Raw genomic sequence first — 57,164 nt, forward strand, 5'->3', positions numbered from 1 at the left:
GACGATGGAGTCCTTGCCACCGGAGAACAGGATCACCGGCCGCTCGAACTCGCCCGCCACCTCACGGAAGATGTGCACCGCCTCGGACTCCAGAGAGTCCAGATGGCTCAGGGCGTACGGGCCGGCGCCCTCGGGGTTGCCGGCTGCCTCGTGGACAGTGGCCGCGGTCGTCATGCGAGACCCCTTTCGGCGAGCAGCGCGTGAAGCGCCGCAGCGGACTCCTGCACAGTCTGGTTGTGCGACTCGATACGCAGATCCGGCGTCTCGGGCGCCTCGTACGGGTCGTCGACCCCGGTGAGCCCCGAGATCTCGCCGGCCGCCTGCTTGGCGTACAGGCCCTTCACGTCGCGCACGGAGCACACGTCGACCGGCGTCGCGACGTGCACCTCGACGTACGGCGTGCCCTCGGTCTCGTGGCGCTTGCGCACCGCGTCACGGCTGTCCGCGTAGGGGGCGATGACCGGGACCAGGGCCTTCACGCCGTTCGACGCGAGCAGTTCGGCGACGAAGCCGATGCGCTGCACGTTGGTGTGCCGATCCTCGCGGCTGAAGCCGAGACCCGCCGAGAGGAACTCGCGGATCTCGTCACCGTCCAGGACCTCCACGCGGTGGCCCTCATCGCGCAGCCGGCCCGCCAGCTCGTACGCGATGGTGGTCTTGCCGGCACTCGGCAGACCCGTGAGCCAGATGGTGGCCCCAGTCACGTGCTTCTCCCGTCCCTGGTCGTTCGTCTCGTACGTGTCGTCGTTCGTCTGGTGCGCCGTGCCCGTCATTCGTGCAGCCCGCACTCGGTCTTGGCGCGGCCCGCCCAGCGGCCGGCGCGTGCGTCCTCGCCCTCCAGCACCCGGCGGGTGCAGGGCGCGCAGCCGACCGACGTGTAGCCGTCCATCAGCAGCGGGTTGGTGAGGACGCCGTGCTCGGCGACGTAGGCGTCCACGTCGTCCTGCGTCCAGCGGGCGATCGGCGAGATCTTGACCTTCTGCCGCTTCTCGTCCCAGCCGACGACGGGGGTGTTCGCCCGGGTCGGGGACTCGTCGCGGCGCAGGCCCGTCGCCCACGCGTCGTACTTGGCCAGCCCCTCCTCCAGGGGCTTGACCTTGCGCAGCGCGCAGCACAGGTCGGGGTTGCGGTCGTGCAGCTTCGGGCCGTACTCGGCGTCCTGCTCGGCCACCGTCTGGCGCGGCGTGAGGGTGATGACGTTGACGTCCATCACCGCCTCGACCGCGTCCCGGGTGCCGATGGTCTCCGGGAAGTGGTAGCCGGTGTCCAGGAACACGACGTCGACGCCGGGCATCGCGCGCGATGCGAGGTGCGCGACCACCGCGTCCTCCATCGAGGAGGTCACGCAGAAACGCTTACCGAAGGTCTCGGCGGCCCACTGGAGGATCTCGAGCGCGGAGGCGTCCTCGAGGTCGCGCCCGGCCTGCTCGGCGAGCGCCTTGAGATCGTCTGTGGCTGGATCTGCCTGAATCGTCGTCATATCTCGTCCCCTCCACCGTCTTGACGCTGAAGACCCCGGGCCAGCAGCCCGAGGAACTTCAACTGGAAGGCTCGATTGCATGCCGCGCATTCCCACGCGCCGTGGCTGCCTTCGACGGCTTCACTCGGCCGAAGGTCCTCGTCGCCGCAGTAAGGGCAGTAGAAGGGCGCCGCGCGCTCGCTCATGACAGCGATTCCTCGCCGGCACGGGCCGCCCACGTGGCGAACCGCTCGCCTTCCTCGCGCTCAGCCTGGAAGCGCTTGAGGACGCGCTCCACGTAGTCCGGAAGCTCCTCGGAGGTGACCTTCAGACCGCGCACCTTGCGGCCGAACCCGGCCTCCAGGCCCAGCGCACCGCCGAGGTGCACCTGGAAGCCCTCGACCTGCTCGCCCTTGTCGTTGAGGACCAGCTGGCCCTTGAGACCGATGTCCGCCACCTGGATACGGGCACAGGCGTTCGGGCAGCCGTTGATGTTGATGGTGATCGGCTCGTCGAAGTCCGGGATACGGCGCTCGAGTTCGTCGATCAGCGAGGCGCCACGAGCCTTGGTCTCGACGATGGCGAGCTTGCAGAACTCGATGCCGGTGCAGGCCATCGTGCCGCGCCGGAAGGGCGAGGGGTTGACGGTCAGGTCCAGCGCCTCCAGGCCCTCGACCAGCGACTCGACCTTCGACTCCGCGACGTCGAGCACGATCATCTTCTGCTCGACGGTCGTGCTGAGGCGGCCCGAGCCGTGCGCCTCGGCCAGCTCGGCGATCTTCGTGAGGGTCGTCCCGTCGACACGGCCGACGCGCGGCGCGAAGCCGACGTAGAACCGGCCGTCCTTCTGCCGGTGCACACCGACGTGGTCGCGCCAGCGCTCGACGGGCTGGGCGGGTGCCGGGCCGTCGATCAGCTTGCGCTTGAGGTACTCGTCCTCCAGGACCTGGCGGAACTTCTCCGTGCCCCAGTCGGCGAGCAGGAACTTCAGGCGGGCGCGGGTGCGCAGCCGGCGGTAGCCGTAGTCGCGGAAGATCGAGATGACGCCCTCGTAGACGTCCGGGACCTCGTCCAGCGGGACCCAGGCGCCGAGGCGCTGGCCGATCTTGGGGTTGGTGGACAGGCCGCCGCCGACCCAGAGGTCGAAGCCGGGGCCGTGCTCGGGGTGGTTCACGCCGACGAACGCGATGTCGTTGATCTCGTGCGCCACATCGAGGAGCGGCGAGCCGGAGATCGCGGACTTGAACTTGCGTGGCAGGTTGGAGAAGTCCTTGTTGCCGATGATCCGGCGGTGGATCTCCTCCAGGGCCGGAGTGCCGTCGATGATCTCGTCGGCGGCGATCCCGGCGACCGGCGAGCCGAGGATGACACGCGGGGTGTCACCGCAGGCCTCGGTCGTGGACAGGCCCACGGCCTCCAGCCGGTTCCAGATCTCGGGAACGTCCTCGATACGGATCCAGTGGTACTGGACGTTCTGCCGGTCCGTGATGTCGGCGGTGCCGCGGGCGAACTCCTGCGAGATCTCCCCGATGACGCGCAGCTGCTCGGTGGTCAGCCGGCCGCCGTCGATGCGCACGCGCAGCATGAAGTACTCGTCGTCGAGCTCCTCCGGCTCCAGGATGGCGGTCTTGCCGCCGTCGATCCCGGGCTTGCGCTGGGTGTACAGCCCCCACCAGCGCATCCGGCCCCGCAGGTCGTTGGGGTCGATCGAGTCGAAGCCGGTCTTGGAGTAGATCGTCTCAATGCGTGTCCGCACATTGAGACCGTCGTCGTCCTTCTTGAACTGCTCGTTGCCGTTGAGCGGGGTGAAGTGACCCACGGCCCACTGGCCCTCACCGCGGTGACGGCTCGCCTTGCGACGGGGCGCGGCAGAAGGGTTCGGCGGGGTGGCGGCCATGGTTGTACGTCCTTTGGGACAGCAGGAAATCGGCTCTGGCCTGCGCGTATGAGGTCATGCTCGATGCGGGCGCATCGTTGCGCAGGTAAGTCGTGAGACAGACTGATCGCGGCGTTGCTGGACTGTCAGCTCGCCGGACAGATGGCGCTGGACATGCGGCCGAGGTCGACGTGCCGCCGACTCACCAAGGCAATTCCAGCTCGAGACATGACGGAAGCGTGTCACGGGGATCTCCGGGCAGTCCACCATTATCCGAAATGTGGACACCCTTGTCTCGCTTGATGAGACAAGGGTGTCGCCGGTCACACACTGCGCTGCCGCGTGGACCCGTATGGGCGCCGGATGGCGTGGACGTCAGATGGCGTACGCCCCCGGCCACGGGCCCGGCGTCGACACCTCGGGCTCCTCCTCGACCTTGGTCTCGAACAGAGTGAAGCCGCGCCGGAGGTAGTTGTCCATCGCGTGCTCGCCGTCCTTGCTGCAGGTGTGCAGCCATACGCGCTTGGTCGGCGCGCGGCCCGGCCACCGCTCGGCGAGGTCCCAGGCGCGCGCGACGCCGTGGCTGAGCAGATGTCCGCCGAGCCGCCGGCCGCGGAACGCCGGGATCAGCCCGAAGTAGACGATCTCGACGGCCCCCTCGTCCTGGGCTTCGAGCTCCACGTATCCGGCGGGGGTGCCCTTCTCGTACGCGACCCAGGTCTCCGTCCCCGGCCGGTTCAGCACGTCCTGCCACTGGGCGTACGTCAGGCCGAGCCGGTCCGTCCAGCGGATGTCCCCGCCGACGGCCGTGTAGAGGAACCTGCTGAACTCGGGCGAAGGCGCCTCGGCCCGTACGATCCGGACGTCTCCCTCGGGCGCGGCCGACGGCCGCAGATCAGACGGCGAGGTCTGCTCGAGGGACCACGTGGTCACAGTGATGCTCATGCGCGCCAGGGAATCACGTGGCCACCCCTCGCTCCAAAGCAGACGCGGCGTCGTCGTTCGAGCGCGTTGACGGATCGGGGAGGTGTGGGGAAGTGTGGGGCGGGTGTAGGAAGTGTGGCGAACGGCACACGCCACCGGCACATACGCGGCGACCAGCGGCGGCCCGTCGTCTCCCGACAGCCTGAAATGCATTGGCCAAAGGTTGCTCGGTGAGGCGGGAGCAAAACCCTGATCCAGGGGAAACTTGGGCGTAGGGTGGTCCGCCTTGGGGAGAGATGTACCGCCTGGGGGAGTCGAGGGGGGCAGAGTATGGGGGGCGAAGCCAGGATCCTCATGGTCGACGACCATGAGGACAATCTGTACGCGCTGGAGAGCGCCCTCACGCCGCTGGGACTTCCGCTGGAACGGGCCACGAGCGGTGACGAGGCCCTCAAGGTGGTCCTGCGCGGCGGTATCGGGCTCGTTCTGCTGGACGTCGTGATGCCCGACGTGAGCGGACTCGACGTCGTGCGCTACATGAGCCGCCTGGAGCAGACGCAGAACATCCCCGTCATGCTGCTGACCGGCCTGGGCCAGGACTCCCAACTCGCGACGGCGGCCCTGCAACTCGGCGTGGCCGACCTCGTCGTCAAGCCCGTCGACCCCTGGGCGCTGCGGATGAAGGCCCGCTATCTGTATGCGACGCACCAGCGGGTGAGGTCCCTGGAGCGGGAGCTGGTGAGTCTGCGCGGGCGCGGCGGGAGGGGCCCGGGGACCGGGATCGCGGCCGCGACCATGGCCGGGGGTACGGAGGCTGTGCCGGGGGCGGGTACAGGGGCTGGGTCAGGGGCCCGGACGGAGACCGCTACTCAGGCCGGGACCCTGAGGCCCGAGTCCGTGGTGACGGTCTGCCCGGACGGACCCGGGGCGGACGAACCCGGGACGGGTGCTGCGGCCGCGGCCGTGCCGGTGGTGCGGGTCGACGCCTGACGGCCGACGTAGGCCGTGGCGGCCGCCGGCCCGGGTGGGGCCGCTGGGGTCCCGGGTACGGCCTTGGGATGCCGGTCGTGCTGTGCCCGAGTCCCCGGTCAGCGCGTCGTCTCGCGGGCGCTGCGCACCGCGGGGGCCGCGGAGTGCGGCAGTAGGTGCGCCGGGTGGGCGGGCATGATCACTTGCACGTCCACGTCCTCGCGCAAGCGGTACGGACGGTGGGCGAGCAGGGGGCCGAGATAGCGGCGGACCCGGGACAGCTCCGCGCGTACCGTCACCGTGCGCGCCGGATCGCCGAACACGTCCTCGGCGAGAGCGGCAGCGGTGCGCCCGGCCCGGTTCGTGGCCAGGAGGTAGAGCAGCTCGGCGTGGCGCGGGCTCAGCTCGTGCGACCACGTGCCCGCGCCGCCCGACACCGTGACCGACCAGCGGCGGGCGTTGCTCACATCCAGCACGACCCGGGTGACGCTCTCCGGCTCCGGACCCTCCAGGGCCCGTACCAGCCAGCCGCCCGGCAGCGGCTCCACCGCGCACGTACCGAGCGACGGAAGCCATGTGTGCCCGGCGGCGAACGACCTGGGCAGCGCCAGCCGGCGGACCGGCGGCATCCCGGTCACCGCTGCCATCCAGCCGTGCACGTCGACGGCGAGGGCGCGTCCGGTCATCCGGGCCAGCATCGGGGCGGCGACCGAGCGGAGCCGGTCGAGCGACGACAGATGCAGATTGCGCAGCTCGGCCTCGGCGAGCCTGGTCACCGAAGTGACCAGCGCCAGCGTCGCCGGGTGCATCGTGTCGAGCGGACCGCTGATGTCGACGACCCCGAGCAGCCGGCCGTCCCGGGGGTCGGTGAGCGGTGCGCCGGTGCACGTCCACGAGTGGTGGGTGCGGACGAAATGTTCCGCAGAGAACACCTGTACGGGCCGGCGGGTGATGAGCGGCGTGCCGATCCCGTTCGTGCCGACGACGTCCTCCGTCCACTCCGCGCCGACCTCGAAACCGAACCCGTCGGCCTTCCGCAGCACCGACGTGCTGCCCTCCCGCCACAGGATGCGCCCCTCACCGTCGGTCACGACCATGATGTGCTGCGCCGCGTCGGCGACCGAGACGAGCCCTTCCTGCAGGACCGACAGGATCTGCGCGAGCGGTGAGGACCTCCGGCGCTGCTCGATCTCCTCCATGGACAGCAGCCCCGTGCGCAGGTCGCGGTCGGGGTCGACACCGCTGTGCAGCATGCGGTTCCACGACTCCCCGATCACGGGACGCGGAACGAGCGGCAGCTGCTGCCCGGAGAGAGCGGCAGCGTGCACGCCCTTGAGCAGACGCGCGGCCTGGGCCGCGTCCATCGCGGCAAGCCTGGTCAGGTCGATCGTCGGAGCCGTCACCGGATCCTCCCCAAAGCCTCCCCCCAGTGCCTCAAGGGCCTGGGAGGTACCCCCATCGCCCGGGCACGTAGCGGGTTGTGCACCCTCCGCACATCCTCCCCTGCCGCACACCCCGAAAGGGCACTGGCGGGCGGATATTTTGCAACCTTCTGCAACTCTGGCGAACCGCCGCCCGGTGCCGGAAGCTTGGGGCTGCTCCTGGGAAGGAGCCACGGCTGCGGGGGTGGTGCCGTGTCGGCGCAGCACCACCCCCGTGACACATCACCACGCGGGCACACGGCCCCGCTCACGGACCAACCCGGCGCGCCCGGCTATGGGGGGCGGGCGCGCCGGGCCACACACGTCGCTGAGCCGCCGCGATGGCCCTCCGGAGCCGCACCGGCGGCTGCCGCCCCAGCCGCCACCGGCGGCCCCTCACTCCACGGGTCGCGCCCGCTCCACCACCGAGCCCAGGTCCAGGCTGTGCGGCAGCGTGCCGAAGGCCGCGCCCCAGTCGCCGCCCAGGCGCGAGGCGCAGAACGCGTCGGCGACCGCGGGCGGCGCGTACCGCACCAGCAGGGACCCCTGCAGGACCAGCGCCATGCGCTCCACCAGCCGCCGGGCCCGCGCCTCGATGCCGTCCAGGTCGGCGAGTTCGGTCAGCAGGCCCTTGATGGCGGCGTCGAGCCGGTGGTCCTCGCCGCGGGTCCGGCCGACCTCCTGAAGGAACGCGTTCAGCGCCTGCGGCTCGCGCTGCAGCGCCCGCAGGACGTCCAGGGCCTGTACGTTCCCCGAGCCCTCCCAGATGGAGTTGAGCGGCGACTCGCGCAGCAGCCGGGGCATGCCCGACTCCTCCACGTATCCGTTGCCGCCCAGGCACTCCAGTGCCTCGGCGGCCATCGGTGTGCAGCGCTTCGTCACCCAGTACTTGGCGGCCGGCACCGCGAGCCGCAGGAACGCGCGCTCCTGCTCGCTCCCGTCGTCGTACGCCGCGGCCAGCCGCATCCCGAGCGTCGTCGCGGCCTCCGACTCCAGTGCCAGATCGGCCAGGACGTTGCGCATCAGCGGCTTGTCGATCAGCTTGCCGCCGAAGGCTTCGCGGTACGTGCAGTGGTGCACGGCCTGGGCGACGGCCTGCCGCATGATCGCGGCCGCGCCGAGCACGCAGTCCAGGCGCGTGGCCGCGACCATCTCGATGATGGTGCGCACCCCGCGCCCCTCGTCGCCGACCCGCCGCGCCCACGTCCCGTCGAACTCGACCTCGCTCGACGCGTTCGAGCGGTTGCCCAGCTTGTCCTTGAGCCGCTGGATCGCGAACGGGTTGCGCGTCCCGTCCTCCAGGACGCGCGGCACCAGGAAACACGTCAGGCCCTCGGGCGCTTGTGCCAACACCAGAAAGCCGTCCGACATCGGGGCGGAGCAGAACCATTTGTGCCCCGTGAGCACATACTCGCCGTCCGCGGCCAGCGCCTGCGCGGTGGTCGTGTTGGCCCGTACGTCGCTGCCGCCCTGCTTCTCCGTCATCCCCATACCGAAGAGCACGCCGGCCTTCTGCGCGGCCGGCCGCAGCCCCTCGTCGTAGACGAGCGAGGTCAGCCGCGGTTCCCACTCGGCCGCCAGTTTCGGCTCCGTGCGCAGGGCGGGCACCGCCGCGTGCGTCATCGACAGCGGGCAGCCGTGTCCTGCCTCGACCTGCGACCACACCACGAACCCGGCCGCCCGCCGCACATGCCCGGCCGGCCGCGTCCAGGCCGCGGTCAGCCCCGCCGAGACGCCCTTGCCGAGCAGCCGGTGCCAGGACGGATGGAATTCGACCTCGTCGATGCGATGCCCGTAACGGTCGTGCGTGCGCAGCTTCGGCGGGTTCTCGTTGGCCAGCGCTCCCCACTCCTGGGCCTGCGCGGAGCCCGCGGCCAGGCCGAGCCCCGACAGGTCCTCGCGGACCTCTTCGAGCAGACCGGGATCGACGTGTCGTCCGACCGCCTCCGCCAGGGCCCGGTCGGCCGCAAAGACGTCATATCCGACCAGGGGCGGGGCCTGGTTGGTCACTGTGTGAGTGGTGGCTGCCATGTCGATACGGTAAGGACGTGCACCAGGCAAAAGAAACACCTGAACGGCCGTCCGGCCGTCTACACCGCGCCCGCGCTCTGTACCGGAACGTGTCCATGCGCAGGACGGCCTGGTTGCTGATCAAGGACACCGTCGACTCGTGCATGGAGTACCGGGTCCTCGGTCTCGCGGCGGAAGCGGCGTTCTTCACGCTGCTGTCCGTACCGCCGCTGCTGCTGAGCCTGATCGGACTGCTCGGCTACGTCGACGACTGGACGGGCGCCGACACCATCGCCAGCCTGCAGACGAACCTGCTGGAGGCGTCCCGCACCGTCCTGTCCGACAAGGGCGTGAACCAGATCGCCCGGCCCATCCTCGAGGACGTGATGCGCGGCGGCCGGCCGGACGTCATCTCGCTCGGGTTCCTCTTCGCCCTGTGGTCGGGCTCGCGCGCGGTGAACGTCTTCATCGACACGATCACCGTGATGTACGGCCTGGACGGGGTGCGCGGCATCGTCAAGACACGCCTGCTCTCGTTCTTCCTCTTCATAGTCGCGCTGCTGATCGGCTCGGTGGCGCTGCCGCTGATGGTGGCGGGGCCGGACGCGGTGCTGAAGGTCCTGCCGGTGTCGACGTCCGTCGTGCAGATCCTGTACTGGCCGGTCGTGATCGTCCTGTCGATCGTCTTTCTCACGACGCTGTACCACGTGTCCGTGCCGGTGCGCTCGCCCTGGGTGGAGGACACCCCGGGGGCACTGGTGGCGCTCGGCATGTGGGTGCTGGGCAGCTTCCTGCTGCGCATCTACCTGACGAACACGGTGGAAGGACCCACCACCATCTACGCCTCGCTCGCCGCGCCCGTCGCCGTGCTGTTGTGGATCGGGGTCTCCGCGTTCGCGGTGCTGGTCGGGGCCGCGGTCAATGCCGCCATCGACCGCGTGTGGCCGTCTGTGGCGACGGCCGCGGCGCGTGCCGCCAACGAGCGGATGCGGGAGGCGCAGGCCGCCGATTACGTGGCCCGCGCGAAGGCGCGCGTCGTCCACGACGAGGACCCGGACGACCCGGACATGCCGTCCGAGTTCCCCGAGCGCTGGTCGAAGTTCCTGCCGCCCGACGATGTGACGTCACGGCTGCGGACCCATGCGAAGTCGCATACGAAGGCGCATACGAAGGCGCATACGAAGCCGCACGCCGCATCGCAGGCGAACGGGCAGGCGGTGCCGGACGCGAAGACGCAGGCGAACGGGCAGGCGACGCCGGGCGCCACGACGCAGGCGGCGCCGGAAGCGAAGCCCCCGGCGCAGAAGAACGGCGAGGCGCCGCGGGGGCGGGAGCCCGGAGGGCACTGATCCCCCCCAGGCCCGGGCCCGCCCCACGAGCGCCACGTCACCAGCGCCTGGCGAGCGCCACGCCCGCGCCTCAGGCCGAAGCCGTCGCCGCATCCTCCGCCGAGAGCCGGGGACGCTCGGTCGCGGCCCTCAGGCGCGAGGAGGCCGCCGGGTCGGACGGGCGGCGCGTGTGCCAGTCCGTGACCGCCTGGTAGGCGGCCGCGACCTCGAGCAGCCGGTCCTCCTCGTACGGCTGGCCGCCCAGGATCGCGCCGACGGGCACGCCGTCCCCGTCGAAACCGATCGGGAAGCCGATCTCGGGGAGGCCCAGGATGTCGAACGGCACGGGTCCGGTCTGCAGCAGTACGTCGCACCCGTCGTCGCCGAAGAGGCCGTCGAGCACCTCCCGCAGCAGGTGGTTCTTGGCGCGCTGCGCCGTGATCCATTCGTCGCCGGAGAGCATCAGGCCCTGCAGCCAGCTCAGCAGGGAGACACCGAACTTCGCCGGGTCCGTGCGCAGCCAGTGCCGGAACGGTTCCGTCCGCTCGGCCAGCCGGGCCGCGTTGAACGTGCCGGTCAGCAGCCCCCAGTCGGCCGGGTAGGCGACGTCCACGAGCGTGGCACCCGGGATCGCGTCCAGCGTGTCCAGGAACGCACCACGCAGCTCCTTCTGCGAGCTCAGGAAGTCCGCCGGTACCCCGATCCGGGTGGCCCGGCGCATGCGCACCGCGCCGCCGCGCGAGACGACGGGGGTCGCGGCCCGGACGAGGTCCGGCACGTCCGGCAGCCCGAGCGTGCGCGGGTCCCGGGCGTCCGGTCCGGCCATGACCTGCAGCATGATCGCCGCATCCATGGCGTCCCGGGCGAGCGGCCCCGAGTGGTCGCGCGTGAACGACAGCGGAATCACGCCGTGCAGCGAGACGCGTCCCATCGTGGGTTTCAGACCGGTCAGGTTCTGCTGGTTGGAGGGCAGCACGATGGAGCCGCCGGTCTGGGTGCCGATGGACGACGACGCCAGGCGCCCGGCCACGGCGCACGCGGGACCGGTCGACGAGCCGCCGGGGTCGACGGCCGGGTCGTCCGGCGTCCAGGCGTTGACGGTCGTGACCGTGCCGTTCGGCTTCGTGGCCCGCGTCGTCGCGAGCGGTCCCATCTGGCCCTTGCCGAGCACGATCCCGCCCGCCGCCGTCAGGCGCGCCACGGCCGCGGCGTCCTCGTCCGGCACGAAGTCCTCGAAGATGTACGAGTTGCAGCGGGTCGGTACACCGGCCGTGAAGTAGTTGTCCTTGATGCACAGCGGAACGCCCCGGAGAACGCCGTCCGGGCCCTCGCCGCGGTCGGCCCTCCGCGCCGCGGTCAGCGCGGCATCGCCGGTCACCTCGGCGTACGCCTGGTACGTGGAGTCGTAGCGCTCGATCCGCTCCAGATACGCCTGCACCAGATCGGTGGCCGACAGCCTGCCGCGGCGCATGAGCACGACGGCCTCGGCGAGCGTCGCTTCGGACGGGTCGTCCAGCGCGGCCTGTCGTATGTCGACGCGGATGTCGCGGGCGTCGATGCCGGCGGTCCCCGCCGTCTGGGCCGGGGTCGCCTGTGCCGGGGTCGCGGGAACCGCGAAGCCTCCCGCGAGCGCGGCCGAACTGGCAAGGAAAACCCTCCTGTTGACGGTGCGACTCATCACTCGCCCACCTTCCCGGTCCACGCCTCCGTGATGGACGGGTACAGCAGCGGCGGCGAGGCCTGCTGCGCGTATTCGGGCGTCCGCCCGGCCGCGGACCATCCGGCGATGGCCCCGGGCGTGGACGCGACGAACGACCGCAGCGAGGCGATGACCTGGCTCCGGGTCGGCACCCCCGTCTCCGGGTCGGACTGCTCCGGAAGCAGCGTCAGATCGAATCCGGCCAACGCGAGTCTGGTCCGTACGTACGCGTCGAGCTGCTCCTGCGTGGGCGGTTGTGGCTCACTCAAGACGGACCTCCGTGAAGTCGACAGGCGTGCATGTATACGAGTGCAGGTGTGTGTATGGGACACCTGGACTTCATCACCGGTCCGTGAAGGCGTTGTTGAGCCTGTGATTCACGGAAGTTACAGGGGTGTGCGTGGCGTCGGTGGCCGAGGAGCGGACGGTGGTGGGGCACCTCGATCCGGTCGCCCTGGCCGCCGCGACGGCGTGCTGCCGCCGCGGTCCGGAGCGTCCAGTGCGCGGCCCGGCGACCAGCAGAGCTGCCCGGGCTGCCCGATGCCGCCGGAATCCGGAGAGGAGGACCACCAGGTCAGCCAGTACCCGGCACGACCGGCTCCGCTCGCCGAAGGCGGGGAGGGCGAGCCCTCCGTACGATGACGGTGTCCGCCGGGCGGTCAGGCCGGTGGGCGGGACGGTCACCGATCTCACCGGAACGAGGATCATGAGCAGCAGCACGCACTACGACGTCGTCGTCCTCGGCGCTGGCCCCGGCGGCTACACCGCCGCCGTCCGCAGCGCCCAGCTCGGACTGCGGACCGCGGTCGTGGAGGAGAAGTACTGGGGCGGGGTCTGCCTGAACGTGGGCTGCATCCCCTCCAAAGCCCTGTTGCGCAACGCCGAGCTGGCGCACATCTTCACCCAGGAGCAGAAGACCTTCGGTATCCGCGTGGACGGCCAGGTCAGCTTCGACTACGGCGAGGCGTACCGGCGCAGCCGCACCGTGGCGGACGGCCGCGTCAAGGGCGTCCACTACCTGATGAAGAAGAACGGCATCACCGAGTACGACGGCCGCGGCACCTTCACGGACCCGAACACGCTCCAGGTCGCGCTGTCCTCCGGCGGCACCGAGACCGTCACGTTCGACCACTGCATCATCGCGGCGGGCGCCGAGACCCGGCTGCTGCCCGGCACCAGGCTGAGCGACCGCGTCGTGACGTACGAGGAGCAGATCCTCACCGACTCCCTCCCCGAGTCGATCATCATCGCGGGCGCCGGTGCCATCGGCGTCGAGTTCGCCTACGTCCTGCACAACTACGGGGTGCGGGTCACGATCGTCGAGTTCCTGGACCGCATGGTGCCGACCGAGGACGCCGACATCTCCAAGGAGCTCGCCAAGCACTACCGCAAGCTCGGCGTCGAGGTCCTCACCTCGACCCGGGTCGACGCCATCGACGACAGCGACCCGAACGCGAAGGTGCGGGTCACCGTCACCGGCAAGGACGGCGCGCAGAAGATCCTGGAGGCCGACAAGGTCCTGCAGGCGATCGGCTTCGCACCGCGGGTGGGCGGCTACGGCCTGGAGAACGCGGGAGTACGGCTGACCGAGCGCGGCGCGATCGACGTCGACGGGCGCGGCCGGACCTCCGTCCCGCACATCTTCGCGATCGGCGACGTCACCGCGAAGCTGATGCTGGCGCACGCCGCCGAGGCCATGGCCGTCATCGCCGCCGAGACCATCGGGGACGCGGAGACGATGGAGGTCGACTTCACGATGATCCCGCGCGCCACGTACTGCCAGCCGCAGATCGCCAGCTTCGGCTGGACCGAGGCGCAGGCCCGCGAGCAGGGCTACGACGTGAAGGTCGCCAAGTTCCCGTTCACGGCCAACGGCAAGGCCCACGGTCTCGGCGACCCGGTCGGCTTCGTCAAGGTGATCAGCGACAACAAGTACGGCGAGCTGCTCGGCGCCCACCTCATCGGTCCCGAGGTGACGGAGCTGCTGCCCGAGCTGACGCTCGCCCAGCAGTGGGATCTGACGGTCCACGAGGTGGCGCGCAACGTGCACGCGCACCCGACGCTGGGCGAGGCCGTGAAGGAGGCGATCCACGGGCTGGCAGGTCACATGATCAACATGTGACCTGCCCGGGCTTGTGCTGGGGGCTTCGCCCCCAGGCCCCCTATCGCCCTTCGGGCTCGTGCTCAAGCGCCGGACGGGCTGGAACAGCCCCCGGACCGGCTGGAATCAGCTCCTCCGGCGCCTCACCTCACGTCGCGCACCGAATCGCGGACCACCACATGGGTGCCCAGCAGCAGATGCTCGTACGGCCCGTCCGGGTCGCTGCCGAGGGCGGTGCGTACGGCGAGGCGCCCCAGTTCCTCGTACGGGACGTGCACCGTGGTGAGCGCCGGGTGCAGGTCCCGGGCGAAGGGGATGTCGTCGTATCCGGCCAGCGACACGTCGCCGGGCACGTCGAGGCCGGCCTCGTGGAGGGCGGTCAGCGCACCCGCCGCCACCATGTCGGTGGTGGCGAAGACGGCCGTGAACTCCAGGCCGTCGGCGAGGGCCTGGCGTGTGCGGCGGTAGCCGGAGTCGCGCGTGAAGTCGCCGGGCAGCCGGAGCGCCGGGTCGGGGTCGAGGCCCAGGGTGCGGTGGGCCTCCGCGTAACCGCGGGCGCGGCCCTCCGATGTGGAGTGGCCCGGCTTGCCCGCGAGCAGCAGGACGCGGCGGTGGCCGCGGGCGAGGAGGTGGGCGCACACGGCCTGGGCGCCGCCCTCGTTGTCGTACTCGATGACGGTGACGGGCGCCGCGTGCCCGAGCGGCGGGCGCCCGCACAGCACGAGCCGGGAGCCGACCGACCGCAGGGACTCGGCGATACGGGTCATGCCCTCCTGGTACTCCGGGGTGTCGGCCGCGCCGCCGACCAGGATCACCGCGGCGGCCCGCTGCGCCCGCATCATCTCGACGAACGCGAGCTGCTGTTCGGTGTCGCCTTCGGTGCTGCACACCAGGCAGAGATGGCCGAGACGGGTGGCCTCGCGCTCCACACCGTGCGCCATGAGCGCGAACGACGGGCCCGTGATGTCGTCGAGGACGAACGCGAGGGTCGGGGTGCCGGCCCCGGCGACGGCCTTGGCGCGGGCGTCGGCCACATAGTCGAGGTCCCGCACGGCCCGCATCACCCGGCTGCGGGTGGCCGCGCTCACCGGATAGTCGCCGGCGAGCACGCGGGACACCGTGGACGCGGAGACCCCGGCCCGGGCCGCGACGTCCCGGATGGTGTGCCGGCCCTGTGCGTGGGTGTTTCTCCTGGTCATGGCCGGGCTGACGTCCCCCTTTTCACATGGCTTCGCACGGATTGAGATGGCTTCGCACGGTGAGACCCCATCGTGAAGGCGGCTTCGACCAGATGGGCAACCGGTTTCCGAAATGGAGGCTAGCAGCGCGGCCCGCGGCCGACGAGGGGTGCGTCACCTCGAAAGTTTTACCGGCGTGCCGAGGGATGTTACGGGTGTCGCGCCTGACGCCCGGCTGCCAACTTCCGTCGCAACCGGTTTCCGTCGCGTCGGAGACAGCCACATGAGACGGCGACAGCCACACGAGACCCCCCGGGGCACAGGTGCCGGGCACCCCGGGCGGTGCATGACCGAGGCGGCGAAGCTGCGGTCAACGTGCCTTGCGGCTTCAGGAGCGCCTGTCGGCCTCAGGAGCCTTCGATCGTGGCGTACTGGCCGAAGCCGGTCCGGTCGACGAGGACGCGGGGCTCGTGGCCGGCCACCCATGCGTCGTGGCCCGGCTCGACGGCGAACACATCGCCCGGGCCCGCCTCGGCGGTGTCGCCGTCATCCATGACGATCTTCATGCGGCCGCTCACGACGAAGCCGGTGTGGGTGGCCTGGCAACTGTCGGTGCCGACAAGGGGCTTGGTGCTGGATTAGCGAAACGTAGCGATCCTGTGGCAGAGCGTTGCGCCCACGCCCGGCGCCCAGGCGACGTCGGGCACCCTCCTCGGTCGGGTCATGTGGCTTGGCCGACCAGCGTCCGGAGGGACGTGTCACGCGGGCTGGCGGCGCCTGCCGTTCAGTACGCAGGACACGAAGGCGATTGGCTCGCTCCCTGAGTAAACGCTCAGGCTCACTAAGCCAAAGGCTCACTAAGCCAATCAGAGACGCTACGTCGGGGGGCGTCGCCCGCGGCCCCGAGGTGCGCCTCCGGCCGCCGCCCGCCGATCGTGCCGGCGAGAGCGGTGATCGCGGCGGGTCCCACCCGGCAGCAGCCCCCGATGAGGCGTGCGCCGGCCTGCTGCCAGCCCGTCACCTGCTCGGTGGTGAAGGACGAACGGCCGGTCCACGCGCGGGCCTCGGCGTCCCAGGCCTCGCCGCTGTTGGGGTAGACGACGACCGGCTTCCCGGTGACCCGCGCGGCGGTCTCGACCGCCTGGTCGACATCGTCGGGGGCGCAGCAGTTCACGCCGACCGCGATGATCTCGTCCGCGTCCGCGGCGAGTGCGAACGCCTCCTCGAGCGGCTGACCTGCCCTTGTCCGGTCCCCGGCAACGCTGTACGACAGCCACGCCGGTACGCCGAGCCCTCGCACCGCCCGCAGCAGCGCCCGCGCCTCGTCGGCGTCCGGCACGGTCTCCAGCGCCAGGACGTCGGGGCCGGCCGCGGCCAGCACCTCGAGCCGGGGCCGGTGGAAGCGCTCCAGCTCGTCCACGGTCAGCCCGTACCGCCCGCGGTACTCCGAGCCGTCCGCCAGCATCGCCCCGTACGGGCCGACGGACGCGGCCACCCACAGCTGCCGCTCGACACCCCCGGCCCGCGCGCGCCGGGCGGCCTCACGGCCCAGCTCGACGCTGAGCGCCAGCAGTTCGGCGGCGCGCTCCCGCCCGATGCCGCGCCGCGCGAACCCCTCGAACGTCGCCTGATAGCTGGAGGTGATGGCCACATCGGCGCCCGCCTCGAAGTAGCCGAGGTGCGCCTCGACGACCGCCTCGGGATTCTCGGCGAGCAGCCGCGCCGACCACAGCTCGTCGCTGAGGTCGTGCCCGGCGGACTCGAGCTGGTTGGACAGCCCTCCGTCGAGGACCACCGTGCCGGCGGCGAGGGCTTCGGCGAGGGAGGGGGAGGCGTCTGCGGTGTCGCTGGTCATGTGACGACGCTAGTCGACGGGGTGGCCGGCAGTCGTATGTGTCCAGTACATGAACAGATGGCCCAGTATGTGGGATGCCGGGTTACGATCACGCTCCTCCCCATCTCCCACCCACATGGGAACCCGTCCCCATCCCCATCCCCAACGGAACCGCCATGTCTGCTCCCAGTACCGAGGCCACCGAGCCCACCGATCCGACCGAGTCCGCGGCCGAGCCGGCCCCGCGCCGCCGCACCTTCGGACTCACCGCCGCCACCGCCCTGGTCATGGGCAACATCATCGGCGGCGGCATCTTCGCGCTGCCCGCGACCGTCGCCCCGTACGGCACGGTGAGCCTGCTCGCCTTCGGCGTCCTGTCGGTCGCCGCTGTGCTGCTCGCGCTGCTCTTCGGCAAGCTCGCCCGGCGCAGCCCGGTCACGGGCGGTCTGTACGTCTACCCGCGCGACGCCTTCGGCCCGTTCGCCGGGTTCCTGTCGGCGTGGTCGTACTGGACGATGTGCTGGGTCAGCATCGCAGCGCTGGCAGTCGCGGTCGTCGGCTACGCCGACGTGCTCATACCGCTGCATGGCAACCACGCCCTCGAGGCGGTCGTGGCCGTGGCCGCCCTGTGGCTGCCGGCCGCCGCGAACTTCGCCGGGACCCGCTGGGTCGGCGGGGTCCAGATCGTCTCCACGGTCCTGAAGTTCGTCCCGCTGCTGATCGTCGCCACCGTCGGCCTCTTCTTCGTCGACGCCGACAACTTCGGCCCGTTCAACGCCTCCGGTGAGAGCGTCCCGGGCGCCCTCGCCGCCTCCGCCGCGCTTCTCCTCTACAGCTTCCTCGGTGTCGAGTCGGCCGCGGTCAGCGCGGGCGAGGTCGACGACCCCGAGCGCACCGTGGGCCGGGCGAGCGTGCTCGGCACGCTCGGCTCCGCCCTCGTCTACATCCTCGGCACGGTCGCCGTCTTCGGCCTGGTCCCGCACGACAAGCTGGTCCACTCCGGCGCCCCCTTCGCCGAAGCCGTCGACGCCATCACCGGCGGCGGCTGGGGCGGCACCGCCATCGCGCTGGTCGCCGTCGCCTCGATCGTCGGCTGCCTCAACGGCTGGATCCTCATGGCCGCGCAGATGCCGTACGCCGCCGCCCGCGACGGCCTCTTCCCCGCGCCCTTCGCCCGCGTGGGCAAGGGTGGGGTGCCCGGCTTCGGGGTCTGGGCGACCGCGGTCCTCGGCACGGTCCTCATCGGCCTCAACTACACGGCGGGCCCGGACACCACGTTCCGCGTGCTCGTCCTCATCACCACCTTCACCGGGTGCGTCCCGTACCTGTTGTCCGCCGCCGCCCAGCTGTTCTGGCTGGCGAAGGGCACTCGCGAACGCGTACGCCCCGCCGGTCTCGTCCGCGACCTGATCGTCGCCGCGCTCTCCTTCGCGTTCGCCTTCTGGCTGATCGCGGGCGCGGGCTATGCGGCCGTCTACCAGGGCGTGTTGTTCCTGTTCGCCGGCATTCCCGTGTACGTGTGGCTGCGCGGGCGGCGCCAGGACGACACGGCTGCCTGATCTTTACCGGTTCCTCAGGGGCCTCCCAGGTTCGCCACAGCCCGGCCCTATGGCCCGTTGCTGAACTCCCCTTACCTGATCGTCAATCGCGATTCGCGTGCGGCTTCCGCCGTACGTAACGGAGGAGTTCGTATGTCTGCGACCTTGTCCCGTCTTGGGAAGCACAGCAGAAAGGCACCCGCCGCCCTTGCTCTTGTCGCCGCGGGATCCCTGCTACTGGCGGGCTGCGGCTCGTCCGGTTCCGGCAACAACTCCGGTTCGGGCGCGCAAGGTTCGCAGTCCTCGAGCTGCCCGAGCGGAGGCCCCGGAGGACAGCAGCCGTCCGGTGCGCCCAGCGGCGCTCCTTCGGGGATGCCGTCGGGAGCACCCTCCGGGCAGCCGTCGGGAGTGCCCTCGGCGCAGCCGTCGGGCATGCCGAGCGGTGCGCCGTCCGGGATGCCGTCCGGCGGTCCGGGTGGTGGCGCCGGTGGCGCCGGTGGCGCCGGCGGTGGCTGCGGCGGCGGTCCGGGTGGCGGTGCGGGAGGTCAGCAGCAGGGCTGACGCAGGGGCGGGCGGCGCCCGGTCACGACACCGGAGCGCCGCCCGCCCTGCTCGTCCTCACCGCCCTGCCCGTTCTCACCGCGCAGCCGCGTGCCGCCCGCCCTGCTTCTGCGTGTGCCCGCGCCTGCGCTTGCGCCTGACAGCGGGGACCAGCAGTCCCCCGAGCAGCAGGGGTATCAGCGCCAGCGGCCACCACGCGCGCGTGCCGTTGCCGGCGTCCTTCGTGGACTGGGCGGCCAGCGGTGCGTCGCCGGAGTGGGCCCCGGCGGACGGCGTGGCCGAGGCGCGGGTCTTGGCCTTGGCCTCGGTGAGGACGACGTCGTTGCCGTCACCGCCCCGGTAACTGATGCGGTACTCGGTGTCAGCGACCTTCACGGTGGCGCCTTCCCGGAGACCGGTGAAGGTGCCGGAGTTCTTCGAGTCACCGCCGTGCGAGAGCAGCGTGATTTTTTCGGCCGGCTTCTCTCCCGCGCTCGTGCCGGCCGTCACGTCGAGCTTCCCGGCGAGCTCGACCCGGCCGCCCACCTTGAGGGGCTTTGCTCCCGTACGCACGGTCAGCCGGCCATCGGTGTGCTGCGTGTAGTCGCCGGTGATCGTCAACGCCCCTTCGACCCGGCCCTCATTGGTCACCGAGCCCGCCACGGTGCCCTTCCCGGTGAGTGAACTGCCGACGCGCAGCCCGCCACCCGCCGTCTTCCGCACGTCCAGGCGCGCCCCGGAAGCCGTCAGCCGTATCGCCTTGCTGCGTGCCAGCGTCGTGTTCCCCGCGAGAGCGAGCGCGCCCTTGGTGACGGTCGTCGTGCCGGTGTACGTGATGGCGCCGCTCAGCGTCGTCGTGGCGGCGCCGGACTGGGTGAGGGACCCGCTGCCGCTGATGCGTGAAAGCGATATCGCCGTGGAGGTGTTGCGCACGACGAGCGTGCCGTCGTCCACGATCCGGCGGCGCTCCGTGCCCGTCATCAGCGAGCCGTCGCCGCCCGCCTTTCCCGAGCCGAGGTGCAGGACCGCCCGCCTCTCGATCGTCGTGGACCCGTCGTAGTACTGCTTGGCGGCGAAGGTGACGTCGTTGCCGCTGATGCCCTTGACGACGATGTCCCCGGCGCCGGGCGCGGAGAGCGTGTCGTGGAACCTGCCGCCGCCGATGGGCGCGCCGAGCGTCACGGGCCCGTTGTAGGCGAATGTGAGCTTCGAGCGGGAGCGTGCCGCCAGCAGGTTGATGTAGACGGTGTCCGCGGTCCCCGGCATGAAGATCTTGTTCGTGGTGCCGTCGCCCCACTGCACCTCCGCACCCTTGATGTTGGTGCCGCGCTTGTTGCGGTCGTGCGGGATCCTCCGCCAGTTGATGGACGGGTCGCTCACTGTGGGGTCGGTGTCCCCGCCGCCGTCGGAGAAGCTGTACTGGCCGGTGAGGACCACCCTGCTGCCGGGCCGGGACTGGATGTTGATGTCGCTGCCGTACTCCCGCTGGTAGAAGTCCATCGGCATGGTGATCGTCCGGCCGAGCGGGGTGTCGACGGTCCAGGTGCCCTGGTTGAGCACCTTGCGGACGTTCGGCAGGGCCACCGGGTACTCGGGTTTGCCGGCGCTCAGCTGAGTGCCGTTGTCGATGACCCCCGAGAACGGGTGGCTGCCCGACAGATCCCAGGTGCCCCACAGGAACCGCGGCTGCGTGATGAGGCCCGAACCGCTGATGGTGCCCAGGTTGTAGGCGCTCTTCAGCGACAGCCGCAGCGTGCCGTCGACGCGGACGTTGAGCTGGTTCAGCCGGTAGCCGGGCGTGTTGTACGGGAAGTGGCCGATGAGGCCCGCGGTGCCGCCGTCGCCGTACTGGAGCGTCGCGCCGCGCTCGACGGTGATCGCGGGCGGGTCGGGGTTGCCGACGACCGTGTACGGGTGGTTGCCGCCCAGCGTGCCGACCTTCTGCCGCTGCCTCGCCTTCGGCAGCGCGAAGTCGCTGTCCCTGGTCAGCACCAGCGTCCCGGTGCCGCGCACGGTGAGCGTGCCCTCGCCCCGGAACACGCCGTCGTAACGGGTGGTACCGGCCGGGACGGTCACCACGGCGTCACCGTCGAGGGTTACGTCACGACCGTCGAGCACCGCCGCCGTCACGTCCCGCGCACCTGCGGGCGCCGCCGTCGCGTCCGGTACCGGCCCCACCACCGTCGACACGGCGACGACCGCCGCCAGTGCTCCGGCTCCTGCTGCCACCTTGCGGGCTCTGCTGTTCACGCCGGGGGAGACGGAGCCGTGCCGTGCGGGATAACAGAAACCGGGGAAGGAATCTGCACAGCATCGTCGCTTCCTGACCCGTTGACCTCGCGTTAACACCCATTTACCGTTTCGGCGTTCGGAATTACAGATGTGGTTCGGAATATCGAACCAATCGGCGTGAGGAGACGCGCGCAATGGAGCGCAACGTGCTGGGCAAGGCCGCCTGGCGACTGCTGCCTTTCCTGGGGCTGCTGTATGTGATCGCATACATCGACCGCTCGAACGTCGGCTTCGCGAAACTGGAGCTTCAGGCCGAACTCGGCGTCAGCGCCACCGCGTTCACCCTGGGGCAGGTGTTCTTCTTCACCGCGTACGCGATCTTCGAGGTGCCCAGCAACCTCATGCTGCACCGAACGGGCGCCCACCGCTGGATCGCCCGCATCCTGCTCACCTGGGGCCTCGTCACCATCGCCACCACGCTGGTGCACACCACCTGGCAGTTCTACCTGGCGCGCTTCGCGCTCGGCGCGGCCGAAGCCGGGTTCTTCCCCGGAGTGCTCTACTACCTCTCCCGCTGGTTCCCAGGCAGCCACCGAGGCCGCGCCATCGGCGCGTTCATGCTCGCCGCCCCCGTGTCCTTCATCATCGGCAACCCGCTCATGGGCGTGCTGATGGACCTCGACGGGACGTGGGGCCTCGACGGCTGGCAGTGGGTGTTCCTCGCCACCGGCGTCCCCGCCGTACTGGTCTCCCCGCTCGTCCTGGCCCTGCTGCCCGCCGGCCCCGAGCAGGCGCGCTGGCTGGCCGCGGACGAGAAGGACTGGCTGGCCGAGGCGCTCGCCGCCGACCACGCGGAGGCGGGCGCGCAGCAGCACCGGGCGCTCGCGGTGCTACGGGACCGACGCGTCCTGACGGCGGCGGTGTTCTTCCTGGCCTTTCCGCTCTCCACCTACGGACTGTCGTTCTGGCTGCCGACCATCATCGACGGGTTCGGCGACCTGACGACCACCCAGGTCGGCTTCGTCTCCGCCATCCCGTACGTGTGCGTCGCCGTCGGCCTGGTCGTGGTGCCGCGCCTCGTGGCCCGCCGGGACACCCCGTACCTGTGGATCGCCGCGATGCTCGCCCTGACCATCGCCGGGTTCACCGTCGCCGCGCTCTTCCACTCGCCCGCCGTCCAGATGCTCGGCCTGTGCGCGGCAGCCGTCGGCGGATACGCCGCGCAGCCCGCCTTCTGGGCACTCATCCCGCGCTTCCTCACCGGCGCGGCCGCGGCCGCCGGCATCGCCGCGGTCAACGCGGTCGGCAACCTCGGCGGCGGATTCGGACCGCTCGGCATCGCGGCGGTCGTCGACTCCACCGGCAGCGCGCTCACCGGCCTGATGTTCCTGCTCGCGGTCGCGGTCCTGGGGCTGCTCGCCGTCCCGCTGCTGCGCCGCGCGCTGACCCCTGGTGCTTCCGTTCGGACCAGTCCCCACCCGGAAAGGCAGACCGTATGAGCCGCAGCGAAGTACCCGGTCGCAGACAGGTGCTGGAGGGAGCCCCGGCCGCGGGCGCCCTCGCCACCGTGCCCGCCGTCGCCGAGCCGGTCGGCGCCGCAACCGCCACCCACGCCAACCCCCTCGTCCTCAACCGCGCCGACCCCCACATCCACCGCCACACCGACGGCTGGTACTACTTCACGGCCACCGCCCCCGAGTACGACCGGATCGTCCTGCGCCGCTCCCGGACCCTGAGCGGCCTGACGGACGCCGTCGAGTCCGTCATCTGGAAGCGGCACACCGCCGGCGACATGTGCGCGCACATCTGGGCGCCCGAGATCCACCACATCGACGGCACGTGGTACATCTACTTCGCCGCCGCCCCGGCCGAGGACGAGTGGAAGATCCGCATCTGGGTCCTGGAGAACGCCGCCGCCGACCCCTTCGACGGCACCTGGACGGAGAAGGGGCAGATCACCACCGCCTGGGACACCTTCTCCCTCGACGCCACCACCTTCGCGCACCGCGGCACCCGCTATCTCGCCTGGGCGCAGTACGAGCCCGGCATGGACAACAACACGGGCGTCTTCCTGTCGGCCATGGCGAACCCGTGGACGCTCACCGGCCCGCAGATACGGCTCACCACGCCCGAGTACGACTGGGAGTGCATCGGCCACAAGGTCAACGAAGGGCCGTCCGTCATCCAGCGCAACGGCCGGGTCTTCATGACCTACTCGGCGTCCGCCACCGACCACCACTACTGCCTGGGCCTGCTCACCGCCGACGCCGACAGCGACCTGATGGACCCGGCCTCCTGGACCAAGACGCCGACCCCGGTCTTCACCAGCGACGACACGACGAAGCAGTACGGGCCCGGCCACAACTCCTTCACCGTCGCCGAGGACGGCCGCACCGACGTCCTCGTCTACCACGCCCGCCAGTACAAGGAGATCATCGGCGAGCCGCTGAACGACCCCAACCGCCACACCCGCATCCAGCCGCTCGGCTGGAACGAGGACGGCACCCCGGACTTCGGCGTCCCGGTCGCGGACACGCCGGTCCCCGGTGCACGGGCGACCCCGCCCGAGTAGTGCTGTTCCTGATCGGCACCTGCCCGGACTCTCCGGGTTCGCCCGCCACTTCACCGCACTGAAGGAGAGCGCCTGACATGAGACGTGCGTACGCGATCCTCCTCGCCCTGTGCTGTGCCCTCGCCGCCGCGTTGGCGACAGCGGGCCCGGCCGCGGCGGCACCCCAGACCATCACCAACGGCACACAGCTCACGGACACGTCCGGCGCCGTCGTCCACGCGCACGGCGGCGGCGTCATCAAGGTCGGCTCGTACTACTACTGGTTCGGCGAGGACCGCAACTCCGACAACACCTTCCGGTACGTGGACGCCTACCGCTCCACCGACCTGAAGAACTGGGAGTTCAGGAACCACGTCCTGACCCAGTCCTCCGCCTCGGAGCTGGCCACCGCCTACATCGAGCGGCCCAAGGTCATCTACAACGCGTCCACCGGCAAGTTCGTGATGTGGATGCACAAGGAGAACGGCACCGACTACAGCGAGGCCCGTGCCGCCGTCGCCGTCTCCGACACCGTCGACGGGAACTACACCTACCAGGGCAGCTTCCGTCCGCTCGGCTCCTACATGTCCCGGGACATCACCACGTTCGTCGACACCGACGGCACCGGCTACATGGTCTCGGCCGCCAACGAGAACTACGACCTGCACATCTACAAGCTGACCGCCGACTACACCGGCATCGCCAGCCTGGTCGCCAACCCGTGGGCGGGCGGCCACCGCGAGGCCCCGGCCCTGTTCAAGCGGGGCAGCGTCTACTTCATGCTGACGTCGGGCGCCACCGGCTGGAGCCCCAACCAGCAGCAGTACGCCACCGCCACCAGCCTGGCCGGCCCCTGGACGTCGATGACCAACGTCGGCGACTCCACGGCCTACAACTCGCAGACCGCGTACGTCCTGCCCGTCCAGGGCACTTCGGGCACCTCGTACCTCTACATGGGCGACCGCTGGGGCAACTCCTTCGGCGGCACGGTCAACGACTCCCGGTACGTCTGGCTGCCGCTGACCTTCCCGACCTCCACCACCATGTCCATGTCCTGGTCCCCGGAGGTCACTGTCGACACGACCGCCGGGACCGTCACCGGCACGAGCGCCACGTACAACACGCTGATCGCCCGGAACAGCGGCAAGTGCGCGGACGTGCCGAACCAGTCCCTGTGGCAGGGCATCGCGATCAGCCAGTACACCTGCAACGGCGGCACCAACCAGAAGTGGTGGTTCAAGGACCTCGGCACCGGCTACTACGCCCTGGTCGGCCGCGGCAGCTCCCTGTGCCTGCAGGAGAACGCCTCCAACGTCACCCAGGAGAACTGCACCGGCGCCACCAGCCAGCAGTGGAGCCTGACCACGTCCGGCAGTTACGTCCTCGTCAAGGCCCGGACCACCGGCGAGTGCCTCGACGTGTCCGGCGCGTCCACCGCCAACTCCGCCGCGATCATCACGTACACCTGCAACGGAGCGACGAACCAGCAGTGGACGCGCGGGACGTGACAACCCGCTAGAGGCTCACGCCAGCAGGTCGATCGCGTCGATCGACGTGCCCGCACTCAGGAAGGACGTCGACCCCGAGCCGCTCGCCACGTAGATCTTCAGCGTGTTGTACGCGCTGGTGTCCGTCAGCCAGGCGGACGCCGGGACGCTGTAGGTGAACGTGTAGTTGTTGCCCCGGTACGAGCCCACGGTCAGCGACCGGGTGCTCGGCTGGGTGGGCGGCGAGGGGACGGCGGACGTCCAGGTGTCGTTGACGACGACCTGCGGTCGGCCGTTGGCGTAGGCCGTCGTCACGCCGATGCGCAGGGTGTGCGCGGCGGCGGCCTGGGCGGCGCTCAGCCTGAAGTAGACGATGATGCCGCTGTTGACGTCCTTCCAGAGGTAGCAGGGGAAGGCCGACGTCTCGGTGCCGCTGCCGATCACGACATTGCCGGTCCAGGACGCGGCCCGCACGTCGGACGGATGGGCGTACGTCATCAGCTCCGCGTTCTTGAACCCGCTCGGGGTGCCGTTCCAGTCGCCGATCCGCCAGATCGCGCTGGCGTTGCCGGGGTCGTTGGAGGACGGGATGGTGATCGTGTTGAGGGTGGTCGTGCCGCCCGCGGAGACGGTCACCGACGTGGTGTACACGGCCAGTTCGCCCTTGTGGACGGTCAGCGTGTACGTCCCCGGCAGGACACCGGTGATCGAGAAGTAGCCGTCCGACGAGCGCGCCGAACCCCAGTACTGCGCGGCGGAGTTGGCCAGCCCGACCGTGTACGGGAACGCCGTGTTCCGCCCGCTGATGCCGACGCCCGCCACCCGGCCCCGGCCGCTCGCGCCGACGTAGCCGGAGATGCCGAGCGAGTCCGCCCAGGAGGTGGTGAGCGTGCCCGGGAAGAGGGACGAGGAGGGCGCGCCGCCGTCCGTGAAGGCGATGACGTACGGGCCCTGCAGGCCGAAGCGCTGGGCCTCCGTCTGGTTCTCGCCGTAGTACAGGATCTCGTACAGCCCGCCGCCGTCCGCGCTCTGGTGGCGCAGCAGGGAGCGGTAGAACGGGCCGCCGGAGGCCTTCTCGTGGTTGCTGCGCACGATCCACAGGCCGACGCTGCCGGTGGTCCAGCCGATGTAGTTGTAGTCGATCACCCGCAGCTTGGAGTAGTGCTTCGAGCGGGTCTGGCCGTCGGACTTCTGGAACACGTCCGAGGCCTCGATGGTGGTGGGGGCGTAGGTGTACGAGTCGGGCTCGTCGTTGAGGAACAGGCCCGCCTTGACGCGCACGATATAGCGCGTGGCGCTGACCGAGGTGTCCGCCTTGTTGGTCCACAGATAGACGTTGTTCTCGCCGCTGCGGGCCGCGTAGTAGTGCCGGAGCGTGCCGTACGCAACCGAGATCAGGATCGTCGATCCCGACTGACCGATCGTCACCGTCGAGGTGCCCAGGCCGGATTCGACGTGCGAGTTCTTGCCGCCATAGCCCTGGTACTCGGTGCCCTTGTAGACCAGCGAGGTCAGGTCGCCGTTGGTCTTGCTGACCTTGAAGACGAGGCTGGCGCCGGTGTCGACGACGTAGTTCGAGCCGTCGTCGGACCAGCCGAAGTCCGCCGCTGAGGCGGTCGTGGCGAGCGGGCCGGCGAGGGCCGCCGAACCGGCGGCGGCCGCTGCGCCGAGGACTAAGGTGCGGCGTCCGACCGGGCTGCTCGGGGTTCCGGACATGGGGTGCCTCCTTCGGAAGCTGTGGGGGGTTGCGCGGCGAGGGGTGCCGGTGTTGGCAGAGTGACAGCTGAATCGATTTCGCGAAAGGGCTTTCGTACGTGGAAAGTTGGCATTCTTGTGAAATCGGTCCAGGGTCTAGAAAGCGCTTGCCGATAGCGGGTACGGTCCCAGCCGCCACCTTGTCGGAGTGACGGAGGAGCCCGAGTGAGACGTTTCAGCATTGCCCTGCTGGCGGCGGTCACCCTGAGCGGCGCGCTGTCGGCCGTACCTGCCCGAGCCGATGACGGGCAGCCGCCCCTCGGCATCGACAACTGCACCGCGTCCGCCTGCCACTTCGACGTACCGCCCGGCACCTATGACGTCCGGGTGGTCCTCGGCGGCGAGGCCGCGTCGAGCACGAGCATCGGCGGCGAGACCCGGCGCTCCCTGCTCCGGGAGACCGCCGTCGCGGCCGGCGAGCGCGTCGCTCGCAGCTTCACCGTGAACGTGCGCACCCCGGAGGGGGAGCCGACCGGGCCGGAGGGCACCCCCGGCCTGGACCTGACGATCGGCGGTACGGCGCCCGCCCTCGCGAACATCCATGTCACCCCCGCCCGGCACGCCCGGCAGATCTTCCTGATCGGCGACTCCACGGTCTGCGACCAGCCCGGTGACCCGTACTCCGGCTGGGGCCAGCAGCTGCCGCAGTTCCTGCGCAGGGGCGTCTCCGTCGCCAACTACGCGGATTCCGGGGAGAGCACGGTCACCTATCTGGAGAACCCGCAGCTGTGGGCGACCGTCCGCCCGCTGATCCGCCCCGGCGACCTGGTGCTGATCCAGCTCGCCCACAACGACAAGACGACCGACGAGGCGACCTACCGGGCCAACCTGGAGACCCTGGTGGCCGGCGTCCGGGAGCAGGGCGGTCAGCCGGTCCTCGTCACGCCGATCGTGCGCCGCTGGTTCAACTCCGACGGCACCTTGAACAACAACACCGCGCTCCTCGTCAACGGCCTGGGGGTGGACCACCCGGGCGTGATCCGCTCGGTCGCCGCCGCCGAGGACGTCCCGCTGATCGACCTCACGGCGAAGACGAAGGCGCTGGTGGAGTCCCTGGGCGTGGAGGGCTCCAAGGCGCTGTACCTCTACAACGAGAAGCGCGACAACACCCACACGTCGGTGCGCGGCGCGACCGAGTACGCGGCGCTGGTGCTGGGCGAGCTGCGCGCCCAGCACCTGGTCGCCGACAGGCTGGTGGCCGACGCGGGGGACACCGCGGAGTAGTCGCCGCGGGGCGCCCGCGCGGAGCGGCCGCTCCGGGTGCTGATCCGGAGCTGCCGCTTCCGGGCGCTGTTCCGCAGCTGCCGCTCAGGGCTTGAGCGCCACGACCCCGTACACGTTGATGTCCTCGTCGGTGACGTCGTTGATGCTCAGGAACATCGTCTTGTCGATCTCGTCGAGTTCGTCGAGCTCGTCGATGTGGCCCGCGTCCACGGTCCCGGCCGCGTCGTTGTCCGCGACGTGGTCGGGACGCCAGTGGTGCACCGGCACGAGACCGGGCTCCACCGGCTGGAGCCCGTTGTCCGTGAGGAACCGCTCGATCTCCTCCTTGGTACGCAGGACGAAGGTGAACCCGCGCTCCTGGAACGTCTCGGCCACCTTGATGATCTTCTCGGGGTTGAGATCGGCGGTCAGGTGGCTCAGCACCACATGGCTGCCCGAGGGCAGGATCTCGACGAGGCGCTTGAGGACTTCGGTCGCCTCCTCGTCCTCGATGAAGTGCAGGACGGCCGCGAGGACGAGGGCGATGGGCCGGTCGAAGTCCAGCGTCTCCGCGGCCGCCCGCACGATGGCCGCCGGATCGCGCAGATCGGCGTCGATGTAGTCCGTCCTGCCCTCGGGGCTGCTGGAGAGCAGGGCGCGGGCGTGTGCCAGCACCACGGGGTCGTTGTCGACGTAGACGACGCGGGAGTCGGGCGCGACGCCCTGGGCTATCTGGTGCACGTTCTGCGCGGTCGGCAGCCCCGTACCGATGTCCAGGAACTGCCGTATCCCCGCCTCACCGGCGAGATTGCCGACCGCGCGGCGCATGAAGTCGCGGTTGTGCCGGACGTCCAGATATCCGCGCGGATTCGCCGCAAATGCCGCCTTGGCCGCTTCGCGGTCCACGGGGAAGTTGTCCTTGCCGCCGAGGAAGACGTCGTAGACGCGCGCCGGGTGCGCCTTGCTGGAGTCGATCCTGCTGTGGAGCTCTTCGGAGGTGCCGTACGTGGGGGCGTTCTCGCCCATGCCCGACCATCCCTGTTGGTTGAAGACGCGAACGGTCATCAACTTAGACCTGGCCCCAACTGGGGGTCGACACATGTGAGTTGAGGGGACCGGAAAGTTCGCGGGCGAAGAATCGCCGCGCGATACGACCGCCGCCGAAAGCAGCCAGGGAGGACAGCGTTGAAGCAGCCGGGGAGGGCGGCGTTGCAGCGAAATCCATGCGGCTCAGCTTTCCCATATGTCCCACTGATTACATCAGGGACCAGGTGCCGCAGATGTGCCGCTAAATCGGCCAAAAAATCAATATTTGGGGGCTTTCATTCGGCTCAGGATGTTTTATCCTAATAAGTGGCCTACGGGACGAGCGAGGGAGTTCGACCGTTGTAGCCGACTTTGGCGAGAAGCTTCGGTTTCCGCTGGGGCCGACGTCGACGGTCGGGCTGAGAGGCCGGAAGGTCCAAGGACCGAGAGGTCCAAAGACTGGAAGGCGACCCCCACTACCTGATCCGGACAATACCGGCGAAGGGAGCCCGTCTCGTAGGTCCTTTGTGTGTGCGGATCATCAGTGCGTGCTGTCGGCGCCCGCCGCGCGCGCCCTGCGCAACATGATCAGCCCACGCAGAGGAGGCCGAGCAGGCAGACGTGCGCGGGCGAGGTCGCCGCCGGCGACGTGGGCTCGGCGGTCGACGCGTCCGCAGCCGGTGCGGGCGTGGTCGTGGCTGCCTGGGGAGCCGCGGCGTCCTGCTGGGCGGTCGTGTCGCTGGACGACTCGTCGGACGTCGCCGTCGAGGTGCTACGCGGTTGCGAGGTCGCGGTGGCGCTGGGATGTGCGGTTGCGGCAGCGTGCCAGGGCTGACTCGTGGTGGGCGTGGCGGTCGGCGCGGGCGTGGTGGTCTTCCGCCGGGTGCCGGTCCCGGAGTGGCTCGTGTCGTCGCCGCGATCGCGCGAAATCCGGCCGTCGGGCTGTGCCGCGGACGGGTCGGCGCTGTCCGCATCGCTGCTGGACGAGGGCTCCGGGTCAGGGGCGGAGGCCGCCTGGGCGGGGCCGCCGGAAGGTCCGTCCGGCAGCGCGGCGATCGTCAGCCCGCCGCCGACGAGCGCGACCGCCGAGACGACGGCGGCACGGCGCCGCTTCTTCTTCCACAGGGCCAGTTGGCGCCGCCGGGCCGCACGGCCGAGATGGGTCTGAGCCCCACGGGCCGTGTACTCGGAGCCGCTCGTCCCCGAACCGTCCGCCCCGTCCTCCGCGGTCGCGGCCTCGGCCGCCCCGGTACCGAAGGCCGCCGTCTCGGCGCCGAAGGCGGTGCCGGACTCGTACAGCGGCGGAGCGGTCGTCGTCGCAGTGCCGGGGCGGCGATAGTTGGGCGGGGCGATGTCCGGCGCGTACGCGCCGCACCCGGGGCACACCAATGCACCGTTGAGGGTCCGACGGCATGAGTCGCAGTAGTCCATCGCGATCTTTCTGTGCTGTCTACGCCGCAACGGGCGTCGGCGAGCTGATCAGTTCGCACGCGGGCTCGAACGCGCAGCAACGGTAACGACAGCAACCGAAGGCTTTGCGTAGCCTTTGTGGGGCTTGTGCAAAGGTTGTTCGCCGGTGAGCCGGTGACATGATTTGCGGGAGCGCATCTTCGCCGGAGGGATCGCCATGACCAGCCGGTTTGTCGTCTCCCTGGACACCGACGCCGACATCCCCGCCTACCGGCTCGGCGTCCACCCGGATCAGGACGGGCCGGCGGATTCGCGTGGACGGCAGCGCCGGGGTCACGTTCCTCGAATGAGATCGCGTGTGCTGACTAAGCTGATTGTCCGCACAATCCGCACGACGCTTGCATCGTGGAGAGCTGCGGCGCTTCTCCGCCGCTCCTCGGGCTGGTCGTCGCCGATCGGCAGGGCCTGGTCACCGGGTGGACCCCAGGGGCGGAACGCCTTCTCGGCCACAACGTTGCGGAGGCACTGGGCCGGCCTGTGGCGGAACTGCTGGGCGTCACCTTCCCCGAGACCGCTGACGGCCCGGACGGCGGAGAGGGAAGTGCGGCGGTACTTCCGCTTCTTCCGGTCCGCCACAAGGACGGTAGTCGGCGTGACCTGTCCGTATCCCGCCAGCCACTGACGGCAGGCGAGGACGCGATCGGCTGGGTGCCGGCGTTCAGGCCGCCACCGGACCAGGCCGGGGCTGATGCCCTGATCCGCTGGCTGCTGGAGGATTCGCAGATCGCCCCCTCGGTCTACGACAGTGATCTGCACTGCGTGTGGCAGGGCGCCGGGATGCGCCGCCTCACCGGACTCACAGGACTCACCGGCCTCGCTGACGAGGCACGCCGTCGGCCTCGGCCCCTTACGGACATCCTCGGCGGCCCGGGAGCCCTCGAGTGGCCGCCGACCGTGCCGCGGTCCAGGGCGCGTGCCGCCTCGTCCGCCTCGTCCAGGCGTTCGTTCTCCGTAACCGCTTCCGTCGCCAACCTCCGGTGTCCGCCCACTTCCTGTGTCACCAATCCCTTGTGTACGGCAAATCGGAAACATGCCCATTACGGAGGAGGGCCTTCTCGGCAACACCCCGTTCCTACTGTCTCCGCACGCGCCGGGCTCTCTGGCGCCGGGGAAGGAACCTGTGCCATGACCAGCGAAGACAGACACGACAGAGCGAACCGTGCCGGTGCGGAGGGGGTGCAGGCGCTGCACGCGGCCTCTCTCACCGACCGCCGGCGGTTCCTGCTCCGCGGCCTGCAGGCAGGCGGACTCGCCATGCTCGGCGGCCCGCTGCTGGCGGCATGCGGGTCCGATTCGGGCTCCTCGCCGTCGTCGGGGTCGTCGGCCTCGGGGTCGAAGAGCCTCGGTGAGCTGACGTTGCGCCTGTCCTGGATCAAGAACGTGGAGTTCGCCGGTAGTTACATCGCGGACAGCAAGGGCTACTACAAGGACGAGGGCTTCTCCAAGGCCACGCTGATCGGCGGCGGTCCGTCCGCCACGCCGATGGAGACCGACGTCGTCACCAGGAAGGCGCTCGTCGGAATCAGCGCACCCGACATCACCGGTGCCGCCATCGCCAAGGGCGCACCTCTCAAGATCATCGGTGCCCAGTACCAGAAGAATCCCTTCTGCATCATGTCGATGGCGAAGACCCCGATCACCAAGCCCGAGGACATGTACGACAAGAAGATCGGCGTCCAGGCCGGCAACGAGTCGGTCTGGGCGGCGTTCGTGAAGGCCGCGAAGCTCGACGCGTCGAAGATCACCAAGGTCCCGGTGCAGTTCGACCCGCTGCCGCTCACCCAGGGCACGGTCGACGGCTGGTTCTCCTTCGTCACCAACGAGCCCAACACCCTCCGACTGAAGGGGTTCGACGTCGAGACGTTCCTGCTCGCCGACGCCGGATATCCGCTGGTGTCCGAGACGTACATGGTGCGGCAGGACACCATCGACAAGCAGCGGGACCTGCTCAAAGCCTTCCTGCGCGCGGAGATACGCGGCTGGAAGGACAGCCTCGCCGACCCGGCACTCGGCGCGAAGCTCGCGGCCGAGACGTACGGCAAGGGGCTCGGTCTCACGACCAAGGAGCAGACCCTCGAGTCGAAGGACGAGAACAAGCTAATCCTCACTGCGGACACCAAGAAGAACGGTCTCTTCACGGTCACGCAGAAGCTGATCGAGGAGAACATCCAGACGCTGAAGTACGGCGGCGTCGACCTCACCGCGGAGAAGCTGTTCGACTTCTCGCTCCTCGAAGAGGTCTACAAGGAGGACCCGAGCCTCATCTGAGTCCGACAGCCGGACGACTCGCCGCCCGGACGACTCGCAGCACAGACAACTCCCAGACACACAACAGGGGTCGACAACTGATGAGCACCGCAGCAAAGGACGCGCCCGAAGGGACCGGCGCGCCCGATCCGGGGGAGGCCGCTCCGGCGGAGAACGGCACCGGGCTGTCCCTGCGCGGGCTCAGCAAGGAGTTCCGGCTCGGCAGGCGCCGGGTGGGGGCGCTCGACGGCGTGGACCTCGACACCCGCGAAGGGCAGTTCCTCGCGCTGCTCGGGCCGTCCGGCTGCGGTAAGTCGACGGTCCTGCGGATCCTCGCCGGTCTCGACACGCCGACGTCGGGCACGGCGCTCGTACACGGCGAGGATCCGGAGTCCGCCCGGCGGCGGCACCACCTCGGCATCGCCTTCCAGGACAGCGCGCTGCTGCCCTGGCGCTCGGTCACCTCCAACATCCGGCTGCCGCTGGAGATCAGCGGCATGTCGGCCGACCCGTCGGTCGTCTCCGACCTCATCAAGCTGGTCGGACTCGAAGGCTTCGAGAAGGCCCGCCCGGCCCAGCTCTCCGGCGGCATGCGGCAGCGCGTCGCCATCGCCCGCTCGCTCGTCGTCGACCCGAAGGTACTGCTGCTCGACGAGCCGTTCGGCGCCCTCGACGACATGACCCGGCAGCGGCTCAACCTGGAACTGCAACGCATCTGGCAGGCCCGGGCGGTGACGACCCTGCTGGTCACCCACTCCATCAGCGAGGCGGTCCTGCTGAGCGACACCGTCGCCGTGATGTCGCCGAGGCCCGGCCGGATCGTGGAGACCGTGTCCATCGACCTGCCGCGCCCGCGCACCCCGGAGATGCTGCGCTCACCGGAGTTCCACGCCTACGCCGACCAGCTCTCCGAACTGCTCTTCGGCCGGCCCGAGACGTCCGGGACGGCGGAGCTGTGAGCGCGCAGACATCCGCGTACGCGGCCGCCGGACTGCGCCGGATACTGCGACCGCCGTCCGCATGGGCCGGGGGCGCGGCCGGCATCGTCGTCCTGATCGCGGCCTGGTCCGTGCTCGCCACGACCGTCCTCGGCACCGGCGACGGCGTCCCCACGCCCTGGGCGGTGGTGAGCAAGATCGCCGACGACGGCTGGACCTTCTACGGCCCGCACATCGGCCAGACCGCCGACGAGGCCGTACGCGGCTATCTCCTCGGCAACGGCCTGGCGCTGGCCTGCGCGGTCCTGGTCCTGCTGGTGCCCGCACTGGAGCGGCTGGTCATCCAGCTCGCCGTCGCCTCGTACTGCCTGCCCATCGTGGCGGTCGGCCCGATCCTGTCCCTCGTCCTCGACGGCGACAAGCCGATGGCGGCGATGGCCGGTATCTCGGTCTTCTTCACCACGCTCGTCGGCGCCCTGATGGGGCTGCGCTCGGCGGATCGGGCCTCACTCGACCTGGTACGCGCGTACGGCGGCGGGCGGTGGCAGCAGATGCGCCGCGTACGCATCGTCGCCGCGCTGCCCAGCACGCTCGCCGCACTCAAGATCGCCGCACCCGCCGCCCTGCTCGGCGCCATCATCGGGGAGTACCTCGGCCGGGTCGACAACGGCCTCGGCATCGCCATGACGATCGCTCAGCAGCAGCTCGACGTGTCCCGCACCTGGGGCATCGCCCTGGTGTCGGGCGCGGTGGCAGGCGTCGGATACGGAGTGGTGGGGCTCGTGGCCCGGTTCGCCGTGCCGTGGTCGCGGAGTACGACGGTGGAGGGCGGGGGCGCATGAGTACGACCGCATTGGGGACCGCGACGGACCCCGCGGGACCGCCGCCCGCCGGGGGGACGGGCGCAGCACCGGACCGCGGCGAGGCGGCACCGGACGGTGGCGGCCGAGCGGCGGTGATGCGCGCGGTGCGCCTGCTGCGACCGCTGGCCAACCTGGTCACCACGCTGGCCGCCGTCGTCGTGCTGTGGATCGTCTTCCTGCAGGTCTACGAACTCGACCCGCTGGTGGCCAAGTCGCCGGCCGACGTGTGGCGTTACCTCTTCGAGGGCGCGCAGGCCGCCGAGCACCGCTCGATCGTCGCGTCGGGCCTCGGCCGCACGCTACTCGACGCGGGCCTCGGTTTCGCCGCGGGTCTTGCGGCGGCGGTGGCGGTGGCCCTCGTCTTCGTACTGTCCCGGAGCGTCGAACAGGCGCTCCTGCCCATCGCCGTCGTCGTGCGATCCGTGCCGCTGGTGGCGATGACCCCGCTGATCACGCTGGTGTTCGGCCGGGAACTGCTGGGCACCACCGTCATCAGCGGACTCGTCGTCTTCTTCCCCGCGCTGGTCACCATGACCTTCGGCCTCAGATCAGCGTCCCGTCAGGCGGCCGACCTGTGCCGCGCGTACGGCGGCGGCGACTGGACGGTGGCCCGCAAGGTGATGCTGCCCAGCGCGGTACCGGCGTTCTTCGCCAGCGCACGGGTCGGCGTACCGGGGGCTCTCATCGGCGCGATGCTCGCCGAGTGGCTCTCCACCGGCAAGGGCCTCGGCTACGCCATGCTGCAGGACTCCTCGACCTTCGACTACGACCACCTGTGGGCCTCCGTCGCGGTGCTCACGGCCGTGTCGGCGGCGTGCTACAACGCGATCGCGGCGGTGGAGACGCTGGCCCTTGCGCGGTTCGCGCCTGACATGCGCCCGGGTGGCTGATCATGGACATGGGAACGACGGGGGACAAGGCTGCGGTTGATCTCAGGCTGGGCCCGGCACTCGTCGTGCCGGTCACAGCGGCACCGTTCAAGGGCTGGGTGGAGGTGACCGGCGGCGAGATCGTCCACGTCGGGCCGGAGCCCTCCGCCGGGCCGGCCGCCGAGGAGTACGACGCGTCCGGACGCATTGTCATCCCCGCGTTCGTCAACACTCACTGCCACACCAGCCAGCAGCTAGGACGCGGAGTCGCCGACGACGTCGATCTTCTGACCTGGCTGCACGAGCGGATCTGGCCGTACGAGGTCGCGCTGGAGGAGAAGGACAGCGAACTCTCGGCCCTGGTCTGTGCGATCGAGCAGATCCGCAACGGCTGCACGCTGATCGCCGACCCCGGTGGACGCCACGTGGACGGCATGGCCCGCGGCCTCAATACCGCCGGTATCCGGGCGCTCCTCGGTCGCAGCAGCATGGACGACGGCGACGGGCGACCGCCTGCCGATCAGGAGACGACGGAGCAGGTGCTGGCCGCCCAGGACGAGCTGGCAGCCCGCTGCTGGCACGGCGCGGGCAAGGGGCGTCTCCGCTTCTCGTACACGCTCCGCACCCTCTTCAACTGCTCCGACGAGCTGATCACCGCGACGATCGAACGGGCGCGCAGCCTCGGCACGGTGGCGCAGATGCACGTCGCCGAGATCCCGGAGGAGAACGCCTACGCCCGCGCGACCCGCGGCACCTCGACCGTGCGCCACCTCGACCGGCTCGGAGCGCTCGGACCCGACCTCCTCGCGGTGCACGCCGTCTGGGTCGACGACGAGGAGATCGAACTCCTCGCCTCCCGCGGCTGCCCCGTCTCGCACAACGCCGCCTCGAACATCAAGATCCTCGGTACGCCCCGGGTGGCCGACATGATCGACGCAGGCGTCGTCGTCGGTCTGGGCACCGACGGCGCCCCCTCCAACAACCGCATGAGCGTCATCGACGAGATGTGGCTCGCCTCGATCGTCCAGAAGGGCCTGCGCCGCGACCCCACGGCCCTGCCCGCCGCGACCGTGCTCCGAATGGCCACGATCGACGGCGCCCGCGCGCTCGGCATGGACCACCTCGTCGGCTCGCTCGAGCCCGGCAAGCGCGCCGACCTGGTGGTGATCGACCCGAGCACCCCGAACTTCGCGACCGCCGCCGACCCGGTCTCGGCCCTCGTGACCGCGCTCAAGTCGGAGAACGTCGAGTCGGTGCTGTGCGACGGCGAGTGGCTGCTGCGGGGCCGCCGGCTGACCCGCGTGGACGAGTCCGCGGCTCTCGCGGAGGCCACGGCCCGCGCCGCGGCGGTGCGCCAGCGGGCGGGTCTGGGATGAGTGCCGGCCCTTACCGGGCCGGGTCGGGGGCGTCCGCGACGGCGAAGGCCACGAAGTCCGCCCAGACGGTGGGGGAGAGGGCGAGCTGGGGGCCCTGCTTGTTCTTGGAGTCGCGGATGTGGATGGTGGTGGGGCAGGGGGCGATCTCTACGCAGTCGCCGGAGCTGCCGCTGCTGTAGCTGGACTTGCGCCAGGAGAGGGCGACTTCGATGCAGTCGCCGGAATCGCCGCTGCTGTAGCTGCTCTTGAACCAGGCCAGTTCGGTGCCGCTCATAGCGCTCCTCGCATCCGCTTCAGCAGGCTCCGGGAGTCTTCTGGTCTGAGAGCCTGCGACCGCAGTTTTGCATAGCGCATGTGGAGCGTGCTGATCGTCTTTGGATCGGCGATGAACTGTGCGCTCTCCTGCCCTTCGCAGTAGCCGAACCACTGGTTGTCAGGAGTTTCGAGCAGCTGTAACGGTCCGTCCAGGCCAACGTGAACATGGCGCTCCAGCGGCATGACTTGCAACTCCACGTTTCGAAGAGCTGTGAACTCCAGCACGTGGTCGATCAGTGCCTGGGTGTCCGCTTCACCGCCGGTCCGGCGTAGAAAGACGTGCTCGTCGACGATGAAGCTGTACGCCGTGTTGGGCCTGTTCCGAAGTAACTGCTGCCGTTCCAGGCGGGCGGCTACCTGCGTTTCGACCTGCTCATCGGAGAGCAGGGGGATGCGGTTCTCGAAGAGGGTCCGCGCATACGCCTCCGTCTGCAACAACCCGGGAACCAACCGGCATTCGTACGTGTACAGGCTGATCGCCTGCTGCTCCAGATCCGCCCACTGGCGGAACCAGGACGCCAGCCCCTGCTTCCGCGTCAGATGCTTCGCCGCCTTGCGGAGCACCCCCAGGCCGTCGAGCGCCTGCTCCGCCCGCTCGACGAACTCCTTGGACGGAAGCCGTCTGCCCTGTTCGACGGAGGCAACGAAGTGGGGCGAGTACCCCATGTCCCCGGCCAGTGCCTCCTGCGTGATGCGGGCGTTCTCACGAAAGCCCTGGAGGACGGCGCCGAAGGTCTTGAGGCTGTCCGACGGTTCAGGTTCGCTGGTGCCGCAGTAGTCGCTGTTGCTACCGGCCATGTCCGGGTACCCCCGAGTGCAGTGGTGTCCGCCCCGCAAAGCACCCATCGTTACAGCGAGTTACGCGTACCGTCCACCCCTCGTGCTCGTACGCTGACGCAGCGTACGAGTTGAGCGCCTGGTGAACGGGGTTGCCAGACTCCACCGTTGACCCATGTCGCCCCAGACGAAACCGCAAAGCTCGGTTACCGTACGTGTGTTCAGCCAACAGCTCAGCTCCACGCCCCGCGGCGCCCGTCTCGCTCGTCGTCTGGTCGCCGAGCGGCTCGACGCGTGGGGCTGGCCGTACGCGTCCGAGCTGAACGAAGCCGTCACGCTGATCACCGCCGAACTCGCTGCGAACGCGGTCCGGCACGGGCGTCTGCCGGGGCGGGACTTCCGGATCCGGCTGACGGCGACGGAGCAGACCGTACGCATCGAGGTCACCGACGCGCGTGGCGAGGGACTGCCCCTGGTCCGCCCAGCGGACGGCGACGCCGAGGGCGGCCTGGGGCTGGTCCTCGTCGACGCGCTGGCGGACCGGTGGGGAGCGGACCCGCGTACGGACGGCGTGGGCAAGACCGTCTGGGCCGAGATCCAGGATCACGAGCCGATCAGCAACCAAGCTGACAGACTTCCTGTTCATGAGCGATGGGGGAGTGGGTCCTGAAGTCACCTTCGGGCTGCTGGCTGCGTGGGCGGTGCATGATCTGGAAGAAGTGGCCGCGGTGCCGGTCTGGGTCCGTGGCAGGGTTCCTGAGCTGCGGGAACGCTTTCCGCGCGTACCGGAACGGATATGGCGACGGCTGGAGTCGATCGACGGGCGCGAGTTCGCAACGGCCGTAGCGGGGATGGCCGTCGTGGTCGCCGCCGCCGCAGCCGACGGACACCGCACCGGCGGCCGTTCGGCCTTCTACCAGGGAGCCCTCAACGGGTTCGGGCTGCACGCCTTGGTGCATCTGGCGCAATCCGCAGCCGTTCGCGGATACACACCGGGTGCGGTCACCTCCCCAGTGGTGGTTATCCCCTTCACGCTGTGGGTCCGTGGCCGACTGCGGCGAGCCGGGGTGCTGCGACCCGCGCGGCCGCGTGACGCCGTGCAGGGGCTGGTGCTCGCGGCAGCGGCCACGGCCGCGACACACGTGTTCGCACGACGGCTGCTCCGCAGGGGGTGAGCCCCGGCAGACTGCGCCGGGGCTCACGTGAAGTGGTGCGCGTCAGCGGTTCATCAGTACGAACACGCCCCACCCGAGGTACTCGCGCTGGTACCTGGCGTGCTTGGCCGGAGACGTGGTGAGTTCCGCGCGCATCTCGTCGGCCAGCTCGTCGTCGGGGTTGGCGTCGAGCCAGCGACGGATGTTGAGCCACTGCGCCGCGACGTACCGGTCCCAGCTGTCCTGGTCGCCCAGGACCATTTCGACGACATCGCATCCCAAGTCGCCGAAGTGCTCGAGCAGTTCCGGCAGCGGGAAAAGCTCGTCCTTGCGGGACATATGGCAGGCCTCGACGGTGGCCTGGTCGAGGGGCTCGCGGCGCCAGTACGGTTCGCCGATCAGCATCATGCCGCCGGCGGCGAGGCTGCGCCGGAGGAGTTCGACGGTGCCCGGCACGCCGCCACCGATCCAGGTGGCGCCCACGCACGCGGCGATGCCGACCGGATCGTCGGCGACATGGCCTGACGCGTCCCCGTGCACGAAGCCGACCTGGTCGGCCACGCCCAGCTCGACGGCCCGCGCGCGGGCGGCGCCGATGAAGACGGTGCTGATGTCGACGCCGGTGCCGGTCACGCCGTGGTCGCGCGCCCAGGTGCACAGCAACTCGCCCTTGCCGCAGGCGAGGTCGAGCACGCGCGTGCCAGGCGACGGGCTGATGGCCTGACCGAGGATGGCCAGCTTCTCGCTGGTGAAGGGGTTGCAGAGGCGATGGCTGCTCTCGCGGATGGTGAAGCTACGTGGCAGATCCACTTCTGGGAGTCCTTTGGTTCGAAGAGGTCAGAACGGTCGGGGAGGGCGGCCGGTGGAAGCCGGCCGCGATTGCCTGGACCGTCATCAAATGCACCTCTTCGGACGCGTGGACGCTTCGCTGGGACCGGCCGAACATAGGGCCGCTGGGATCGCCATGTCCACCGAATTTCGGTTGCCATGTCCGGCGGGGCGCCTCATCACAGCAGCCGGGCAGACTTACGAGGCGCGGGGAGCGAACCCTGTCGTCGTGAAGGACGCCTGGTCCCGGGACGTCGTGCCGTCGGTGATCCACCAGCGCGTGGGGTCCTGGCCGTAGAAGCCGAACAGAGTGCCAGACGCCCAGTTGAGGATCAGTTCGTCCTTGCCGTCACCGTCGAAGTCGGCGGCCCCCGCGGGTCGGGCGTGCCGCCATTTCGCGGGTCCCTTCCGCACTTCGCGCTGGACAGAGGTGCGCTTGTCGCCGTCGATGAGCGTGGCACCTTCGTACGTGGCGACGAGGATGCCGTCGCGGCCGTCGCCGTCCGGGTCAGCGGCCATGTAACCGCCTGGCCCATAGTCGGTGCCTGCACCCTCGGGCACGTCGGGCAGCCGGTACGTGACCGGTGCGCCGCCGCTGCCGGGGTAGACAGCGAGCGATCCGACGACATCGGAGGCCGTGGTGTCGGCTCCGGGCTCGTCGTTGTGGCCGCCATCGTCGCCGACGGCCACGTCGCGCAGCCCGTCGCCGTCGAAGTCGCCGAACGCGTGGGAGTTGCCGGCGCGCAGGCGCCGGCCGTTCGCGGACAGGCCGGTGCCGCGGCGGGCCGGGTAGAGGATGTTGCCGGACTGCTCACCGTCGTTCGCTTCGTGGAACAGCAGGGACGTCGCGCGCGGCCGGCCGGACGGGTCGATGGCGTCCACGACGATTTCGCCACCCGACAGCGGCAGGCCCGTATCGGTGCGGGCCGGTACACCGGACCGCGTGAACGGGCCGTACAGCACTACCAGGGACGACCCGTTCTGCGCGAGGCCCGCGAGGTCGTGGTGCCCGTCCCCGTCGAAGTCGCCGCGCACCACGCTCTTGAGGCCCAGCTTCGATGCGCTCTGCGGCAGTCGCACCGGGGTCGCCTCGGCCCCTGCCGTGGGCCCGTCGGGTCCGCCCCAGGTCACGTACGGGGCGGTGCGTGAGGCGGAAATCCTCCGGTCCTCGACTCTCTCGCCGACGACGGTCGTGACGATGTCCGGGAAGCCGTCGCCGTCCAGGTCGGCGACCGTGTCCGGGGCGAGAGGGTTGCTCGCGGCCGCGTCCTCCGGCGGATCCGGCAGGCCCAGGTCGCGGCGGCCGTAGACCGTGCGGGTCGAGGGGTCGAGCCCCTTCGCCGAGCCGTAGAGCACAGCGACCCGTTCGCTGCCGGCGACGGGCACCACGAGGTCGCGGTACCCGTCGCCGTTGATGTCGTCGGGGTCCTTCGACCCCTTGCCCGGCGTCGGCGCCCGGCTCTCGGCGGGTGGCGCGCTGGCAACCGCCGACTCGTGGCCCGTCCCCTCACCGCCGCACCCGGTGAGCGCTGCGAGCACGGCGCAGACAGCGAAGGCGGGCAGGACGGGCAAGGCGGTACGAGACTTCATGCGCCTCACCCTCACATCCCGCGGCGTGACTACGCCAAGTCGATGGGAGGACTGTTGCCCAGTTGTCGATCAGCGGAAGGCGACGCGCCCGATCCGCAACGCCGTCCGGGCGCGTATCCGGCGGTTGCCGACTGCTACGGGGGCCCGGGTCACACCCGGACCAACTGGTCCGTGAAGGCGTTGCCGAACACCCCGTGCGGGTCGAGGCGGTCCAGGATGCCGATCGCCTCCGACCACCGGCCATTGCCGTACGAGGCCGGAACCACGGTTCCGATGACCTCCTTGTCGGCCCAGGCCGCCGTGTCGGTGTAGGCCCAGCCCTTGGACCACTCGACGCGGGTGAGGGCGTAGCCGCCGTCGAACGTGCGCAGCAGGAAGCGCTCCAGGTCGCGGTAGAACTCGTGGGCGTCCGGCGTGGTCGGCTGGGTCAGCACGTCGACCCACACCGCGCAGTCGAACTCCGGGTGGTCGGGGGACGGCCGTACGGCGGAGAGCAGCGGCGGGCGGGCACCCCGGGCGGCGGACTCCTCGGGCCGGTCGAGTCCGCTCACGCGGATCTCGACCTGTCCGTTGACCGGGAACCTGCCTGCCGCAGCCCACTTCTCGAGCTGATCGCGGTAGTAACCGGCGAACTCCGAGACGACGCGCTGCACGTCGGCACGCCGGGTCAGGATGGCGTACCCATTGGCGGTCTCGCGGAGCGTGGTGGGGCGCAGATAGAACTGCAGGTTGTGCGAGGCGCCCCACAGATCGGTGGCGAAGGTGGTGGTCAGACCGGTCGCCGCGACCGCGTACTGCGCGGCGCCGAACTCGGGCGCGAGATACCAGGCGCCCTCTCCCAGCATGCGCCCGGCCAGGCGGGCGACGGGCGTCGGCAGCGAGTCGCTGAACGGGTAGTTGTACGGGTGGTGCACCTCCCGGGCGGAGAACGGGCGCTCGGGGCTGAGGCTCCACACCTTCAGCCACGGCTTGTCGGTGTAGGCGAACCAGATCGCCTCCACGCGTCCCGAGCGGTCCAGGAAGTCGGCGAACGTGTTGCCTCGGGCCGCCAGGGCGCTGCCGGGAGCGGCGAACAGTTCGTCAGCGGTGAGATCGATCCGGCTCCGGCAGCGCAGCGGGACCTCCTCGCCGGCCTGGAGCACCGCCTCCACGAGGAGGCCGCGGCCGATGTGGGCGGCCAGCGCCTCGCATTCCTCGTCGGCGCCCCGGTGGAAGGTCCGCACGACGTACTCGGCACGGGCGCTGTCCCAGACGACGGCGGTGACGGAGAGGACCAGGTTGCTGAGGGAGCCGTAGGTGTGACCGGGACGCGCCGCCTCACCGACGGCGGGCACGCTGGTGCCGTGGGCATCGATGGCGAGTGTGCCGCCGAGGGTCAGCTCGCCGGGCGCCGGGGTGTTGGTGACACCGAGGCCGTGGTCCGCGAGGAACGCCATCAGCGTTTCGAGCGTCACCCCGGTCTGTGCTCGGACCGCGCCGGGGGCGCCGGCGGGCGGGGTGGTGAGTTCCATGTGGGTCAGATGTTCGGTGGTGTCCAGGAGCAGCACGCGCGCGTCGGACTCGGTGGGCCCGGTGATGGTGAGCGGGGACCAGCCGTGTGCCTTGCCCCGTGCGCGCAGCCGCCAGCCGTTGGTGTGCGCCCAGTTGGCGAGGTCGGCCATGTCCTGGCCGGTTCGGGGCGCGCAGGCCCACAAGCCGTCGTGGGTGATCTCTCCGGCCCAGTTGATGTAGCGGGTGCGGTACGCCGAGAGTCCGGCGGGCAGTTCGGGAGGAGTTGCAGGAGTTGCAGGAGTTGCAGGAGTTGCAGGGGTCGCCGGTGCTGCCGTTGCCGGATGAGCCCCGGCCAGCGACGCTCCGACAGTGATTCCGAGGGCTCCGCCGACGACGGTCGCCGCTCGTAACACCCCTCGCCTGGAGGGGCGGCCGGGACGGGGAGCGGACTCAGTGGACTCGGCGGACCCGGCAGACTCAGCGGACCCGGCGGACTCAAGTGGATCAGACATGCCCCGAACGTACGTCGCTGCTTGCCTGATCGATCCACCGATCGACGAATGGTTATGAAATGTCCGCTGGATCTCCCCATGCTGTGCGGGATGCTGTACGCGTGCCGCGGTTTCTCGTCGCATTGGCCGGAAAATATCCATTGCCAGGGCAGGTTGGGTGGAATACGTTGAGCCCGTGACTGCCGGGTCGGCCATGGGCCAGGAACGAGTAGGGCACCCGGCCTCGCCGTGATTGCGAGGCGGGCGAGAGCCCCGCCTGCCCCATCTCGCTCGTCGTGCGGATGTCGTGAGTGCCTCATGTCATTTGAGTCTCGTCCATATGACCTTCGAAGGCGCCGTACAGGTCGCTGACCTGCTGCTTCAGGGTGGCTGCGACTGAGTCCATGAGACTTGTGACTCACGGAGTCACAGCGAGCATTTCTCGTCGACTCGGCTTCCCTTTATTCCGCACACCTGTTTTCACGCGCCACCGTCGCGGTCGCTCCGTGCCCGTGGTGAATTCCCCCTGCCTGCCGTGCGGGTATTCGTGCTGCCTGCCATGCGGGTACTCGCGCATGCCCGCGAACTGCCGGCGAAGCCGGCCCCCACCATCCCGATCCGGAGAAGAAAGCAGAGAATGCCGAACGATTTCAATCAGCAGATCATCGACGAGTTCCGCGCCAACCAGGGCCGCGTCGGCGGATACTTCGAGGGCGCCCGGCTGCTCCTCCTGACCACCACCGGGGCGCGGTCCGGCGCCCGGCACACGACCCCGCTCGGCTACCTTCCCGACGGCGGCGAACGGGTTCTGGTCATCGCCTCTGCCGCCGGGGCGCCGAAGCACCCGGACTGGTTCCACAACGTCGTGGCGAACCCGCGCGTCACGGTCGAGGGCGGCGTCTTCACGTACGAGGCGGACGCGGTCGTCCTGGAGGGCGCCGAACGCGACCGGGTCTTCGCCCGCGCGGTCGAGGCGGATCCCGGGTGGGCCGACTACCAGGCCAAGACCACCCGCGTCATCCCCGTGGTGGCCTTGCAGGCGGTGCCCGGTCCACCGAACCCGAACGCGTCCTCGGCGGCCGCGGCTCTCAAGCTGGTCCACGACGCTTTCCGGCGCGAACTCGCCCTGGTCAGAAAGGAGATCACCGAGTCGGGTCCCGGAGGACTGGGCGCCCAGCTCCGGATGAACTGCCTGACGCTTTGCCAAGGGCTGCACAACCACCACACCGGCGAGGACACCATGATGTTCCCGTTCCTCGCCGAGCGTCATCCCGAACTCGCCCCGACGATGGACCGGCTCGCGGCGGAGCACCAGAAGATCGCGGCGCTCCTCGCCGAGCTGCGGCAGATCGTCTCCACCGGCGAAACCGCCGACCCTCAGCTGGTGCTCCGCGAGGTGGAGCGGCTCACCGACGAACTCGAGGCCCATCTGACGTACGAGGAGGAGCAGCTGATCCCCGTTCTGGACACGCAGGCCGGCTGATCCCCGTTCTGGACACGCAGGCCGGCTGATCGCTCACACCGTTCCAGGGCCGTCATCCGGAGTTCATTCCTCAAGCTCTTCATGTTCGGACAACGCGGTCTCACCAGCCTCGTTCGCCCCATACACTCCACCGCACCAGTCAGTTGGCGGAAAGCGCTTGTGGACGCTTGTGGAGCGGAGAGCAGAGAGCATGACGGCACGTACCCCCATGGCCCGCATGGACCGGCGGAGCTTCCTCAAGCGGTCCGCGGGTGTCTCGGCAGGGCTGATCGCCGCCCCCGCGGCGATCAGCTGGCTGCCTGGCCAGCAGGCATACGCCGCCGAGGCGTCGGCGGACTCGGCGGCAGCCGTGCGTGCCTTCGTCGACGACTATCTGACCAACACCGTCGACCACCTCACCCCCGAGACCAACGCTGCGGTCCGCATCCTCTCCGGAATGCAGCGCCTGTGGCAGACGGGGACGGCCTGGAACAACGGCACCCCGCTCGCCGTCGACGTGCTGCGCGCCAACATGCGCTACTCGATCGCACTCACCACACGCCGCACCGACGACGAAGCCCGGCAGTCCTTCATCTACGACCGGCAGGACCAGAGTTACGCGGCAACCGCCGGACTCGGCCCGCTCACCGAGGTGTACCGGACCGGCGCCAAGGCGGTCACCGGCATCACCAGCGCGCCCGACGGCACCCCGGCCGGGAAGATCAGCGATGCCGTGCCGGCCGGTGCGCCCGCCGGTTCCGCCATCGGGGCGGGGGCCGTCGACTCGGAGCTCGGCAAGGTGGTCCAGCTCGTCCAGACCGTGCGCGGCCCGTACGCCTCCGGCAACCCGAGCAAGTTCGCGTACCAGTACCCGCGGCCCTGGCGGATGACGGAGGACAACGAGGTCGTCGACACCGGCACCACGGACGCCCTCGGGTTCCCCGTCTACAAGTCCGACGTGGTCGTCGCCCCACAGCTGCTGCGCCAGCGCAGCACCTCCCCCGCCGAGGACGGCGGGTACCCCAGCGGGCACACCAACGCCTTCTACCTCGCCGGTCTGGCGCTCGCATACGCGATACCCGAGCGGTTCCAGGAGCTGGTGGCCCACGCCTCGTGGGCCAGCCACACCCGGATCCTCGCCGGCATGCACTCCGCCGCCGACGTCATCGGCGGCCGCATCCTGGCCACCGCACTCGCCGCCGCGACGCTGTACGACCCGGCCAACGCCCAGCTCAAGGCCGCGGCACGGCAGCAGGCCGCCTCGTACCTGCAGGCGCGGACCGGCACCTCGGCCGACACCCTGTACGCCTACGCGCACTCGGCGGGCACCGACACCGACCCGTACGCGGACCGGGCCGCCAACGAGCGCGCGGTCACTCCGCGTCTGACGTACATCCTGCCCAGGCGCGGCAACGCCCGCGTCCCGATGACCGTGCCCAAGGGCGCCGAGGTACTCATCGAGACCCGGCTGCCCTACCTCACCGCCGAGCAGCGCCGGGAGGTGCTGCGCACCACCGCACTGCCCTCCGGATACGCCCTGCTGGACGGGCCCGAGCAGTGGGGGCGGATCGACCTCTTCGCCGCGGCCGACGGTTACGGCGCCTTCGACGGCGACGTGCGCGTCGACATGGACGCCTCCGCGGGCGGCTTCCACGCGGCCGACGCCTGGCGCAACGACATCGAAGGGCCCGGCTCCCTCACCAAGCTCGGCACCGGCACCCTGACCCTGACGGGCACCAACCGCTACACCGGCGGTACGTCAGTGCAGGCCGGCACCCTCGTGGCCGCATCGCAGGACGCCCTCGGCACCGGTGACGTCCAGGTCCGCGGCGGCTCCCTCCGGCTGACGGCCGGCGACGGCGTTCGGGTGCGCGGCGGCTACGGCCAGTCCTCCGGCGCGACGCTCGACGTGGCGGTGGTCGGCGACTGCGGTGAGCCTGCCCTGGCCGTCTCCGGCCCGGCCGTCCTCGGGCGGGGCAGTGCTCTCGAGCTCCGGGTCGACGACCCTGCCGAGGGCACCGGCATCCGGGTCCTGCGCGCTCGCGGCGGCCTGCGCGGGCGGTTCGGCACCATCACCGTCCGGGCCGAGGGGCGTACGTACGAGGCCGTTCCCACGTACTCCGCCAACGAGGTCTCCGTACGCCTGAAGTGACCGGTCAAGCCTGCTCCGGCACCTCGGGGTCCGTCCTCACGGATGTCCTCACAGGTGCCGGAGCAGTGCGTGCAGTGCCGGGTTGTCGTTGTTCCTGCGCCACACCAGGTCGAGTTCCACGGGCTCGGGTATGGGCAGTTCGACCGGTTTGAAGATGATATCGGCGTACCGCAGCTGGGCGGCGGCCTCCGGGACCAGGGCCGCGCCGAGGCCGCAGTTGACGAGGGCCAGGATGCTGTGGACCTGGCTCAGATACTGGGAGTAGACGGGGGTGACGCGGGCGGTCCGGAAGATGCTGATGAGCAGTTCGTGGAAGTAGCGGGCTTCCGTGGGCGAGTACATCAGCAGCTCCTGGCCCTCGAAGTCCGTGACCTTGAGCGCTCCCGTGCGTTCCGTCAGCGCGTGCCCCGTCGGCAGGGCGGCGAGCAGCTGTTCCCGTACAGCAGGCTTGGACAGCAGGTCCGGGCCCGTCACCGAGGGCCGGATCAGGCCCAGGTCCAGGCTGTTGTTGGCGAGTGCCGCCAATTGGTCGCGGGTGACCATCTCGCGCAGGACGATCTCCGCCCGGGGCATGGCCTCGCGTGCCGTGCGCAGCAGCGTGCCGAGCGTGGAGTAGGCGCTGGCGGCGGTGAAACCGATGGTGATGCTGCCCGCCTGTCCCGTCGATACCTGCCGGACGGCGAGGGCGGCGTGCTCGGACCGGCGCAGGATGCCGCGTGCCTCGACCAGGAAGGCGCGCCCCGCGGGCGTCAGCTGGACCGACTTGTTCGTGCGGTTGAGGAGCTGTACCCCGAGGTCGTTCTCCAGCTGCCGGATCTGCCGGCTGAGCGGGGGCTGCGTCATCCGGAGCCGCTCTGCGGCCCGCGTGAAGTGCAGCTCTTCCGCGACGGCCACGAAACTCGTGAGTTGCGTGAGTGTGAACAACGATGCTCTCCGGGTATCAACGCATGCAAAATTTGAGTTAGACGTGAATCTTCCGGCGTTTTAGCTTCAAGGGCAACGGCTGAGCGGGACGCCCGGCCGGCATCGCGGCGGACCCCGGGACGGAGCCCGTCGCTCCCCAACCGTCCAAGGCACCGGAGCTGTCCAGTGGTGAGTACAACGAACATGACGCCGCACGTCGCGAACCAGGGCGAGGCGACGCTGGACAGAATCTCCTGGCTCAAGCTGTCCTCGGTCACCCTTCCGCTGTCCACTCCCATCAGCGACGCCAAGGTCCTCACGGGCCGCCAGAAGCCGATGACCGAGGTCGCCTTCCTCTTCGTCGAGGTCGGTACCGAGCAGGGGCACGAGGGCATCGGCTTCAGCTACTCCAAGCGCGCGGGCGGTCCGGGCCAGTTCGCGCACGCCAAGGAGATCGCCCCCGTCCTGATCGGCGAGGACCCCAGCGACATCGCCAAGATCTGGACGAAGCTGGTGTGGGCGGGCGCCTCGGTCGGCCGCAGCGGCCTTGCCACCCAGGCCATCGCGGCCTTCGACATCGCCCTGTGGGACCTGAAGGCCAAGCGTGCCGGTCTGCCGCTCGCCAAGCTGCTGGGCGCCCACCGTGACTCCGTCCGCTGCTACAACACCTCCGGCGGGTTCCTGCACACCCCCACCGAGCAGCTTCTGGAGAACGCGACCGCGTCCCTGGCCGGCGGCATCGGCGGCATCAAGATCAAGGTGGGCCAGCCGGACACCAAGGAGGACCTCCGCCGGCTGACCGCCGTACGCGAACACCTCGGCGACGACGTGCCCCTCATGGTCGACGCCAACCAGCAGTGGGACCGGCCGACCGCGCAGCGCATGGGGCGCGCCTTCGAGGAGTTCGGCCTGGTGTGGATCGAGGAACCCCTCGACGCCTACGACGCCCAGGGCCACGCCGCCCTCGCCGCCTCGCTGGACACGCCCGTGGCGACGGGCGAGATGCTCGCCAGCGTCGCCGAGCACTACGAGCTGCTGCGCCACAACGCGGCGGACGTCATCCAGCCCGACGCGCCCCGCATCGGCGGCATCACCCAGTTCCTCAAGCTGGCGGCCCTCGCCGAGCACCAGCACGTGCAGCTCGCGCCCCACTTCGCCATGGAGATCCACCTGCACCTCGCCGCGGCCTATCCGTACGAGCCGTGGGTGGAGCACTTCGACTGGCTGGAGCCGCTGTTCAACGAGCGCCTCCACATCAGCGGCGGGCGGATGCACGTGTCGTCCCGGCCCGGCCTCGGCATCACCCTCAGCGAGCAGGCCCGCGCCTGGACGCAGGCGGTCCACGAGGTCGGCACGCGGCCCTGACGCGCCGCACCGGGCAGTACGCGACCGGTCATCCATCGAATCCATTGACCTGTCGCGTACATAACCCTAACCTCCATCCCCATATGTAAATCGAGTCCATATACATGGAGACAAGTTCATGTCACTGAACACGGCGGCCCAGGATGTCGCGCGACGGCTGCGTGACGGCATGGCGCGCGGCGTGCTGTCCTTCCCGCTCACCAGCTTCGCGGACGACGGCAGCCTCGACCTGGACGCCTACCGCGCCTACCTGGCCGCTCAGCTGGAGACGGCCCCAGGCGCCGTCTTCCCCGCCTGCGGCACGGGCGAGTTCACCGCGCTCGACGAGGACGAGTACCGCCAGGTCGTCGCCGCGGCGGTCGAGGTGGCCGACGGGCGGCTGCCGGTCGTCGCCGGCATCGGCTACGGCTGGGCGCAGGCCCTGCGCTTCGCGCGGATCGCGGAGGAGGCCGGAGCGGACGCCGCGCTGGTGCTTCCCCACTACCTGCTGAAGGCCCCGCAGGACGGCCTGGTCGAGCAGGTGCGCCGGATCGCCGCCGGTACCGAGCTGCCCCTCATCGTCTACCAGCGCGACCAGGTGGCCTTCACCGCCGACAGCCTGCGCCGCCTCGCGGAGATCCCGACCGTCATCGGCCTCAAGGACGGCCACAGCGACCTGGACCGCCTGCAGCGCCTCACCCTCGCAGCCCCCGAGCACCTGCTCTTCTTCAACGGGGCCGCCACCGCCGAGATCCAGGCCCGCGCCTACGCGACGGTCGGCGTGCCCGCGTACTCGTCGGCTGTCCACGCCTTCGCACCCGAGATCGCGAACGCCTTCTTCACCGCCTTCCAGAACGGCGACCACGCGACGACCGAAGAACTGCTGCGCGGTTTCTACGTGCCGCTGGTCGAGCTGCGCGACCGGGTGCCGGGCTACGCGGTCTCCCTGGTCAAGGCCGCGGCGCGGCTGCGCGGCAGGCCGGTCGGCCCGGTGCGCGCCCCGCTCACCGACCCCGGTCCGGCGGACCTGGCCGAGCTGGAGAAGCTGCTGGAGACGGGTCTGGCGCTGGTGGGAGCCACGCGCTAGCGGCGCCTGACCCGTCGTCGGCCCGACCCATCGGACCGATCGCGTCGGCCTGACTCACCGTCGGCGCGGCACGTCACAGCCCACCGCGCCGGCACGCGGGCCGATCGGCTCCCGCGTCGGCGCGCAGCCCGACTGCCGGCGCGAGGCCTGACGGCCCGTACGACAGCCCCGTACCGAACAAGCGGGAGCGGCCCCCGAACATCACCGCTCCCGCCCCACAACCCGAACCGGCCCGCCGCACCCGGCACCCGGCCTCGGCTCGCTCGTGCGCCCGCACCCCACCCCCATGCTTCGGGAGCACCGACCCACACCGGCCCCCAGCCGGGCGCCACGCCCGGCGGCCACACCCCCAACTCGCCCCCGGCCCGTACGACGCTGACGGAAGCGCGTCGTACCAGGGGCCCGCCACCCTGCGCACAGTTCAAAGGGGAACTGACCCATGCCTCTTGTCGTCGTCGGAATCAGCGTGCTGATCCTGCTGTTCCTCATGACCAGACTGAAACTCAACGGCTTCATCGCCCTCCTCCTGGTGGCCGTCGGGGTCGCGCTGGTCCAGGGGATTCCGTCCGCGGAGATCGCGGACGTCCTCGGGGAGGGCGTCGGCGGCCAGATCGGCGACACCCTGCTCGTCGTCGGACTCGGCGCCATGGTCGGCCGCGTCATGGGCGACTCGGGCGCCGCCCAGCGAATAGCCAACAAACTCATCGACGCCTTCGGCCTGCGCTATGTGCAGGTCGCCATGGTCGTGACCGCCATGCTCATCGGCGTGACCATGTTCTACGAGGTCGCCTTCGTCATCATCGTGCCGGTCGCGTTCACCATCGTCCGGGTCACCCGCAAGAACCTGCTGTGGGTGGGCCTTCCGATGTCGATCGCCCTGTCCACGATGCACAGCTTCCTGCCGCCCCACCCCGGCCCCACCGCCGTCGCCGCCACCTTCCACGCCTCGGTCGGCCACACGCTGCTCTACGGCCTGTTCTTCGCCGTGCCGTTCGGCGCGCTCATCGCCCTGGTGTGGCCGCGGCTCCCGTTCGTCCGCAAGATGAACCCCTCGATCCCGACGGGCCTGGTCACTGAGCGCGTCTTCGAAGACGACGAGATGCCGAGCATGGCCTGGTCCCTCTTCGTCGCGCTCGTCCCCGTCGTACTGATCGCGGGCGCCGCGGTGACCGACATGGCGGTGTCCGACAAGGACAACCCGGTCCTGCACGCCGTCAACTTCATCGGCTCGGCGCCGGTCGCCCTCCTGCTGACGCTGTGCCTGGCCATCTGGGCGTTCGGCCCGCGGATCGGCCGCGGACTGGACGAGGTGAGCGCGTCCTGCGTCTCGTCGGCCAAGTCCATGGCCATGATCCTCATGGTCATCGGCGCCGGTGGCGCGTACAAGGGTGTCCTCGTCGAGGGCGGCATCGCCGACTACATCAAGGACGTCACGGACGGCTGGAACATCTCGCCGATCATCCTCGCGTGGCTCATCGCCGTCATCCTCCGCATCGCCCTCGGCTCCGCGACGGTCGCCGTCGTCACGGCCGCCGGTGTCGTCGCGCCGCTCGTCGCCGGCAGCGGCGTCCACCCCGAACTCATGGTCCTCGCCGTCTCCTGCGGCTCCATCGCCTTCAGCCACGTCAACGACCCCGGCTTCTGGATGTTCAAGGAGTACTTCAACCTGTCGGTCCTCGACGCGATCAAGGCGCGGACCACGTACACCACCGTGCTCGCGGTCCTCGGCCTGGGCGGTGTCCTCGCCGTCGAGTGGGCCCTGGACACTCTGAGCATCTGACCAGCGCCTCATCCGGCCCCCGCCGATACCACCGTCGACCCACTTCCGAACGCAAGGAACCCTGATGACAAGCGGAAGCCAGCCGACCGTCACCGAATTCTCCGTCTACCCGGTCGCCGGCCGGGACTCGATGGAGCTGAACCTCTCCGGTGCGCACGGCCCGTACTTCACCCGCAACGTGGTCGTCCTGAAGGACTCGGAGGGCCGTACGGGACTCGGTGAGGTGCCGGGCGGGGAGAAGATCACGCAGACGCTGCGCGACGCCGAGCCGCTCGTCGTCGGCGCGAAGGTGGGCGACTACAAGCGCGTCCTGCGCGAGATCGGCGAGAGGTTCGGCGACCGCGACGCCGGCGGCCGCGGCCTGCAGACCTTCGACCTGCGCACCACCGTCCACGCGGTCACGGCCGTCGAGTCGGCCCTGCTCGACCTCCTGGGACAGCACCTCGACGTGCCGGTGGCGGCCCTGCTCGGCGACGGACAGCAGCGCGACTCCGTACGCGTCCTCGGCTACCTCTTCTACGTGGGCGACCCCGACCGCACCGACCTGGAGTACGTGCGCGAGGCCGACTCGGACGTCGAGTGGTACCGGATCCGCCACGAGGAGGCCCTCACCCCCGAGGCGATCGTCCGCCAGGCCGAGGCCACGTACGACCTCTACGGCTTCCGCGACTTCAAGCTGAAGGGCGGGGTGCTGGAGGGCGCCGAGGAGGTCAAGGCGATCCGGAAGCTCAAGGAACGCTTCCCCGAGGCGCGGATCACCCTCGACCCCAACGGCGCGTGGTCGCTGCGCGAGGCGATCGAGCTGTGCGGGCCCCTGCTGGGCACCCTCGCCTACGCCGAGGACCCGTGCGGAGCCGAGGACGGCTACTCGGGCCGCGAGATCCTGGCGGAGTTTCGCCGCGCCACCGGACTCCCCACGGCGACCAACATGATCGCCACCGACTGGCGGCAGATGACGCACGCCCTGGCGCTGCAGTCGGTCTCCATCCCGCTGGCCGACCCGCACTTCTGGACCATGCAGGGCTCCGTACGCGTCGCCCAGCTCTGCAACGCCATGGGCCTGACCTGGGGATGCCACTCGAACAACCACTTCGACATCTCCCTGGCGATGGTGGCCCACTGCGGTGCCGCGGCCCCGGGCGAGTACAACGCCCTGGACACGCACTGGATCTGGCAGGAGGGCCTGGAGCGCCTCACCGTCGAACCGCCGCGCATCGTCGACGGCGAGATCGCCATCGCCGGCGCCCCCGGCCTGGGCATCCAGCTCGACATGGACCGGCTCCTCGCCGCCCACGAGCTCTACCAGCAGAAGGCGCTGGGGGCGCGGGACGACGCGGCCGGGATGCGCTACCTCGTTCCGGGCTGGACGTTCGACAACAAGCGGCCTTGCCTGGTGCGGTAGCGGCACGGAACCGGGGGCGGTGACGGCACAGCACTGGGGGACTGGCTGCGCCTGGCTCTGCGCGTCGCGAGGCGCGTACAGCCAGGCGCAGCCGGTCCGCGTTCAGATCCGCCCCCTACAGTGCCGAAGATATGACGGCTCTTACGTCCTTCACCTTCGTGCGCCACATCGATGGGCTCAGCTACCGCTTCGAACGCGACGGCGAGCGTCACGGGCGCCCCGCCTACCGCAGAACGGACGGGCAGGTGTGGTGTGTCTGGACGCCTGCCGACGGCTGGCACTGCGAGATCGCCGACGGCCTCGTGACCGCGCATCCCCTGACGACCTCTGCCGACGAACCCGAGCCCCCTGCCACCGTTTGGCGCAGCTTCAAGAACGACCGCTCGTACCTCTACGACCTCCGTCCTCTCGAATCCGAACGACCCGAAGTGTGATCCGCCGGAAAGCGCCTCGGTAAAAGGCCCCGGACGGTCCCGTTCACCTTGTCTTCCGTCGTGTGCAACCTTCCGTCCATCACGCGTGTCGTACGTCACCAGAGCCCCGAACGACGCATCGGTTCTGAGACGGGAGCGACACCTTGCGCGTACGTACCCTGGCCTTCGCCGTAACCGCAGCCCTGGCCGCCGCCGGCCTCGGCGCCCCGGCCGCCGCCGCGGCGCCCTCCGGCCTGTGGGACGACTTCAACGGCGACGGCTTTTCCGATCTCGCCATCGGCACGCCCAAGGCGAGCGGAGGTACGGTCACCGTCCTCTTCGGCTCGGCCTCCGGCGTCAGCCCCGCCCGCTCGGTGAACATCACCCAGAACACCCCGGGCGTTCCCGGGACCTCGGAGTCCGTGGACCAGTTCGGCGAGAACGTGACCAGCGGCGACGTCGACGGCGACGGTTACGCCGACCTGATCGTCGGCGCGCCCTACGAGGAGATCACGGGTAAGCCGAGGGGTGCGGTCACCATCGTCTGGGGCGGCGCGAACCCGTTCACGTCCGGCGGCACCATGCTCACCGCCCCGAACGCCGACGCCGTCCAGTTCGGGACGGGCACCGCCTTCGCCGACCTCGACGGCGACGGCACCGGCAACCTGGTCGTGGTCGGTGCCAACACCTTCTGGTGGTACGCCGACGGGAAGCCCACCCAGGACGGGGCGCTCGCGCCGGAGGTGGAGTTCCTGCCGGAGGGCGTGAGCCTGGACGGCGTCGTCGCCGGCCACTTCTCCGGCACCGACGGCAGCGACTTCGTCGTGCACGGAACCCGCGCGGGCAGCGGTTACGTGGGCCTGCTGCGCGGCGGCCCCGGCGACATCGGCTCCTCCTACTCGCTGCTGGCCGAGGGCACCGCGGGCGCCGCCTCCTGGGACAGGGCCGTCGCGGCGGGCGACATCAACGGCGACGGATACGACGACCTGGTCACCGGCAACACGGCGGTCGGCAAGGGCGGTTCGTTCACCGTGCGGTACGGCAAGGCGGCCGGACTGTCCGCCACAGGCAAGACGTACACCCAGGCCAGCGCCGGTGTGCCGGGCACCGACGAGGACTACGACAACTTCGGCGCCGCCGCCGCGGTGGGCGACGCGACCGGCGACGGCTACGCGGACGTCGCGGTCGGCGCCACGTACGAGACGGTGGACGGCCACCGCAGCGTCGGCAACGTCGTGTTCCTCAAGGGCGGTTCCGCCGGACTGACCACGAGCGGTGCCCAATCCTTCCACCAGGCTACGCCGGGCGTGCCGGGTGCCGCCGAGGCCGGCGACCACTTCGGCTCCTCGCTGCGGCTGCGCGACATCAACGGCAACGGCAGGGCGGACCTGGCGATCGGCGCGTTCGGCGAGGACATACTGCCCGACGGGTACGACGACGGGGCGGCGTGGGTGCTGCGCGGCGCGACCTCTGGCCTGACGACGACGTACGCGACGGCCTTCAACGCCTCGGACTTCGGCTATCCCATCGTCAAGGGCCGCAAGTTCGCGGATGTCTTCGCCCGCTGATCACCCACCCCCATTCACACCGGCTCTCTCGAGCCATGAGGAGTTCCGACGACGATGCGCAACAAGATCCTCTCCGCGACGGTGGTCTGCGCCGCAACCCTGCTGGGGCTGACCGCGCCCACCGCCGCCCAGGCAACCGAGACCGCCACGCCGCGGGGCGACTTCAACGGCGACGGCTACCCGGACCTGGCGGTGGGCGTGCCCTCCGCCCAGGTCGGCGACAAGGCCAAGGCCGGCTACGTGAACGTCCTGTGGGGCGGTCCGTCCGGCCCGGGCAAGTACGGCTCCGTACGGATCAGCCAGGCCACGAAGGGAGTGCCGGGCACCCCCGAGGCGGGTGACCTCTTCGGCTCCGCGGTGACCGCCGCGGACGTCGACGGCGACCGCTACGCCGACCTGGTCGTGGGCGCCTCCAGTGAGTCTCTCTCCTCCGACAAGTCCGCCGAACACGGCACCGTCACCGTGCTGCGCGGCTCCGCCTCCGGCTTCACCAGCGGCGGCTACACGGTCGCGCGGGGCGTGAGCGAGTTCTCCAAGATCGGCGCGGTGATCGCCGCCGGGGACGTGACCGGCGACGGCATCACCGATCTGGCGCTCAGTCTCCGCGGCGAGGAGCACGGCGGCGTGGTGCTGCGTCCCGGCCCGCTCACCGCGGACTCCCCGGACACCCTGAGCGGGGAGATCACCGGAGCGGACCTCGGCGGCGTGAGCGCTCTGGCCACCGGCGACTTCGACGGCGACGGTGACGACGACCTGGCGGTCTCGGTCTCGGCGTCGGAGAGCAGATTCGTCGCGGTCTACCGCTGGCAGGGCGGCGCCCCGGAGCAGCTGTGGAGCACCACGGCCTCCGCCGTCTCCCTCGCCGCCGGCGACTTCGACGCGGACGGCACGGACGACCTGGTGCTCGGCTACTGCTACCCCAACTATGAGGTCGGCGACAACCCGGACTGCGCGGACTACTCCACGGGCCGCGCCGAGGTGTTCAAGGGCGGGCTGGTGAAGGTGGCGTACGGCTCGAAGTCCGACGGCTTCGGCGCCCGCACCCAGGAGATCCAGCAGGACACTCCGGGCATCGCCGGCACCGCCGAGTCCGAGGACCGCCTCGGCACCGCGGTCGCCGCGGGCGACGTCGACGGCGACGGCTACGCCGACCTCGCCATCGGCGACCCGTACGAGGCGGTCGGCTCGCAGCAGAACGCGGGCATGGTGATCCTGGTACGCGGCACCGCCACCGGCCTCCTGACCTCCGACGGCACGGCTTCGAGCGTCGGCTTCACCCAGAACACCACCGGCGTCCCGGGCACCGCGGAGCAGGGCGACCGTTTCGGCGCCTCGGTCCGACTGCAGGACTACGACGCCGACGGCCACGCGGACCTCGCGACAGGCGCACCCGGCGAGAACTCGGCCAAGGGCGGCGTCTGGCTCCTCCCGGGCACCGCCCAGGGCCCGACGGCGACGGGCTCCCGGGCCCTGACACCGAAGAGCCTGGGGCTGCCGTCGTCGACGAGCGCGC

Annotated in this window: 46 protein-coding genes and 2 pseudogenes (1 of these 48 running past the window's edge); 24 read left to right on the plus strand and 24 right to left on the minus strand. The window is 70.3% G+C overall.

Annotated features, from left to right (window positions below):
• From ACWD4J_RS34240 to ACWD4J_RS34270, 7 genes and pseudogenes are all read right to left on the minus strand, one after another.
• Positions 1 to 174: pseudogene (locus ACWD4J_RS34240) on the minus strand (sulfate adenylyltransferase subunit CysD); the annotation flags it as partial.
• Positions 171 to 773 (minus strand): adenylyl-sulfate kinase, encoded by a 603-nt coding sequence (cysC, locus tag ACWD4J_RS34245; RefSeq protein WP_451399390.1) that lies wholly within the window; start codon positions 771 to 773, stop codon positions 171 to 173. The gene cysC and the pseudogene ACWD4J_RS34240, both read right to left, overlap by 4 nt.
• Positions 770 to 1,480 (minus strand): phosphoadenylyl-sulfate reductase, encoded by a 711-nt coding sequence (locus tag ACWD4J_RS34250; protein WP_451399391.1) that lies wholly within the window; start codon positions 1,478 to 1,480, stop codon positions 770 to 772. The genes cysC and ACWD4J_RS34250 overlap by 4 nt, the downstream gene beginning before the upstream one ends.
• Entirely contained in the window at positions 1,477 to 1,665 is a 189-nt protein-coding gene (locus ACWD4J_RS34255) for a hypothetical protein (RefSeq protein ID WP_451399392.1), read from the minus strand. Before ACWD4J_RS34255 ends, ACWD4J_RS34250 begins: the two co-directional genes overlap by 4 nt.
• Positions 1,662 to 3,356 (minus strand): nitrite/sulfite reductase, encoded by a 1,695-nt coding sequence (locus ACWD4J_RS34260; protein ID WP_451399393.1) that lies wholly within the window; start codon positions 3,354 to 3,356, stop codon positions 1,662 to 1,664. Before ACWD4J_RS34260 ends, ACWD4J_RS34255 begins: the two co-directional genes overlap by 4 nt.
• Positions 3,357 to 3,481: 125 nt before the next feature.
• A complete protein-coding gene (locus tag ACWD4J_RS34265; RefSeq protein ID WP_313879519.1) occupies positions 3,482 to 3,565 on the minus strand; it encodes a putative leader peptide in 84 nt (27 codons plus the stop codon).
• Between the two features lie 145 nt (positions 3,566 to 3,710).
• The gene (locus ACWD4J_RS34270; protein ID WP_451399394.1) at positions 3,711 to 4,280 is read right to left on the minus strand and encodes a GNAT family N-acetyltransferase; all 570 of its coding nucleotides are present in this window, start codon (positions 4,278 to 4,280) and stop codon (positions 3,711 to 3,713) included.
• A 309-nt stretch (positions 4,281 to 4,589) separates the two neighbouring features.
• On the opposite strand from ACWD4J_RS34270, the gene ACWD4J_RS34275 reads away from it, so the two are divergent.
• A complete protein-coding gene (locus ACWD4J_RS34275; protein ID WP_451399395.1) occupies positions 4,590 to 5,249 on the plus strand; it encodes a response regulator in 660 nt (219 codons plus the stop codon).
• A 98-nt stretch (positions 5,250 to 5,347) separates the two neighbouring features.
• Here the strand turns inward: ACWD4J_RS34275 and ACWD4J_RS34280 are convergent, their stop codons facing one another.
• Positions 5,348 to 6,631 (minus strand): GAF domain-containing protein, encoded by a 1,284-nt coding sequence (locus tag ACWD4J_RS34280; protein ID WP_451399396.1) that lies wholly within the window; start codon positions 6,629 to 6,631, stop codon positions 5,348 to 5,350.
• Between the two features lie 414 nt (positions 6,632 to 7,045).
• Positions 7,046 to 8,680 carry an acyl-CoA dehydrogenase family protein gene (locus tag ACWD4J_RS34285; RefSeq protein WP_451399397.1) on the minus strand — a complete coding sequence of 545 codons (1,635 nt, stop codon included), beginning with the start codon at positions 8,678 to 8,680 and terminating at the stop codon, positions 7,046 to 7,048.
• A gap of 17 nt (positions 8,681 to 8,697) precedes the next feature.
• On the opposite strand from ACWD4J_RS34285, the gene ACWD4J_RS34290 reads away from it, so the two are divergent.
• The gene (locus ACWD4J_RS34290; protein WP_451399398.1) at positions 8,698 to 10,008 is read left to right on the plus strand and encodes a YihY/virulence factor BrkB family protein; all 1,311 of its coding nucleotides are present in this window, start codon (positions 8,698 to 8,700) and stop codon (positions 10,006 to 10,008) included.
• Positions 10,009 to 10,078: 70 nt separating this feature from the next.
• Here ACWD4J_RS34290 and ACWD4J_RS34295 read toward each other — a convergent pair whose 3' ends face one another.
• Positions 10,079 to 11,665 (minus strand): amidase, encoded by a 1,587-nt coding sequence (locus ACWD4J_RS34295; RefSeq protein ID WP_451399399.1) that lies wholly within the window; start codon positions 11,663 to 11,665, stop codon positions 10,079 to 10,081.
• Positions 11,665 to 11,955: a hypothetical protein gene (locus tag ACWD4J_RS34300; RefSeq protein WP_451399400.1), complete on the minus strand. Its 291-nt coding sequence runs from the start codon at positions 11,953 to 11,955 to the stop codon at positions 11,665 to 11,667. The genes ACWD4J_RS34295 and ACWD4J_RS34300 overlap by 1 nt, the downstream gene beginning before the upstream one ends.
• A 437-nt stretch (positions 11,956 to 12,392) precedes the next feature.
• On the opposite strand from ACWD4J_RS34300, the gene lpdA reads away from it, so the two are divergent.
• Complete coding sequence (gene lpdA, locus ACWD4J_RS34305; RefSeq protein WP_451399401.1) at positions 12,393 to 13,808, plus strand: dihydrolipoyl dehydrogenase; 1,416 nt, start codon at positions 12,393 to 12,395, stop codon at positions 13,806 to 13,808.
• Between the two features lie 122 nt (positions 13,809 to 13,930).
• Here lpdA and ACWD4J_RS34310 read toward each other — a convergent pair whose 3' ends face one another.
• The 3 genes and pseudogenes from ACWD4J_RS34310 to mmuM form a co-directional block, all read right to left on the minus strand.
• Positions 13,931 to 14,986 (minus strand): LacI family DNA-binding transcriptional regulator, encoded by a 1,056-nt coding sequence (locus ACWD4J_RS34310; RefSeq protein WP_451399402.1) that lies wholly within the window; start codon positions 14,984 to 14,986, stop codon positions 13,931 to 13,933.
• Between the two features lie 386 nt (positions 14,987 to 15,372).
• Positions 15,373 to 15,549: pseudogene (locus tag ACWD4J_RS34315) on the minus strand (cupin); the annotation flags it as partial.
• Positions 15,550 to 15,806: 257 nt separating this feature from the next.
• The gene (mmuM, locus tag ACWD4J_RS34320; protein WP_451399403.1) at positions 15,807 to 16,820 is read right to left on the minus strand and encodes a homocysteine S-methyltransferase; all 1,014 of its coding nucleotides are present in this window, start codon (positions 16,818 to 16,820) and stop codon (positions 15,807 to 15,809) included.
• Between the two features lie 155 nt (positions 16,821 to 16,975).
• Between mmuM and ACWD4J_RS34325 the strand changes: the two genes are divergently transcribed.
• Positions 16,976 to 18,358, plus strand: coding sequence for an APC family permease (locus tag ACWD4J_RS34325; RefSeq protein WP_451399404.1), 1,383 nt, complete (start codon positions 16,976 to 16,978; stop codon positions 18,356 to 18,358).
• A gap of 615 nt (positions 18,359 to 18,973) precedes the next feature.
• Here the strand turns inward: ACWD4J_RS34325 and ACWD4J_RS34330 are convergent.
• Positions 18,974 to 21,127 carry an autotransporter gene (locus ACWD4J_RS34330; RefSeq protein WP_451399405.1) on the minus strand — a complete coding sequence of 718 codons (2,154 nt, stop codon included), beginning with the start codon at positions 21,125 to 21,127 and terminating at the stop codon, positions 18,974 to 18,976.
• 176 nt (positions 21,128 to 21,303) lie between these two features.
• On the opposite strand from ACWD4J_RS34330, the gene ACWD4J_RS34335 reads away from it, so the two are divergent.
• The 3 genes from ACWD4J_RS34335 (at position 21,304) to ACWD4J_RS34345 (ending at position 25,168) form a co-directional block, all read left to right on the plus strand.
• Positions 21,304 to 22,608: an MFS transporter gene (locus ACWD4J_RS34335; protein WP_451399406.1), complete on the plus strand. Its 1,305-nt coding sequence runs from the start codon at positions 21,304 to 21,306 to the stop codon at positions 22,606 to 22,608.
• The gene (locus tag ACWD4J_RS34340; protein ID WP_451399407.1) at positions 22,605 to 23,681 is read left to right on the plus strand and encodes a glycoside hydrolase family 43 protein; all 1,077 of its coding nucleotides are present in this window, start codon (positions 22,605 to 22,607) and stop codon (positions 23,679 to 23,681) included. Before ACWD4J_RS34335 ends, ACWD4J_RS34340 begins: the two co-directional genes overlap by 4 nt.
• A gap of 77 nt (positions 23,682 to 23,758) precedes the next feature.
• Complete coding sequence (locus ACWD4J_RS34345; RefSeq protein WP_451399408.1) at positions 23,759 to 25,168, plus strand: RICIN domain-containing protein; 1,410 nt, start codon at positions 23,759 to 23,761, stop codon at positions 25,166 to 25,168.
• A gap of 15 nt (positions 25,169 to 25,183) precedes the next feature.
• Here ACWD4J_RS34345 and ACWD4J_RS34350 read toward each other — a convergent pair whose 3' ends face one another.
• Positions 25,184 to 26,863 (minus strand): rhamnogalacturonan lyase B N-terminal domain-containing protein, encoded by a 1,680-nt coding sequence (locus ACWD4J_RS34350; protein WP_451399409.1) that lies wholly within the window; start codon positions 26,861 to 26,863, stop codon positions 25,184 to 25,186.
• A gap of 204 nt (positions 26,864 to 27,067) precedes the next feature.
• Here ACWD4J_RS34350 and ACWD4J_RS34355 point away from each other — a divergent pair, with 204 nt between their 5' ends.
• Positions 27,068 to 28,126 (plus strand): rhamnogalacturonan acetylesterase, encoded by a 1,059-nt coding sequence (locus ACWD4J_RS34355; RefSeq protein WP_451399410.1) that lies wholly within the window; start codon positions 27,068 to 27,070, stop codon positions 28,124 to 28,126.
• A gap of 84 nt (positions 28,127 to 28,210) precedes the next feature.
• On the opposite strand, the gene ACWD4J_RS34360 is transcribed toward ACWD4J_RS34355, so the two are convergent.
• Positions 28,211 to 29,131 carry an SAM-dependent methyltransferase gene (locus ACWD4J_RS34360; protein ID WP_451399450.1) on the minus strand — a complete coding sequence of 307 codons (921 nt, stop codon included), beginning with the start codon at positions 29,129 to 29,131 and terminating at the stop codon, positions 28,211 to 28,213.
• Positions 29,132 to 29,719: 588 nt separating this feature from the next.
• Positions 29,720 to 30,562 (minus strand): SCO2400 family protein, encoded by an 843-nt coding sequence (locus ACWD4J_RS34365; protein WP_451399411.1) that lies wholly within the window; start codon positions 30,560 to 30,562, stop codon positions 29,720 to 29,722.
• Between the two features lie 1,164 nt (positions 30,563 to 31,726).
• Between ACWD4J_RS34365 and ACWD4J_RS34370 the strand changes: the two genes are divergently transcribed.
• The 5 genes from ACWD4J_RS34370 to ACWD4J_RS34390 all read left to right on the plus strand — a co-directional run bounded on the left by ACWD4J_RS34370 (position 31,727) and on the right by ACWD4J_RS34390 (position 36,894).
• Complete coding sequence (locus ACWD4J_RS34370; protein WP_451399412.1) at positions 31,727 to 32,869, plus strand: ABC transporter substrate-binding protein; 1,143 nt, start codon at positions 31,727 to 31,729, stop codon at positions 32,867 to 32,869.
• A gap of 80 nt (positions 32,870 to 32,949) precedes the next feature.
• Positions 32,950 to 33,807, plus strand: coding sequence for an ABC transporter ATP-binding protein (locus tag ACWD4J_RS34375; protein ID WP_451399413.1), 858 nt, complete (start codon positions 32,950 to 32,952; stop codon positions 33,805 to 33,807).
• A complete protein-coding gene (locus ACWD4J_RS34380) occupies positions 33,804 to 34,628 on the plus strand; it encodes an ABC transporter permease (RefSeq protein ID WP_451399414.1) in 825 nt (274 codons plus the stop codon). The genes ACWD4J_RS34375 and ACWD4J_RS34380 overlap by 4 nt, the downstream gene beginning before the upstream one ends.
• Positions 34,625 to 35,539, plus strand: coding sequence for an ABC transporter permease (locus ACWD4J_RS34385; protein ID WP_451399415.1), 915 nt, complete (start codon positions 34,625 to 34,627; stop codon positions 35,537 to 35,539). Before ACWD4J_RS34380 ends, ACWD4J_RS34385 begins: the two co-directional genes overlap by 4 nt.
• A 2-nt stretch (positions 35,540 to 35,541) precedes the next feature.
• On the plus strand, positions 35,542 to 36,894 hold the full coding sequence (locus ACWD4J_RS34390) for an amidohydrolase family protein (protein ID WP_451399416.1): 1,353 nt from the start codon (positions 35,542 to 35,544) through the stop codon (positions 36,892 to 36,894).
• Between the two features lie 10 nt (positions 36,895 to 36,904).
• Here ACWD4J_RS34390 and ACWD4J_RS34395 read toward each other — a convergent pair whose 3' ends face one another.
• Together ACWD4J_RS34395 and ACWD4J_RS34400 are read right to left on the minus strand one after the other, a co-directional pair.
• Positions 36,905 to 37,168, minus strand: coding sequence for a DUF397 domain-containing protein (locus ACWD4J_RS34395; protein WP_451399417.1), 264 nt, complete (start codon positions 37,166 to 37,168; stop codon positions 36,905 to 36,907).
• The gene (locus ACWD4J_RS34400) at positions 37,165 to 38,007 is read right to left on the minus strand and encodes a helix-turn-helix domain-containing protein (RefSeq protein WP_451399418.1); all 843 of its coding nucleotides are present in this window, start codon (positions 38,005 to 38,007) and stop codon (positions 37,165 to 37,167) included. Before ACWD4J_RS34400 ends, ACWD4J_RS34395 begins: the two co-directional genes overlap by 4 nt.
• Before the next feature lie 196 nt (positions 38,008 to 38,203).
• On the opposite strand from ACWD4J_RS34400, the gene ACWD4J_RS34405 reads away from it, so the two are divergent.
• On the plus strand, positions 38,204 to 38,656 hold the full coding sequence (locus ACWD4J_RS34405; protein WP_451399419.1) for an ATP-binding protein: 453 nt from the start codon (positions 38,204 to 38,206) through the stop codon (positions 38,654 to 38,656).
• Positions 38,631 to 39,161 (plus strand): HXXEE domain-containing protein, encoded by a 531-nt coding sequence (locus tag ACWD4J_RS34410; RefSeq protein ID WP_451399420.1) that lies wholly within the window; start codon positions 38,631 to 38,633, stop codon positions 39,159 to 39,161. Before ACWD4J_RS34405 ends, ACWD4J_RS34410 begins: the two co-directional genes overlap by 26 nt.
• A gap of 42 nt (positions 39,162 to 39,203) precedes the next feature.
• On the opposite strand, the gene ACWD4J_RS34415 is transcribed toward ACWD4J_RS34410, so the two are convergent.
• The 3 genes from ACWD4J_RS34415 to ACWD4J_RS34425 all read right to left on the minus strand — a co-directional run bounded on the left by ACWD4J_RS34415 (position 39,204) and on the right by ACWD4J_RS34425 (position 43,423).
• Positions 39,204 to 39,950, minus strand: coding sequence for an SAM-dependent methyltransferase (locus tag ACWD4J_RS34415; protein ID WP_451399421.1), 747 nt, complete (start codon positions 39,948 to 39,950; stop codon positions 39,204 to 39,206).
• A 216-nt stretch (positions 39,951 to 40,166) separates the two neighbouring features.
• The gene (locus ACWD4J_RS34420; RefSeq protein WP_451399422.1) at positions 40,167 to 41,558 is read right to left on the minus strand and encodes an FG-GAP repeat domain-containing protein; all 1,392 of its coding nucleotides are present in this window, start codon (positions 41,556 to 41,558) and stop codon (positions 40,167 to 40,169) included.
• A 149-nt stretch (positions 41,559 to 41,707) separates the two neighbouring features.
• The gene (locus ACWD4J_RS34425; protein WP_451399451.1) at positions 41,708 to 43,423 is read right to left on the minus strand and encodes a cholesterol oxidase substrate-binding domain-containing protein; all 1,716 of its coding nucleotides are present in this window, start codon (positions 43,421 to 43,423) and stop codon (positions 41,708 to 41,710) included.
• A 754-nt stretch (positions 43,424 to 44,177) separates the two neighbouring features.
• Here ACWD4J_RS34425 and ACWD4J_RS34430 point away from each other — a divergent pair.
• Entirely contained in the window at positions 44,178 to 45,023 is an 846-nt protein-coding gene (locus ACWD4J_RS34430; protein ID WP_451399423.1) for a nitroreductase/quinone reductase family protein, read from the plus strand.
• Between the two features lie 190 nt (positions 45,024 to 45,213).
• Positions 45,214 to 47,154, plus strand: a complete 1,941-nt coding sequence (locus tag ACWD4J_RS34435) for a phosphatase PAP2 family protein (RefSeq protein ID WP_451399424.1) — start codon at positions 45,214 to 45,216, stop codon at positions 47,152 to 47,154.
• A 48-nt stretch (positions 47,155 to 47,202) separates the two neighbouring features.
• Here ACWD4J_RS34435 and ACWD4J_RS34440 read toward each other — a convergent pair whose 3' ends face one another.
• Positions 47,203 to 48,078, minus strand: coding sequence for a LysR substrate-binding domain-containing protein (locus ACWD4J_RS34440; protein WP_451399425.1), 876 nt, complete (start codon positions 48,076 to 48,078; stop codon positions 47,203 to 47,205).
• Between the two features lie 165 nt (positions 48,079 to 48,243).
• Between ACWD4J_RS34440 and ACWD4J_RS34445 the strand changes: the two genes are divergently transcribed.
• The 7 genes from ACWD4J_RS34445 to ACWD4J_RS34475 all read left to right on the plus strand — a co-directional run.
• Positions 48,244 to 49,422, plus strand: coding sequence for an L-talarate/galactarate dehydratase (locus tag ACWD4J_RS34445; protein ID WP_451399426.1), 1,179 nt, complete (start codon positions 48,244 to 48,246; stop codon positions 49,420 to 49,422).
• Positions 49,423 to 49,540: 118 nt separating this feature from the next.
• The gene (locus ACWD4J_RS34450; RefSeq protein ID WP_451399427.1) at positions 49,541 to 50,488 is read left to right on the plus strand and encodes a 5-dehydro-4-deoxyglucarate dehydratase; all 948 of its coding nucleotides are present in this window, start codon (positions 49,541 to 49,543) and stop codon (positions 50,486 to 50,488) included.
• Positions 50,489 to 50,927: 439 nt separating this feature from the next.
• Positions 50,928 to 52,268 carry a gluconate:H+ symporter gene (locus ACWD4J_RS34455; RefSeq protein WP_451399428.1) on the plus strand — a complete coding sequence of 447 codons (1,341 nt, stop codon included), beginning with the start codon at positions 50,928 to 50,930 and terminating at the stop codon, positions 52,266 to 52,268.
• A gap of 64 nt (positions 52,269 to 52,332) precedes the next feature.
• Complete coding sequence (locus ACWD4J_RS34460; protein WP_451399429.1) at positions 52,333 to 53,670, plus strand: enolase C-terminal domain-like protein; 1,338 nt, start codon at positions 52,333 to 52,335, stop codon at positions 53,668 to 53,670.
• 131 nt (positions 53,671 to 53,801) lie between these two features.
• Entirely contained in the window at positions 53,802 to 54,104 is a 303-nt protein-coding gene (locus ACWD4J_RS34465) for a hypothetical protein (RefSeq protein ID WP_451399430.1), read from the plus strand.
• Positions 54,105 to 54,247: 143 nt separating this feature from the next.
• Entirely contained in the window at positions 54,248 to 55,651 is a 1,404-nt protein-coding gene (locus ACWD4J_RS34470; RefSeq protein ID WP_451399431.1) for an FG-GAP-like repeat-containing protein, read from the plus strand.
• 54 nt (positions 55,652 to 55,705) lie between these two features.
• Positions 55,706 to 57,164, plus strand: the 5' portion of a protein-coding gene (locus ACWD4J_RS34475; protein WP_451399432.1) for an FG-GAP and VCBS repeat-containing protein. 32 nt of this gene lie beyond the right edge of the window; 1,459 of the gene's 1,491 nt are visible here — the first part of the coding sequence; the start codon lies at positions 55,706 to 55,708; its stop codon lies off the right edge, out of view.

The organism is Streptomyces sp. NPDC002577 (assembly GCF_053594815.1).

What these genes read in the sequence shown, in the direction of transcription:
- ACWD4J_RS34410 (WP_451399420.1), top strand. Translation starts at nt 38,631, where the DNA reads ATGAGCGATGGGGGAGTGGGTCCTGAAGTCACCTTCGGGCTGCTGGCT.
- ACWD4J_RS34435 (WP_451399424.1), top strand. Translation starts at nt 45,214, where the DNA reads ATGACGGCACGTACCCCCATGGCCCGCATGGACCGGCGGAGCTTCCTC.
- ACWD4J_RS34275 (WP_451399395.1), top strand. Translation starts at nt 4,590, where the DNA reads ATGGGGGGCGAAGCCAGGATCCTCATGGTCGACGACCATGAGGACAAT.
- ACWD4J_RS34390 (WP_451399416.1), top strand. Translation starts at nt 35,542, where the DNA reads ATGGACATGGGAACGACGGGGGACAAGGCTGCGGTTGATCTCAGGCTG.
- mmuM (WP_451399403.1), bottom strand. Translation starts at nt 16,820, where the DNA reads ATGACCAGCGACACCGCAGACGCCTCCCCCTCCCTCGCCGAAGCCCTC.
- lpdA (WP_451399401.1), top strand. Translation starts at nt 12,393, where the DNA reads ATGAGCAGCAGCACGCACTACGACGTCGTCGTCCTCGGCGCTGGCCCC.
- ACWD4J_RS34345 (WP_451399408.1), top strand. Translation starts at nt 23,759, where the DNA reads ATGAGACGTGCGTACGCGATCCTCCTCGCCCTGTGCTGTGCCCTCGCC.
- ACWD4J_RS34270 (WP_451399394.1), bottom strand. Translation starts at nt 4,280, where the DNA reads ATGAGCATCACTGTGACCACGTGGTCCCTCGAGCAGACCTCGCCGTCT.
- ACWD4J_RS34455 (WP_451399428.1), top strand. Translation starts at nt 50,928, where the DNA reads ATGCCTCTTGTCGTCGTCGGAATCAGCGTGCTGATCCTGCTGTTCCTC.
- ACWD4J_RS34385 (WP_451399415.1), top strand. Translation starts at nt 34,625, where the DNA reads ATGAGTACGACCGCATTGGGGACCGCGACGGACCCCGCGGGACCGCCG.
- ACWD4J_RS34420 (WP_451399422.1), bottom strand. Translation starts at nt 41,558, where the DNA reads ATGAAGTCTCGTACCGCCTTGCCCGTCCTGCCCGCCTTCGCTGTCTGC.
- ACWD4J_RS34395 (WP_451399417.1), bottom strand. Translation starts at nt 37,168, where the DNA reads ATGAGCGGCACCGAACTGGCCTGGTTCAAGAGCAGCTACAGCAGCGGC.
- ACWD4J_RS34255 (WP_451399392.1), bottom strand. Translation starts at nt 1,665, where the DNA reads ATGAGCGAGCGCGCGGCGCCCTTCTACTGCCCTTACTGCGGCGACGAG.
- ACWD4J_RS34350 (WP_451399409.1), bottom strand. Translation starts at nt 26,863, where the DNA reads ATGTCCGGAACCCCGAGCAGCCCGGTCGGACGCCGCACCTTAGTCCTC.
- ACWD4J_RS34335 (WP_451399406.1), top strand. Translation starts at nt 21,304, where the DNA reads ATGGAGCGCAACGTGCTGGGCAAGGCCGCCTGGCGACTGCTGCCTTTC.
- ACWD4J_RS34340 (WP_451399407.1), top strand. Translation starts at nt 22,605, where the DNA reads ATGAGCCGCAGCGAAGTACCCGGTCGCAGACAGGTGCTGGAGGGAGCC.
- ACWD4J_RS34370 (WP_451399412.1), top strand. Translation starts at nt 31,727, where the DNA reads ATGACCAGCGAAGACAGACACGACAGAGCGAACCGTGCCGGTGCGGAG.
- ACWD4J_RS34465 (WP_451399430.1), top strand. Translation starts at nt 53,802, where the DNA reads ATGACGGCTCTTACGTCCTTCACCTTCGTGCGCCACATCGATGGGCTC.
- ACWD4J_RS34285 (WP_451399397.1), bottom strand. Translation starts at nt 8,680, where the DNA reads ATGGCAGCCACCACTCACACAGTGACCAACCAGGCCCCGCCCCTGGTC.
- ACWD4J_RS34450 (WP_451399427.1), top strand. Translation starts at nt 49,541, where the DNA reads ATGTCACTGAACACGGCGGCCCAGGATGTCGCGCGACGGCTGCGTGAC.
- ACWD4J_RS34460 (WP_451399429.1), top strand. Translation starts at nt 52,333, where the DNA reads ATGACAAGCGGAAGCCAGCCGACCGTCACCGAATTCTCCGTCTACCCG.
- ACWD4J_RS34310 (WP_451399402.1), bottom strand. Translation starts at nt 14,986, where the DNA reads ATGACCAGGAGAAACACCCACGCACAGGGCCGGCACACCATCCGGGAC.
- ACWD4J_RS34360 (WP_451399450.1), bottom strand. Translation starts at nt 29,131, where the DNA reads ATGGGCGAGAACGCCCCCACGTACGGCACCTCCGAAGAGCTCCACAGC.
- ACWD4J_RS34325 (WP_451399404.1), top strand. Translation starts at nt 16,976, where the DNA reads ATGTCTGCTCCCAGTACCGAGGCCACCGAGCCCACCGATCCGACCGAG.
- cysC (WP_451399390.1), bottom strand. Translation starts at nt 773, where the DNA reads ATGACGGGCACGGCGCACCAGACGAACGACGACACGTACGAGACGAAC.
- ACWD4J_RS34365 (WP_451399411.1), bottom strand. Translation starts at nt 30,562, where the DNA reads ATGGACTACTGCGACTCATGCCGTCGGACCCTCAACGGTGCATTGGTG.
- ACWD4J_RS34430 (WP_451399423.1), top strand. Translation starts at nt 44,178, where the DNA reads ATGCCGAACGATTTCAATCAGCAGATCATCGACGAGTTCCGCGCCAAC.
- ACWD4J_RS34260 (WP_451399393.1), bottom strand. Translation starts at nt 3,356, where the DNA reads ATGGCCGCCACCCCGCCGAACCCTTCTGCCGCGCCCCGTCGCAAGGCG.
- ACWD4J_RS34375 (WP_451399413.1), top strand. Translation starts at nt 32,950, where the DNA reads ATGAGCACCGCAGCAAAGGACGCGCCCGAAGGGACCGGCGCGCCCGAT.
- ACWD4J_RS34250 (WP_451399391.1), bottom strand. Translation starts at nt 1,480, where the DNA reads ATGACGACGATTCAGGCAGATCCAGCCACAGACGATCTCAAGGCGCTC.
- ACWD4J_RS34265 (WP_313879519.1), bottom strand. Translation starts at nt 3,565, where the DNA reads ATGTCTCGAGCTGGAATTGCCTTGGTGAGTCGGCGGCACGTCGACCTC.
- ACWD4J_RS34295 (WP_451399399.1), bottom strand. Translation starts at nt 11,665, where the DNA reads ATGAGTCGCACCGTCAACAGGAGGGTTTTCCTTGCCAGTTCGGCCGCG.
- ACWD4J_RS34400 (WP_451399418.1), bottom strand. Translation starts at nt 38,007, where the DNA reads ATGGCCGGTAGCAACAGCGACTACTGCGGCACCAGCGAACCTGAACCG.